The organism is Bacteroides sp. AM44-19 (genome assembly GCF_003603395.1).
GTDB lineage: Bacteria > Bacteroidota > Bacteroidia > Bacteroidales > Bacteroidaceae > Bacteroides > Bacteroides uniformis.
This window is the reverse complement of record NZ_QTNB01000001.1, coordinates 1-56212: the sequence shown is the minus strand read 5'-3', so window position 1 is coordinate 56212 and position 56212 is coordinate 1. Positions and strand designations below refer to the sequence as shown.

64 protein-coding genes, 2 tRNA genes and 2 pseudogenes are annotated in these 56212 nt (G+C 43.2%); 53 read left to right on the top strand and 15 right to left on the bottom strand.

Annotation, left to right across the window (positions count from 1 at the left end; translation table 11 throughout):
• The first annotated feature begins 188 nt into the window (after positions 1-188).
• From DW947_RS00335 to DW947_RS00325, 3 genes are all read left to right on the top strand, one after another.
• Positions 189-2609, top strand: coding sequence for an ABC transporter permease (locus DW947_RS00335; protein ID WP_117748783.1), 2421 nt, complete (start codon positions 189-191; stop codon positions 2607-2609).
• Positions 2610-2628: 19 nt separating this feature from the next.
• The gene (locus DW947_RS00330) at positions 2629-3303 is read left to right on the top strand and encodes an ABC transporter ATP-binding protein (protein WP_117748782.1); all 675 of its coding nucleotides are present in this window, start codon (positions 2629-2631) and stop codon (positions 3301-3303) included.
• Between the two features lie 88 nt (positions 3304-3391).
• Positions 3392-5062 (top strand): formate--tetrahydrofolate ligase, encoded by a 1671-nt coding sequence (locus DW947_RS00325; RefSeq protein WP_005829089.1) that lies wholly within the window; start codon positions 3392-3394, stop codon positions 5060-5062.
• 105 nt (positions 5063-5167) lie between these two features.
• Here DW947_RS00325 and glyA read toward each other — a convergent pair whose 3' ends face one another.
• The 5 genes from glyA to pyrB all read right to left on the bottom strand — a co-directional run bounded on the left by glyA (position 5168) and on the right by pyrB (position 9346).
• Positions 5168-6448, bottom strand: coding sequence for a serine hydroxymethyltransferase (gene glyA, locus DW947_RS00320; protein ID WP_005829088.1), 1281 nt, complete (start codon positions 6446-6448; stop codon positions 5168-5170).
• Positions 6449-6550: 102 nt separating this feature from the next.
• Entirely contained in the window at positions 6551-7321 is a 771-nt protein-coding gene (locus DW947_RS00315) for a porin family protein (RefSeq protein WP_117962466.1), read from the bottom strand.
• A 23-nt stretch (positions 7322-7344) separates the two neighbouring features.
• Complete coding sequence (locus DW947_RS00310) at positions 7345-7911, bottom strand: flavin reductase family protein (protein ID WP_117748779.1); 567 nt, start codon at positions 7909-7911, stop codon at positions 7345-7347.
• Positions 7908-8372, bottom strand: a complete 465-nt coding sequence (pyrI, locus tag DW947_RS00305) for an aspartate carbamoyltransferase regulatory subunit (RefSeq protein ID WP_005829083.1) — start codon at positions 8370-8372, stop codon at positions 7908-7910. The genes DW947_RS00310 and pyrI overlap by 4 nt, the downstream gene beginning before the upstream one ends.
• A 26-nt stretch (positions 8373-8398) precedes the next feature.
• Positions 8399-9346, bottom strand: a complete 948-nt coding sequence (gene pyrB / locus DW947_RS00300; protein WP_005829081.1) for an aspartate carbamoyltransferase — start codon at positions 9344-9346, stop codon at positions 8399-8401.
• A gap of 611 nt (positions 9347-9957) precedes the next feature.
• Here pyrB and DW947_RS00295 point away from each other — a divergent pair.
• From DW947_RS00295 to DW947_RS00275, 5 genes are all read left to right on the top strand, one after another.
• Positions 9958-12288, top strand: a complete 2331-nt coding sequence (locus DW947_RS00295; protein WP_005829073.1) for a transglycosylase domain-containing protein — start codon at positions 9958-9960, stop codon at positions 12286-12288.
• Positions 12289-12358: 70 nt separating this feature from the next.
• Positions 12359-12724 carry a 2-amino-4-hydroxy-6-hydroxymethyldihydropteridine diphosphokinase gene (locus tag DW947_RS00290; RefSeq protein WP_016273725.1) on the top strand — a complete coding sequence of 122 codons (366 nt, stop codon included), beginning with the start codon at positions 12359-12361 and terminating at the stop codon, positions 12722-12724.
• An 82-nt stretch (positions 12725-12806) separates the two neighbouring features.
• Positions 12807-13562: a 3-deoxy-manno-octulosonate cytidylyltransferase gene (gene kdsB / locus DW947_RS00285; protein ID WP_016273726.1), complete on the top strand. Its 756-nt coding sequence runs from the start codon at positions 12807-12809 to the stop codon at positions 13560-13562.
• A gap of 12 nt (positions 13563-13574) precedes the next feature.
• A complete protein-coding gene (locus DW947_RS00280; protein WP_057281125.1) occupies positions 13575-14864 on the top strand; it encodes a M16 family metallopeptidase in 1290 nt (429 codons plus the stop codon).
• A gap of 74 nt (positions 14865-14938) precedes the next feature.
• Positions 14939-16102, top strand: a complete 1164-nt coding sequence (locus tag DW947_RS00275; protein WP_057087589.1) for a phosphatidylinositol-4-phosphate 5-kinase — start codon at positions 14939-14941, stop codon at positions 16100-16102.
• 92 nt (positions 16103-16194) lie between these two features.
• On the opposite strand, the gene DW947_RS00270 is transcribed toward DW947_RS00275, so the two are convergent.
• The gene (locus tag DW947_RS00270) at positions 16195-17133 is read right to left on the bottom strand and encodes a ribose-phosphate pyrophosphokinase (RefSeq protein ID WP_005829068.1); all 939 of its coding nucleotides are present in this window, start codon (positions 17131-17133) and stop codon (positions 16195-16197) included.
• Positions 17134-17257: 124 nt separating this feature from the next.
• Here DW947_RS00270 and DW947_RS00265 point away from each other — a divergent pair, with 124 nt between their 5' ends.
• From DW947_RS00265 to DW947_RS00255, 3 genes are read left to right on the top strand one after another with little or no spacing between them, the layout of a single operon-like run.
• Positions 17258-21604: a DUF5113 domain-containing protein gene (locus tag DW947_RS00265; RefSeq protein ID WP_057281124.1), complete on the top strand. Its 4347-nt coding sequence runs from the start codon at positions 17258-17260 to the stop codon at positions 21602-21604.
• 3 nt (positions 21605-21607) lie between these two features.
• Positions 21608-22336 carry a DUF5932 domain-containing protein gene (locus tag DW947_RS00260; protein WP_005829066.1) on the top strand — a complete coding sequence of 243 codons (729 nt, stop codon included), beginning with the start codon at positions 21608-21610 and terminating at the stop codon, positions 22334-22336.
• A complete protein-coding gene (locus tag DW947_RS00255; RefSeq protein WP_119958392.1) occupies positions 22329-23780 on the top strand; it encodes an AbgT family transporter in 1452 nt (483 codons plus the stop codon). Before DW947_RS00260 ends, DW947_RS00255 begins: the two co-directional genes overlap by 8 nt.
• Here the strand turns inward: DW947_RS00255 and rpiA are convergent.
• The gene (gene rpiA, locus DW947_RS00250) at positions 23755-24459 is read right to left on the bottom strand and encodes a ribose 5-phosphate isomerase A (protein WP_016273732.1); all 705 of its coding nucleotides are present in this window, start codon (positions 24457-24459) and stop codon (positions 23755-23757) included. The two genes, DW947_RS00255 and rpiA, sit on opposite strands and share 26 nt — an antisense overlap.
• A gap of 288 nt (positions 24460-24747) precedes the next feature.
• Here rpiA and DW947_RS00245 point away from each other — a divergent pair.
• Positions 24748-24821: transfer RNA gene (locus tag DW947_RS00245), tRNA-Arg, on the top strand.
• A gap of 117 nt (positions 24822-24938) precedes the next feature.
• Here DW947_RS00245 and DW947_RS00240 read toward each other — a convergent pair.
• The 6 genes and pseudogenes from DW947_RS00240 to DW947_RS00220 all read right to left on the bottom strand — a co-directional run bounded on the left by DW947_RS00240 (position 24939) and on the right by DW947_RS00220 (position 28134).
• Positions 24939-25136, bottom strand: a complete 198-nt coding sequence (locus tag DW947_RS00240) for a hypothetical protein (RefSeq protein ID WP_118940800.1) — start codon at positions 25134-25136, stop codon at positions 24939-24941.
• A gap of 20 nt (positions 25137-25156) precedes the next feature.
• The gene (locus tag DW947_RS00235) at positions 25157-25624 is read right to left on the bottom strand and encodes a DUF3761 domain-containing protein (protein ID WP_117880755.1); all 468 of its coding nucleotides are present in this window, start codon (positions 25622-25624) and stop codon (positions 25157-25159) included.
• A 20-nt stretch (positions 25625-25644) separates the two neighbouring features.
• Positions 25645-26094 (bottom strand): hypothetical protein, encoded by a 450-nt coding sequence (locus DW947_RS21425; RefSeq protein WP_133303599.1) that lies wholly within the window; start codon positions 26092-26094, stop codon positions 25645-25647.
• A 488-nt stretch (positions 26095-26582) separates the two neighbouring features.
• Positions 26583-26822, bottom strand: a pseudogene (locus tag DW947_RS21465) (DNA translocase FtsK); the annotation flags it as partial.
• Positions 26823-27200: 378 nt separating this feature from the next.
• A pseudogene (locus tag DW947_RS21970) lies at positions 27201-27356 on the bottom strand (DUF4236 domain-containing protein); the annotation flags it as partial.
• A 16-nt stretch (positions 27357-27372) separates the two neighbouring features.
• On the bottom strand, positions 27373-28134 hold the full coding sequence (locus tag DW947_RS00220; RefSeq protein ID WP_118132118.1) for a hypothetical protein: 762 nt from the start codon (positions 28132-28134) through the stop codon (positions 27373-27375).
• 456 nt (positions 28135-28590) lie between these two features.
• Here DW947_RS00220 and DW947_RS22065 point away from each other — a divergent pair, with 456 nt between their 5' ends.
• From DW947_RS22065 to DW947_RS00115, 23 genes are all read left to right on the top strand, one after another.
• Positions 28591-28725 carry an SVM family protein gene (locus DW947_RS22065; protein WP_370867938.1) on the top strand — a complete coding sequence of 45 codons (135 nt, stop codon included), beginning with the start codon at positions 28591-28593 and terminating at the stop codon, positions 28723-28725.
• Between the two features lie 413 nt (positions 28726-29138).
• Positions 29139-29465, top strand: a complete 327-nt coding sequence (locus tag DW947_RS00210) for an SH3 beta-barrel fold-containing protein (protein ID WP_118940824.1) — start codon at positions 29139-29141, stop codon at positions 29463-29465.
• 744 nt (positions 29466-30209) lie between these two features.
• Entirely contained in the window at positions 30210-30398 is a 189-nt protein-coding gene (locus DW947_RS21420) for a hypothetical protein (RefSeq protein WP_118273778.1), read from the top strand.
• Between the two features lie 257 nt (positions 30399-30655).
• Positions 30656-30726, top strand: a tRNA-OTHER gene (locus DW947_RS00205).
• A 20-nt stretch (positions 30727-30746) separates the two neighbouring features.
• On the top strand, positions 30747-30941 hold the full coding sequence (locus DW947_RS00200; RefSeq protein ID WP_117880743.1) for a hypothetical protein: 195 nt from the start codon (positions 30747-30749) through the stop codon (positions 30939-30941).
• Positions 30942-30960: 19 nt separating this feature from the next.
• Positions 30961-31317, top strand: a complete 357-nt coding sequence (locus DW947_RS21775; RefSeq protein WP_118358016.1) for a DNA-binding response regulator — start codon at positions 30961-30963, stop codon at positions 31315-31317.
• Positions 31314-31613, top strand: coding sequence for a helix-turn-helix domain-containing protein (locus DW947_RS22060; protein ID WP_117880741.1), 300 nt, complete (start codon positions 31314-31316; stop codon positions 31611-31613). The genes DW947_RS21775 and DW947_RS22060 overlap by 4 nt, the downstream gene beginning before the upstream one ends.
• A gap of 19 nt (positions 31614-31632) precedes the next feature.
• A complete protein-coding gene (locus tag DW947_RS00185; protein ID WP_118273779.1) occupies positions 31633-32094 on the top strand; it encodes a hypothetical protein in 462 nt (153 codons plus the stop codon).
• Positions 32091-33239 (top strand): PD-(D/E)XK nuclease-like domain-containing protein, encoded by a 1149-nt coding sequence (locus DW947_RS00180; RefSeq protein WP_117880737.1) that lies wholly within the window; start codon positions 32091-32093, stop codon positions 33237-33239. Before DW947_RS00185 ends, DW947_RS00180 begins: the two co-directional genes overlap by 4 nt.
• A gap of 149 nt (positions 33240-33388) precedes the next feature.
• Positions 33389-34219 (top strand): hypothetical protein, encoded by an 831-nt coding sequence (locus DW947_RS00175; RefSeq protein WP_117880735.1) that lies wholly within the window; start codon positions 33389-33391, stop codon positions 34217-34219.
• Positions 34209-34421 carry an HNH endonuclease gene (locus DW947_RS00170; RefSeq protein ID WP_230628270.1) on the top strand — a complete coding sequence of 71 codons (213 nt, stop codon included), beginning with the start codon at positions 34209-34211 and terminating at the stop codon, positions 34419-34421. Before DW947_RS00175 ends, DW947_RS00170 begins: the two co-directional genes overlap by 11 nt.
• Positions 34422-34970: 549 nt before the next feature.
• Positions 34971-35264, top strand: coding sequence for an HNH endonuclease (locus DW947_RS22055; protein WP_354002481.1), 294 nt, complete (start codon positions 34971-34973; stop codon positions 35262-35264).
• Positions 35261-36178 carry a hypothetical protein gene (locus DW947_RS21710; RefSeq protein WP_182291935.1) on the top strand — a complete coding sequence of 306 codons (918 nt, stop codon included), beginning with the start codon at positions 35261-35263 and terminating at the stop codon, positions 36176-36178. The genes DW947_RS22055 and DW947_RS21710 overlap by 4 nt, the downstream gene beginning before the upstream one ends.
• Before the next feature lie 67 nt (positions 36179-36245).
• Entirely contained in the window at positions 36246-36803 is a 558-nt protein-coding gene (locus DW947_RS00160; RefSeq protein ID WP_133303596.1) for an ATP-binding protein, read from the top strand.
• Between the two features lie 235 nt (positions 36804-37038).
• Positions 37039-38778, top strand: coding sequence for a DNA cytosine methyltransferase (locus DW947_RS00155; RefSeq protein WP_118940803.1), 1740 nt, complete (start codon positions 37039-37041; stop codon positions 38776-38778).
• Positions 38778-41294 carry a DNA methyltransferase gene (locus DW947_RS00150; protein WP_118940804.1) on the top strand — a complete coding sequence of 839 codons (2517 nt, stop codon included), beginning with the start codon at positions 38778-38780 and terminating at the stop codon, positions 41292-41294. Before DW947_RS00155 ends, DW947_RS00150 begins: the two co-directional genes overlap by 1 nt.
• Positions 41291-41617 (top strand): hypothetical protein, encoded by a 327-nt coding sequence (locus tag DW947_RS00145; RefSeq protein WP_118940805.1) that lies wholly within the window; start codon positions 41291-41293, stop codon positions 41615-41617. The genes DW947_RS00150 and DW947_RS00145 overlap by 4 nt, the downstream gene beginning before the upstream one ends.
• A gap of 3 nt (positions 41618-41620) precedes the next feature.
• Positions 41621-41926, top strand: a complete 306-nt coding sequence (locus DW947_RS00140) for a hypothetical protein (RefSeq protein ID WP_118940806.1) — start codon at positions 41621-41623, stop codon at positions 41924-41926.
• Positions 41927-42031: 105 nt separating this feature from the next.
• On the top strand, positions 42032-42142 hold the full coding sequence (locus DW947_RS22050; protein WP_118940807.1) for an HNH endonuclease: 111 nt from the start codon (positions 42032-42034) through the stop codon (positions 42140-42142).
• 35 nt (positions 42143-42177) lie between these two features.
• Positions 42178-42510: a hypothetical protein gene (locus tag DW947_RS00130; RefSeq protein WP_118940808.1), complete on the top strand. Its 333-nt coding sequence runs from the start codon at positions 42178-42180 to the stop codon at positions 42508-42510.
• Positions 42507-43055 (top strand): ASCH domain-containing protein, encoded by a 549-nt coding sequence (locus DW947_RS00125; protein ID WP_118940809.1) that lies wholly within the window; start codon positions 42507-42509, stop codon positions 43053-43055. Before DW947_RS00130 ends, DW947_RS00125 begins: the two co-directional genes overlap by 4 nt.
• A gap of 330 nt (positions 43056-43385) precedes the next feature.
• Complete coding sequence (locus DW947_RS00120) at positions 43386-43565, top strand: hypothetical protein (RefSeq protein WP_118940810.1); 180 nt, start codon at positions 43386-43388, stop codon at positions 43563-43565.
• Between the two features lie 89 nt (positions 43566-43654).
• Positions 43655-44092, top strand: coding sequence for a hypothetical protein (locus tag DW947_RS00115; protein ID WP_118940811.1), 438 nt, complete (start codon positions 43655-43657; stop codon positions 44090-44092).
• A gap of 11 nt (positions 44093-44103) precedes the next feature.
• Here the strand turns inward: DW947_RS00115 and DW947_RS00110 are convergent, their stop codons facing one another.
• Positions 44104-44802: a hypothetical protein gene (locus DW947_RS00110; protein WP_118940812.1), complete on the bottom strand. Its 699-nt coding sequence runs from the start codon at positions 44800-44802 to the stop codon at positions 44104-44106.
• Between the two features lie 2 nt (positions 44803-44804).
• Entirely contained in the window at positions 44805-45170 is a 366-nt protein-coding gene (locus DW947_RS00105) for a helix-turn-helix domain-containing protein (RefSeq protein WP_243635067.1), read from the bottom strand.
• 68 nt (positions 45171-45238) lie between these two features.
• Here DW947_RS00105 and DW947_RS00100 point away from each other — a divergent pair, with 68 nt between their 5' ends.
• The 18 genes from DW947_RS00100 (at position 45239) to DW947_RS00005 (ending at position 56165) form a co-directional block, all read left to right on the top strand.
• Positions 45239-45487: a hypothetical protein gene (locus tag DW947_RS00100; protein WP_061412738.1), complete on the top strand. Its 249-nt coding sequence runs from the start codon at positions 45239-45241 to the stop codon at positions 45485-45487.
• Between the two features lie 286 nt (positions 45488-45773).
• Complete coding sequence (locus DW947_RS00090) at positions 45774-45971, top strand: hypothetical protein (protein ID WP_118940813.1); 198 nt, start codon at positions 45774-45776, stop codon at positions 45969-45971.
• Positions 45972-45982: 11 nt separating this feature from the next.
• Positions 45983-46189 carry a DUF3873 family protein gene (locus DW947_RS00085; protein WP_118940814.1) on the top strand — a complete coding sequence of 69 codons (207 nt, stop codon included), beginning with the start codon at positions 45983-45985 and terminating at the stop codon, positions 46187-46189.
• A 108-nt stretch (positions 46190-46297) separates the two neighbouring features.
• Positions 46298-46750 (top strand): hypothetical protein, encoded by a 453-nt coding sequence (locus DW947_RS00080; RefSeq protein WP_117880698.1) that lies wholly within the window; start codon positions 46298-46300, stop codon positions 46748-46750.
• 207 nt (positions 46751-46957) lie between these two features.
• Complete coding sequence (locus tag DW947_RS00070) at positions 46958-47650, top strand: phosphoadenosine phosphosulfate reductase family protein (RefSeq protein ID WP_229095578.1); 693 nt, start codon at positions 46958-46960, stop codon at positions 47648-47650.
• Positions 47628-48344: a ParB N-terminal domain-containing protein gene (locus DW947_RS00065; protein ID WP_117880694.1), complete on the top strand. Its 717-nt coding sequence runs from the start codon at positions 47628-47630 to the stop codon at positions 48342-48344. Before DW947_RS00070 ends, DW947_RS00065 begins: the two co-directional genes overlap by 23 nt.
• Before the next feature lie 36 nt (positions 48345-48380).
• Positions 48381-48782 carry a hypothetical protein gene (locus DW947_RS00060; protein WP_117880693.1) on the top strand — a complete coding sequence of 134 codons (402 nt, stop codon included), beginning with the start codon at positions 48381-48383 and terminating at the stop codon, positions 48780-48782.
• Entirely contained in the window at positions 48779-50047 is a 1269-nt protein-coding gene (locus DW947_RS00055) for a PBSX family phage terminase large subunit (protein ID WP_118940816.1), read from the top strand. The genes DW947_RS00060 and DW947_RS00055 overlap by 4 nt, the downstream gene beginning before the upstream one ends.
• A gap of 11 nt (positions 50048-50058) precedes the next feature.
• Positions 50059-51552 carry a phage portal protein gene (locus DW947_RS00050; RefSeq protein WP_118940817.1) on the top strand — a complete coding sequence of 498 codons (1494 nt, stop codon included), beginning with the start codon at positions 50059-50061 and terminating at the stop codon, positions 51550-51552.
• A gap of 149 nt (positions 51553-51701) precedes the next feature.
• Positions 51702-51941 (top strand): DUF4160 domain-containing protein, encoded by a 240-nt coding sequence (locus tag DW947_RS00045; RefSeq protein WP_005824559.1) that lies wholly within the window; start codon positions 51702-51704, stop codon positions 51939-51941.
• Positions 51942-51947: 6 nt separating this feature from the next.
• Complete coding sequence (locus DW947_RS00040) at positions 51948-52361, top strand: DUF2442 domain-containing protein (RefSeq protein WP_117880674.1); 414 nt, start codon at positions 51948-51950, stop codon at positions 52359-52361.
• A gap of 164 nt (positions 52362-52525) precedes the next feature.
• Positions 52526-53161: a hypothetical protein gene (locus tag DW947_RS00035; RefSeq protein ID WP_117880672.1), complete on the top strand. Its 636-nt coding sequence runs from the start codon at positions 52526-52528 to the stop codon at positions 53159-53161.
• A 2-nt stretch (positions 53162-53163) separates the two neighbouring features.
• On the top strand, positions 53164-53760 hold the full coding sequence (locus DW947_RS00030) for a head fiber protein (protein ID WP_118940818.1): 597 nt from the start codon (positions 53164-53166) through the stop codon (positions 53758-53760).
• 11 nt (positions 53761-53771) lie between these two features.
• Entirely contained in the window at positions 53772-54893 is a 1122-nt protein-coding gene (locus tag DW947_RS00025; protein WP_005837056.1) for a hypothetical protein, read from the top strand.
• An 11-nt stretch (positions 54894-54904) separates the two neighbouring features.
• Positions 54905-55255: a hypothetical protein gene (locus DW947_RS00020; RefSeq protein ID WP_118132150.1), complete on the top strand. Its 351-nt coding sequence runs from the start codon at positions 54905-54907 to the stop codon at positions 55253-55255.
• 55 nt (positions 55256-55310) lie between these two features.
• On the top strand, positions 55311-55670 hold the full coding sequence (locus DW947_RS00015; protein ID WP_118132151.1) for a hypothetical protein: 360 nt from the start codon (positions 55311-55313) through the stop codon (positions 55668-55670).
• Position 55671: 1 nt separating this feature from the next.
• The gene (locus tag DW947_RS00010; protein WP_118132152.1) at positions 55672-55986 is read left to right on the top strand and encodes a DUF6706 family protein; all 315 of its coding nucleotides are present in this window, start codon (positions 55672-55674) and stop codon (positions 55984-55986) included.
• Positions 55983-56165, top strand: a complete 183-nt coding sequence (locus tag DW947_RS00005; protein WP_119958391.1) for a hypothetical protein — start codon at positions 55983-55985, stop codon at positions 56163-56165. Before DW947_RS00010 ends, DW947_RS00005 begins: the two co-directional genes overlap by 4 nt.
• The last annotated feature ends 47 nt before the right edge of the window (positions 56166-56212 follow it).

The window sequence follows — 56212 nt, the reverse complement described above, 5'->3', positions numbered from 1 at the left end:
ACTTTTTGAAAGTACAGTGTACGGAAGCGTGCATTTGGTGTACGATACCGTGCATTTTTATGTAAGTGTATTTAAGCTAAATATTTGATAAATAGATATTTACGGTTTGGTATGGTTATTGCGAATTATTCGTAGATAAGCTTTGCAACGAAAAAAACTCTATCGTCATTGTAAAATAGTAGAATGGTATGATACAACATTACATCAAAGTGGCGCTCCGTCTTATCGAACGGAGCATGCTTTTTTCTCTCATCAACATGCTGGGATTTGTGTTTGGTATGGCGGCGGCATTTCTTATTTATCTTTGGGTGGTGAACGAACTGACCTATGAAGATTATAACCCCGATACCGACCGCATTTATCGGGTAGTAGAAGTTGTCCGGCAGCAAACCGGTGAAATAACAGAGTCATCCAGTACTGTTCTCGCCTTGCCTGAAATCTTCAAAGAAAACTTCCCACAAGTAGAGGCTGCCACTGCCATCAAGTATATCGGAGAAGGGAGCATGGAGACTGGTGAAGGAAAAAGTCTTTCAGGATATCGTGTGTATACGGATACGGCCTTTTTTCAAGTTTTTCCATTTGAAGTAATGGCGGGTAACCTTACTGATATGAAAAAGGGTAATTACATTGTGTTATCCGAGAAGATGGCGATTAAACTGTTTGGCAGCGCCACGGCGGCAATCGGGCAGAAATTGAAAGAAGTGGCTGACGATTTATATGGCTGGGAAGCAAAGAAAGTGGTGGCAGTCGTGAAGATTCCTTCCAAATGCCATATCTATTTTGATATACTCTGTGACCTTGATAATTTTGCAAAAGCATATGGTATCGATCGTAACACTTTCCGTGAGGATCAGCATGTCTACGTCAAGATGAAACTTGGAGATGCAGGAAAGATGTATGCGAAAGAACACAGCGAGATGAGCCGGGTATTTTCCAAGCTTGGAGACAAGAATACACTGATTCGTTTCCAGCCTATCAAGGATATTCACCTGAAGACAAACTTTGCCGATCCCAATGTAAAGAATCATGGCAGTATGGCAAGCATCTATTTGTTTATCGGACTGGCTGTCCTGGTCATTTTTATGGGGGCATTCAACTTTATGACACTCTCTACGGCAAGGGCATCCATGCGTTACAAAGAGATAGGGGTGCGCAAGGTGACAGGCGCCAAGCGCAAGACGTTGATTACACAGTTCTTGTCCGAAGGTATGGTGCAGGCTGTCATCTCTTTGGGGTTGGCTTTGGCTCTGACGGAACTGATGCTTCCTCTTTTCAATGAGGCAATGGGTACTGAAGTATCACTGAATTTGAGTTGGAGTGTCGTGCTTTATGTCCTGTTCGGCATTGTTGGGATAGGGTGTGTCGCAGGCAGCTATCCGGCATTCTACCTTTCATCCGTCAATCCGCTGATAGCATTCAAGGGGGGCAAGAAAACCGGTAAGAAGGGAGGGATGCTGAAAGGCCTGATATGCGTACAGTTCATCATCACCATCACCTTGATGCTTGCTACGATGTTGGTTTATAAGCAACTGTATTTTATGCAGAATAAGGACTTGGGCTTGAACAAAGAAAATGTAGTGACGGTCTATACCAATCTGTGGTACAATGTCAATGACTTTAGGCAGGAAATTCTGAAGAATCCCAATGTGCAGAGTGTGGCAATGGGAAGCCCGATAGAAAATCTGTATGAAAACGGAGAAAAGAAAGAGGGGGGCGAAGCGGAATGGATAGATATGGATGGAAAGGTGAATACTTTGAAAATGGTGCCTATCATTGCAGACGATGATTTCATAAAGGTTTTCAACCTGGAGATGATAAAGGGGGAATCGCTGGAGGCAGATTATGACAACTACTGGGGTGGAGGCGCTCTACAGCGTACCGTCGTAATCAATGAGTCTGCCTGGAAGGCTATGAAGGTGGCAGATCCTATCGGAACGGAATTCCGCCTTACGGATACTTGGTGGGGGCATTTTAATTATCGGATAGTAGGGGTGGTGAAGGATTTCAACTTCCAGTCCTTGCGTGAGAAGATAAGGCCTGCTTTTATCTTTTATTCACCTGAACAGATGCAATATCTTTTTATTAGAATCTCTCCCGAAAACAAGAAGGAGACTTTGAAATTCATACAGCAGAAATTTGATGAGATGGCACCGCTTTTTATGAAAGAATTTCGTTATCAGTTCTTTTCTGATGCCTTAAACAAGAACTACGCCAAAGAGCAACAGCAGAGCAAGATGTTGCTGTTCTTCACAGTGCTTGCCATCGTCATAGCCATGATGGGAGTGTTTGGCCTGGTTGCCCTCTCTACAGAGCAACGGACCAAGGAAATTGGCATCCGTAAAGTGAACGGTGCACATTCCGACCGTATCGTGAAAATGTTCTGCCGCGAATATTTGCAGTGGGTGGGGATTGCCTTCATCATAGCTTGCCCTTTGGGATATTTCTTCATGCGGCATTGGATCAGCGAGTTTGTCTACCAGACACCAATCAGCTGGTGGCTATTCGTGGCAGTGGGTGCTGTCATTGCAGGCATTGCTTTGCTGACGGTCATTGGGCAGACATGGAGAAAGGCGTCGCAGAATCCGGTGAAATCATTGAGATATGAATGATAACATAAAATAAAGATATATGATAAAGACAATCGGACTCAGTAAAATCTTCCGCACGGAGAATGTGCAGACCACAGCCTTGAATGAGGTGAATATTGAAATCAATCGGGGCGAGTTTGTGGCAATCATGGGGCCGTCCGGATGCGGCAAGTCCACCTTATTGAATATACTGGGATTGCTGGACAATCCGACATCGGGCGAACTTTGGTTCCTCGGGCAGGAGGTGTCCCGCTTCTCGGAGAACAGTCGTACAGACTTACGTAATGGAAACATCGGATTCGTCTTCCAGAGTTTCAACTTGATAGACGAACTGACGGTTTTTGAAAACGTAGAATTACCTCTGCTTTATGCCGGAGTCCCCGTTCGCGAGCGTGTGGAGCGTGTAAATTGTGCTTTGGAACGGATGCAGATTGCACACCGCACGGAGCATTATCCGCAGCAGCTTTCGGGGGGGCAGCAACAGCGCGTTGCCATTGCCCGTGCCATTGTTACCAATCCCCATCTCATTCTTGCCGACGAGCCTACGGGTAACCTGGATTCTATCAACGGCAACGAAGTGATGGCGTTGCTGAAAGAACTGAACAGTGAAGGCGCCACTGTGGTGATGGTGACTCACTCGGAGGAGAATGCCCGCGAAGCGGGAAGGATTGTCCGGATGATGGATGGATGTATACTGACGGAAAGCTATTCTTAGTATCAAATACAGATGGAATAATCGGGGATTTTTCGTACTTTTGCAACTTTCAAAACATTAAAGTTGTTATTTAAAGAAAAGACTCTGTATGAAATCGGACATTGAAATAGCCCGCAGCATAGAGCTGAAGAAGATAAAGCAGGTGGCTGAAAGTGTGGATATCCCGCGTGACGAAGTAGAGAACTATGGCCGTTACATAGCCAAGATTCCTACGCATCTGATTGATGAAGAGAAAGTGAAGAAGAGCAATCTGATACTGGTGACGGCTATCACGGCTACGAAAGCGGGTATCGGTAAAACAACCGTGTCCATCGGGCTGGCATTGGGGCTGAACAAGATTGGCAAGAAAGCGATTGTGGCTTTACGCGAACCCTCGTTAGGTCCTTGCTTCGGCATGAAAGGCGGTGCTGCCGGTGGAGGATATGCCCAGGTGCTGCCCATGGAGAAGATAAACCTGCACTTTACGGGCGACTTTCACGCCATTACCTCCGCACACAACATGATTTCCGCTTTGCTCGACAATTACTTGTACCAGCATCAGGCGGACGGCTTCGGACTGAAAGAAATCATCTGGCGGCGCGTACTTGATGTGAATGACCGTTCCTTGCGGAGCATTGTCACCGGATTGGGACCGAGCACCAACGGCATTACCGAGGAGTCGGGCTTCGATATTACCCCGGCTTCCGAAATTATGGCTATTCTCTGTCTGGCAACGGACCTCGATGACCTCCGTCGCCGTATCGAAAATATTATTCTGGGATTCCGTTTCGATGGTACTCCTTTCACAGTGAAGGAGTTAGGAGTAGCCGGTGCCATTACCGTACTGTTGAAAGATGCTATCAACCCCAACTTGGTACAGACTACCGAAGGCTCTGCTGCTTTTGTTCATGGAGGACCGTTCGCAAATATTGCCCATGGTTGCAACTCCATTCTTGCCACAAAAATGGCCATGACATTCGGCGATTATGTAGTGACGGAAGCCGGTTTCGGGGCTGACCTGGGTGCGGAGAAGTTTTACAATATCAAGTGCCGCAAGAGCGGCCTACAGCCCAAGTTGACGATAATCGTTGCTACCGCACAAGGATTGAAGATGCATGGCGGCGTCAGTCTGGACCGCATCAAGGAACCCAATATGGAAGGACTGAAAGAGGGCTTCGGCAATCTGGACAAGCATGTACGCAATTTGCGTTCATTCGGCCAGCAGGTCATCGTGGCATTCAACCGTTTTGCCAGTGATACGGACGAGGAGGTGGAAGCTATCCGCCGCCATTGCGAAGAAAAGCTTGAGGTAGGTTTTGCCGTGAACAACGCCTTTGCCAAAGGAGGAGAGGGAGCCGTTGACCTTGCCAATCTGGTAGTAGATACTATCGAGAACAAACCATCCGAACCGCTGACCTTCACCTACGAAGAGAGCGATTGCGTGGAACGTAAAATAGAAAAGGTAGCCTGCAACCTCTACGGGGCAAGCGTAGTGACTTACAGTCTCCACTCCCGCAAGGTTATCAAACTGATAGAGCAGATGGGTATCAGCCATTACCCCGTCTGTATTGCCAAGACGCAGTACTCCTTCTCTGCCGACCCGAAGATATATGGTGCAGTCAACAACTTTGAGTTCCACATCAAGGATATTGTGGTCAATAACGGTGCGGAAATGATTGTAGCCATCGCCGGTGAAATTCTCCGTATGCCGGGATTACCCAAGAAACCACAAGCCGAACACATTGATATTGTGGACGGAAATATAGAAGGGCTGAGCTAAACGCGCGGAGCGCGTTTAGAATTAAAAATTAAAGGCTGCGCAGTTCAAAGCGAACATTGCGCAGCCTTTAATTTTTAATTCTTAATTTTTAATTCTGTTTGCTTATCAATAAGCAAACAGCGGGTATTCTTTCATCTTCGCATTTACGCGTGCACGTACCTCTGCGATGACTTGTTCGTTGTCTACGTTGGACAGAACGGTTTCAATCATCTCGGCAATTTCGAGCATCAGGTCTTCCTTGGCACCACGGGTTGTGATGGCAGGAGTACCCAGACGGATACCGGAAGTCTGGAAAGCCGAGCGGCTGTCAAACGGAACCATGTTCTTGTTTACGGTGATGTCGGCAGATACCAACGCTTTCTCGGCAACCTTACCGGTCAAATCGGGATATTTGCTGCGCAGGTCTACCAGCATGGAGTGGTTGTCCGTACCGCCGGAAACGATGGTGAAGCCACGGTCTATCAAGGCTTGTGCCAAGACAGCGGCGTTTTTCTTCACCTGCTTGGCATATTCTTTCCATTCCGGTTGCAGGATTTCGCCGAAGGCAACGGCTTTGGCTGCGATGACATGTTCCAGCGGACCACCTTGGATACCGGGGAATACGGCTGAATCCAGCAACTGGGACATCATCTTGATTTCTCCCTTCGGAGTTTTCTTGCCCCAGGGATTGGGGAAGTCCTTACCCATCATGATAACGCCACCACGAGGACCACGCAGAGTCTTGTGAGTAGTAGAGGTCACGATGTGGGCATATTTCACGGGGTTATCCAGTTCACCGGCTGCAATCAGTCCGGCAGGATGAGCCATGTCAATCATTAGGATGGCACCTATCTTGTCCGCGATTTCGCGCATGCGCTTGTAGTCCCATTCGCGGGAATAAGCAGAACCGCCGCCGATAATCATTTTGGGTTTCTCGCGCAGGGCAACTTCTTCCATCTGGTCATAGTCCACACGTCCGGTTTCCTGGTTCAGATTGTATTCGCAGGGAGTATAGATAATACCGGAAGTGTTGACCAGTGAGCCATGGGAGAGGTGACCGCCGTGTGCAAGGTTCAGTCCCATGAATTTGTCGCCCGGATTGAGCACGGCGAGGAATACGGCTGCATTGGCTTGTGCACCGGAGTGCGGCTGTACGTTGGCCCATTCTGCGCCGAAAATCTGTTTCAAGCGGTCGATGGCAATCTGCTCACTCTGGTCTACTACCTCACAACCACCATAGTAACGCTTGCCGGGGTATCCTTCAGCATACTTGTTGGTGAGGCAGGAGCCCATTGCCTGCATAACCTGGTCACTTACAAAGTTCTCTGATGCAATCAGTTCAATGCCTTTGAGCTGACGTTGGTGTTCTTTTTCGATAAGTTCGAAAATTAAATCATCTCTTTTCATTCTGCTTATTAGATAAGTTTGATAAATCTGTGTTCTCTTATTAAGCGCACAAATTTACGGGAAATAAATGAATAAATTGAAAGAAAAGGAAGAAATTTACTGTCAAAAGAACACTCCGAAAGAAAAACTTAGCACATTGTCCCTGCGGTGAAAACGGATTTCGTTTTTCGTGTTTTCGTCAGCAGCGTTGTTGTCGGCCGGAATATCGTATGTCACGCTCTTGGAGATGTTATGCAGCCCCATGTCGTAACGGAAGTCGAAAAAGACGCGTGAGATGGTGACGGATACGCCGACGGTGAAACTGAGATTGAGCGGACGCAGCCTTTCACGGATATTCACCTGGTCGAATTTCTCGAAGTCGATGTCACTTTTCCTGTCCCATATATAGCGCACTTTGGGTCCTCCAAAGACGGCAAGGCTGTACGGCCCCTCCTTGATGAAGTTGTATCCGTAGATGACGGGGATGTCTATACTGTGGATGGACGATGTAATGGAGGCTTCCTCCGGCCGGGCTCCTGATGCGGCGTCTTCGGGCAGAGGTTTCTCGAAGGTGATGTTGCACCGGTTGATGTTGTAGGATATTTCCGGTTGCAGGAAATGGCGGTCGAAGTTTATCCGCATGAAAAGGGAGCCGAAATATCCTATCTTGTAATTGTTCTGCACTTCGTCGATGGGCACTCCGTTGACGCTGAACTGGGATACAAGGAACAAGGAAGAGGTGAAACCGCCTTTGAAACCGAAATTGACCGGAGTTTCCTTGCGGTGTCTGGAATGCTCTTCGTCGGCAGTACCGGGCACAACCGGAGTCTGTCCCCACATCATGGCGGGGAAGGCCAACAGATATAAGCCCATCAAGATTCGTCGCAACTCCATCTCTTAAAACCTTTATCGCATTATTACTTCTTTTTCTCTACTGACCATCCGAATTTGCCTATCTTTTCTCCCAGCTCATAATATCCACCGTGCACATAGACCAGCGGATTCGTTTCCGCCAGTTCCAGTTTGCCGGTTTCAGGGTTCAGATTACGGGTATCGGCACGTACATTTACCACATCCGCTATAAACATGTCGTGCGAACCGAGAGCCATAATCTCCTTTACCCGGCATTCTATGCAAAGCGGTGATTCCTTGATAAGAGGCGCGCTGACTACGGTGCTTTTCCCCGGTGTCAGATGCATTTCCTCGAATTTGTTGTAGTCCTTTCCGGAGCGTACGCCACACCAGTCCGTGGCATGGGCCATGTCTTTCGTGGTGAGGTTGATGACGAACTCCATATTCCGCTTGATGATGTCGTAGGAGTGGCGTTCGGGGCGTACGGAGATATAACACATGGGCGGGTTCGTGCAAATCGTCCCCGTCCATGCGATAGTCAGAATGTTATATTCCTCCGGAGTGCTTCCGCAGCTCACCAATACGGCAGGCAGCGGATAAATCATTGTTCCGGGTTTCCAGTCTTCTTTCATATAATCTCAATATCTTCTCTGGTCTGCTCCTTTTCGCAGTAGTGGCATTTGATGACGCAATTGTCCTTATCCACGACATGAAACAACGTAGGCATAGGCTCATTGTTCGTGATGCACTTCGGGTTGGCGCATTTCACGATTCCGCGCAGCTCTTCGGGCAGGCGGACTTCGCGTTTCTCCACCACTTCGTAGTCGCGGATAATGTTCAGTTTTACATTGGGAGCCACCACGGCGATACGGTTTATCTCTTCGTCGCAGAAGAACTTGTCGGCAATCTTGATGATGCCTTTCGTGCCCAGCTTCTTGCTCTTGAGGTTGAAGCCGATGGTGATATTGTTGCTCATGTGTTCCAGTCCGAGCAGGGAGACTACGGTAAACAGTCTCTCGGAGGGTATATGGTCTATTACAGTGCCGTTTTCCAGAGCAGCAACCTGCAATTCCTGTTTCTTTTCGCTTAACATCTTGAAATATTAGTTATTAGACGATTCTACTGAATTACTCCTTTACTCTTTTTCACCTCATCCAGCGTGATGCCCAGTACATCGCACAGAATAGCTTCACGGGCATACAGTCCGTTTTGTGCCTGCTGGAAATAGTATGCCTTGGGATTGTCGTCCACATCATAGGCTATTTCGTTGACACGGGGCAGCGGATGCAGGATGCGCAGGTTGGGACGGGTATGTTCCAGCATCTTGTTGCGCAGGATGTAGACATTCTTCACCCGCTCGTACTCCATAAGGTCGGTGAAGCGCTCGCGCTGCACACGGGTCATGTAGAGGATATCGGCATCAGCGATGATTTCTTCCGTAAAGTCCGTATGTTCCACGTACTTGATGTTGTGCTCGCGGCAGTAGATTTTGTATTCTTCGGGCATCCGCAACTCGTCGGGAGCGATGAAGTGGAAAGTGGGGTTGAAGTGGCGCATGGCCATCAGCAGGGAGTGGACGGTACGGCCGTACTTCAAGTCGCCGACCAGAAAAATGTTCAGGTTCTCCAGTGTGCCTTGTGTCTTGTAGATGGAGTAGAGATCGAGCATGGTTTGTGAGGGATGCTGGTTGGCACCGTCTCCGGCATTCACAATGGGCACGGTGGTGACTTCACTGGCATAGCGTGCGGCCCCTTCGAGGTGGTGGCGCATCACGATGATGTCGGCATAGTTGCTTACCATCTTGATGGTGTCTTTCAGCGTCTCGCCCTTGGATGAGCTGGTGGCCTTTGGGTCGCTGAACCCGATGACACGTGCTCCAAGCCGGTTGGCGGCAGTCTCGAAACTGAGGCGTGTACGGGTGGAAGGCTCGAAAAATAAGGTGGCAACTACTTTCCCGTCCAATATATGCCGATTGGGATGGGCTTCAAACTCTTTCGCCATCTCGAGCATATAGAGGATTTTTTCCCGGCTATGCTCGGCAATGGTGACTAAACTTCTGTTTTCCATATCGTTGAATTCATTTATACTTTTCGAGAGTGTAAAGTTACGGAAAATATGCGGGCTACGGAAATATGCGGGGAAGTTTTTTGCGAAATATGGGCTGTTTTTTTAACCGTGTGGCTTGTTGTCCGGAATGCCACACTTCATCATCCGGAATGCCACACTTCGACAAAGTAAATGCCGCATTTCGCGAATGTTCAAGTGTGGCATTTGCCTTATTCAAGTGCGGCGTTTGCCTTGTCGAAGTGTGGCATTCCGGACAGTGAAGTGTGGTATCTCTTTACGCCGTCGCCGTCGTTCTTTTTAACGACAACGTCGTTTTTTTCTCTTCTCTTCTTATCTTATCTCCTCTTACGCGCGCGAGGGCAAGTTTTCATTGTTTCAATCTGTATTATAGTTCATTACGATGTATTTTTCCTTTCCGATTTTTTCTTCAAGTTTTCTAATTGTTTTGCAATCGTTTTGCATTTCACTGAGAGTTTCCATTAAAATAAACGGGCGTTTTTTTTGTGGATGCCGGAAATCTTATCCTGAAAAAGATATAAAAAGCATAGGCACATCCAATATATTTCCGTACCTTTGCCCTATTATTGAACTTTGATTTTAGCAACTGAAACATGATAAGGAAAGTCGTCAAAATCCTATGGATTTTCATCGCACTGATTTCGCTGGTGTGTGTCTTTATATTCTTTTCCATAGCCAAGGGCTGGATAGGCTATATGCCTCCGGTGGAAGACCTGGAAAATCCGAATTACAAATTTGCCACAGAAGTCTTTTCCGAGGACGGAAAAGTATTGGGTACTTATTCCTATAGTAAGGAAAACCGCGTGTTTGTGGGATACAATGATTTGTCGCCCAATATCATTAACGCCTTGATAGCTACGGAAGATGTACGTTTTGCCGAACATTCGGGCATTGACGCCTACGCCCTGACGCGTGCCGTAGTGAAGCGCGGCATCCTGATGCAGAAGAATGCCGGCGGTGGCAGTACCATCACCCAGCAGCTTTCCAAACAGCTTTATTCTCCCAGTGCCGACAATGTGATGGAACGTCTGTTCCAGAAGCCCATCGAATGGGTGATTGCCGTAAAGCTGGAGCGTTACTATACAAAAGAGGAAATCCTCACCATGTATCTCAACAAGTTCGATTTCCTGAACAATGCGGTAGGCATCAAGACTGCTGCCTTTACCTACTTCGGTTGCGAACCGAAAGATTTGAAGATTGAGGAAGCGGCTACGTTGGTGGGCATGTGCAAGAATCCGTCTCTCTATAATCCGGTGCGCTACAATGAACGTTCCCGCGGACGGCGCAATGTGGTGCTCGACCAGATGCGGAAAGCGGGATATATTACGGAAGCCGAGCGCGACTCCCTCCAGGCGTTGCCTCTGAAACTGAAGTACAACCGTGTGGACCACAAGGAAGGGTTGGCCACTTATTTCCGCGAATACCTGCGCGGCGTGCTCACCGCCAAGAAGCCCGACAAGGCCAACTACCGCGGTTGGCAGATGCAGAAATACTACGAGGATTCACTCGACTGGGAGAACAATCCGCTCTTTGGATGGTGCGAAAAGAACACCAAGAAAGACGGTACCAAATACAACCTCTACACCGACGGGCTGAAAATCTATACCACGCTCGACTCGCGTATGCAGCAGTATGCCGAGGATGCCGTGACAGAGCATCTGAAGGAACTGCAAGGTTACTTCTTCAAGGAAAAGAAAGGGGCCAAGAAAGCTCCCTACACCTTCCGTCTGACCCAGGAGCAGGTGGACGAGATTCTGGGACGTGCCATGAGGTTGTCCGACCGCTACCGCATTATGAAGAAAGCCGGAGCCACCGAAGCTGAAATAAAGAAAGCCTTCGATACCCCGGAGGAGATGTCCGTATTCAGTTGGGAAGGGGAGAAAGACACCATTATGACCCCGATGGATTCCATCCGTTACTACAAGTTCTTCCTTCGTGCCGGTTTCATGTCCATGGACCCGCGCAGCGGACATGTCAAGGCATACGTAGGCGGACCGAACTACCATTACTTCCAGTACGATATGGCCATGGTGGGACGCCGCCAGGTAGGTTCTACCATCAAGCCTTTCCTTTATACATTGGCTATGGAGAACGGTTTTTCTCCCTGCGACGAAGTGCGCCACGTGGAATACACGCTGATTGATGAAAACGGAAAACCGTGGACGCCGCGTAATGCCAACAAAAAGCTGATTGGTGACATGGTGACTGTGAAGTGGGGGCTGGCAAACTCGGACAACTGGATTACGGCCTATCTCATGAGCAAGCTGAATCCCTATAATCTGAAACGTCTTATACATACTTTCGGTGTCCGCAACCGTGATATAGTACCTTCCGTTTCACTCTGTCTGGGCCCGTGCGAGATTTCCGTCGGCGAGATGGTAAGTGCCTATACCGCATTCCCCAACAAGGGTATCCGGGTAGCTCCGCTGTTCGTGACCCGCATCGAGGACAACGACGGAAACGTGCTGGCAACCTTTGCTCCCGAAATGCAGGAAGTCATCAGTGTATCCAGCGCTTACAAGATGCTGGTCATGCTGCGTGCCGTTGTCAACGAAGGTACCGGAGGCCGTGTGCGCCGTCTGGGTGTGAAAGCCGACATGGGCGGCAAGACCGGAACGACGAACTACAATGCCGACGGCTGGTTTATGGGCTTCACGCCTTCGCTCGTGTCCGGTTGCTGGGTGGGCGGTGAGGACCGCGACATCCACTTCGATACGATGCTTCACGGACAAGGTGCTTCCATGGCATTGCCTATCTGGACCAAATACATGGTGAAAGTGCTCGGTGACAAATCTCTGGGATATGATGAAAATGAAACATTCCAGTTGCCCGAAGGCTATGACCCGTGCAAGGATGATGTGAATCTGGAAGGAGACACCCATATAGAAGAACCGATAGAGGGACTCGACGAACTGTTTAATTAGTTGAAAGGTGAAAATTGAAAGTGGAAAGGTAAACTTTCAATTTTCACCTTTTCCCCTTTCACCTTAAAAAATGGATTATACGATTAGTATTGGGAGCAACGAGCAGCGGAGGGAGAACATGGAACTGGCTCGCAGACGCTTGACGGAACTTTTTTCGGGAATACGTTTCTCGGAAGAGGAGGAGACGGCACCTTTGTTCTTTCACCGTCCGAATCTGTTCTCCAATCAGGTGGCATGCTTTGCTTCCGATAATCCGGTAGAGGAAGTCACCGCCTGCCTGAAAGCCATCGAACGGGAAGCCGGAAGGAAGCCCGAGGAGAAGGAGCAGGAAATTGTACGGCTGGATATAGACTTGTTGTCTTGTGACGGGACTGTCTATAAGCCAAAAGATTTGAAACGTGATTATATCCTGCGAGGATTGAAACAACTGTTATAATTAATAAAGAATATAAGGAGATGGGTCGATAGTATATGAACACTTTCGGACACACTCTCATTTTAAAAAACGAAGATTGAAAATGAAATTTTTAGGAATCATACCTGCCCGTTACGCATCTACGCGTTTTCCAGCCAAACCATTGGCGGTGTTAGGTGGAAAAACCGTGATACAGCGAGTATACGAGCAAGTGGCAGGAATCTTGGACGATGCATACGTGGCTACGGACGATGAGCGTATTGAAGCCGCAGTAAAAGCATTCGGAGGAAAGGTGGTAATGACTTCCACCGAACATAAAAGCGGCACCGACCGCTGTCAGGAAGCTTGTACAAAAATAGGAGGACAGTTTGATGTCGTGGTGAATATCCAGGGGGATGAGCCTTTCATCCAGCCTTCGCAGTTACAAGCCGTCAAAGCATGTTTCGACGATCCGGCCACCCAGATAGCCACTCTGGTGAAACCCTTTACGGTAGATAATGGTTTCGAGGCACTGGAAAATGTGAACTCTCCGAAGGTTGTGCTCAACAAAAACAGGAATGCCCTCTATTTTAGCCGTTCCATCATTCCCTACCAGCGTAATGCGGCGAAGGAAGACTGGCTGAAGAACCATACGTATTATAAGCATATCGGCCTTTATGCCTATCGCGTAGAGGTACTGAAAGAGATAACCGCCCTTCCGCAGTCATCCCTCGAGATTGCCGAATCATTGGAACAGCTTCGTTGGTTGGAAAACGGATACACTATCAAAGCAGGTATCACGGATGTAGAAACTATCGGCATAGATACTCCTCAAGATTTGGAACGGGCAGAAGAATTTCTTAAAAGCCATGGGCTGTAAACTAGAAAGCCCATGCTGAACCGAAGTGACCAACCCCGGATTCTTGAACCGGAACAACTGGTGGTGCAAAGGCCGGAACGTATCAAGTTGCCTAATGGCGTGCCATTGAGCGTGCTCAATGCCGGTGACAATGAAGTGACACGTATCGATCTCCTCATGGCAGGCGGCCGATGGCAACAGAAACAGCCCTTGCAGGCGTTGTTTACGAACCGCATGCTTCGCGAGGGCACCCGACGCTACGATGCCGCCCGGATAGCGGAAAAGCTGGACTATTACGGAGCCTGGCTGGAATTGTCCAGTGCATCCGAGTATGCCTATGTCACCCTTTATTCTCTGAATAAATACCTTCCCCAAACGCTTGACATATTGGAGTCTATCGTCAAAGAGCCGGTATTTCCCGAGAAAGAGCTGGGAGTGATTGTAGACAACAATATCCAGCAGTTTCTTGTCAACTCTTCCAAGGTGGACTTTCTGGCGCACCGCGGATTGGTGAAGGCTCTGTACGGCGGGCAGCATCCCGGCGGACGTCTGGTGCAGGAAGAGGATTATCGGCGCATCACTCCTGCGGTGCTACGCGAGTTTTATGACCGTTATTATCATTCCAATAATTGCAGCATCTACCTCTCGGGCAAGGTTACCGACGATTGCATCCGCCGGATAGAGTCCTTGTTTGGCTGCGAGGCTTTCGGTACGGATTTCCGCAAACCGGAGAAGACAGAATTTCATCCGGTTACCGCTTCCGGAAAACGTATCTTCATCGAACGTCCGGACGCCCTGCAAAGTGCCGTCCGTATGGGCATGCTTTCCCTGGACCGTAATCATCCGGACTACTTGAAGGCCCGCGTACTGGTCACACTGTTCGGGGGTTATTTTGGCAGTCGCCTGATGTCCAATATCCGGGAAGATAAAGGATACACATACGGTATCTCCGCAGCCATCATGCCCTATCCGGGGCAGGGAGTGTTGGCGGTCAGTGCCGAAGCCGCCAACGAATTTGTGGAGCCTCTTATCGGTGAGGTTTATCATGAAATAGACCGCCTTCAGAACGAGCTGGTTTCCGATGGAGAGCTTTCCATGGTGAAGAACTATATGTTGGGAGACATGTGCCGTAGTTATGAATCTGCATTCTCGCTGGCGGATGCCTGGATTTTTGTGCAGGTATCGGGCTTGCAGGATACTTACTTTGCCGAAGCATTGGATGCTGTCAAGGAGGTTACCCCACAAGAAATCCGTGAACTTGCAGGGCGGCATTTATGCAAAGAGAAATTAAAAGAAATAGTGTGCGGCAAAAAAATGTCATAAAAAGCGGGAGTTATCGCATCATTTTACCGGATAAATCCTACCTTTGTCAATTATCAACTATCAATTATCAATTAATGAAATATCTATATACTGCACTCATTCTGGCTTTCTTATGCCAAGGTGGAGCCACTGCTCAGGAAAAAAAAAGCGGCTTTTTCGATAAAGTGAAAAATACATTCTCTTCGGAGATAAAGATAGGTACCTATACGTTCAAAGATAACGGGGCCGTCTATACCGGTGAAATAAAAGGCCGCAAGCCCAATGGAAAGGGGAAGACCGTTTTCAAGAACGGCGACGTCTACGAGGGTGAGTATGTGAAGGGCAAGCGTGAAGGCTACGGTACATATATGTTTCCCGACGGTGAAAAGTATGAGGGGCAATGGTTTCAAGACCAGCAGCATGGCAGGGGTATCTACTATTTTATGAATAACAACCGTTATGACGGCATGTGGTTTCAGGATTACCAGCACGGTAAAGGAACCATGTACTATTACAATGGTGATATTTATGAGGGCGACTGGGTGAATGATAAACGCGAAGGCCAAGGAACGTATACCTGGAAGAACGGTTCCAAGTATGTAGGCTCGTGGAAGAATGACAAGAAAGACGGCAAAGGAACACTGACCTGGAATGACGGTTCCAAATATGACGGAGAGTGGAAAAATGATGTCCGGGACGGTAAAGGAACTTTTGAATATGCCAACGGTGACAAATACGTAGGTGACTGGAAGGACGACATGCAGCATGGCAAAGGTATTTACTTTTTCCATACCGGCGACCGTTACGAAGGTTCTTATGTTCAAGGTGAACGTACCGGAGAGGGCATTTATTACCATGCCAGCGGCAACAAGTATGTGGGCAGCTTCAAGGATGGAAAGCAGGAAGGCCACGGCACATTTACGTGGGCAAGCGGCGCCGTTTACGAAGGTAATTGGAAAGATAACCAACGTGACGGATACGGTACTTACAAATGGAATGTAGGTGACTCTTACGAAGGTGAATGGAAAGACAATAAGTTCAACGGCCAAGGTACCCTGATTCAGACCGATGGAACCAAATATAAAGGCGGTTTTGTGAACGGTATGGAAGAAGGTAGCGGTATCCAGGAGGACAAGAACGGAAACCGTTATGAAGGCTTCTTCAAACAAGGCAAGAAACACGGTCCGTTTGTAGAAACAGACAAGAACGGAAAGGTGATACGAAAAGGAACCTACAAGATGGGAAGGCTGGAGAATTAGAATTAAAAATTAGAAATTAAAAATTAAAGGCTGCGCAATGTTCACTTCAGAACCGCGCAGCCTTTAATTTTTAATATCTAACCGCTCCGCGGTTAGATAATGTATTGTGAACTGATTGATTCATTGTTCATCACCCGCTTGATGGTTTCGGCGAACATATCGGCAATGCTCAACTGTTTAACCTTGTCACATTTTTTAGAGTAGGGGATACTATCGGTAAATACCATTTCCGTTAGTGCGGATTCTTGTACACGGAAAGAAGCAGGGTCGGACATTACGCAGTGGCTGGCAATGGCACGGACAGATTTGGCTCCTGCTTCCAGCATGATGTTGGCAGCCTTGGTAATGGTTCCTGCTGTATCTACAATATCGTCTACCAATACTACATTCTTGTCTTTTACATCACCGATGATTTGCATGGTGGCAACCACGTTTGCTTTTTCGCGTGTCTTGTTGCACAATACCAGGGGTACACCGAGGTATTTGGAGAATGTGCTGGCGCGTTTTGAACCGCCGACATCCGGGGTGGCGATTACCAAGTCTTCCAGTTTCAAGGATTCAATATAGGGGAGGAATACTGCTGATGCATACAAATGATCCACCGGAATATTGAAGAAACCTTGAATCTGGTCTGCATGAAGGTCCATCGTAATCAGACGGTCGATACCTGCAACAGAGAGCAGGTCGGCCACCAGCTTAGCGCCGATGGAAACACGGGGTTTGTCTTTTCTGTCCTGACGTGCCCAACCGAAGTAGGGGATAACGGCTACAACGCTTTTTGCCGATGCTCTTTTAGCAGCATCAACCATCAGCAGAAGTTCCATCAAGTTGTCAGAATTAGGGAAGGTTGATTGAACCAGGAATACATGCGAGCCACGGATAGATTCCTCATAAGAGACTGCAAACTCACCATCTGCAAAATGGGTGATGTTCATCTTTCCCAGAGGGCAATCAAGGCTAGCGCAGATTTTCTCTGCAAGGTATCTCGAATTTGTTCCGGAGAATACCATAAAGGGTGCTTTTTCGCTCATTTGTGTAATAGATGTTACCTATTTGTTAATTTGCATGCAAAGGTAGGAATTTCCCGTTACATAAAACAAGAGTTATTGTATAAAAATTATTTTTCTTTCCCGGATTTATTCGTAGCTTTGCTTTATGAAACGACTTTCTTTTATATGGTTTGCGGGGTTGTTGTGCCTTTGTACAACAATGGTTTCGTGTGTGGGAACGGCACCCATGAAGGAAGTACGCCTTATCGACTCTCTAAACCAGGTGGCTTATGCTTTTCGTTATAAAAACCTGGATTCATCCTGCCATGCGGCATCAAGGGCCTACCGTGAAGTCAGCCTCTATAAACAAGGAAAAGCGGAAGCATCCAATAATCTGGGCTTTTGTGCTTTTATGCGCATGGATTTTGAGCAGGCCGAAAAGTTTCATATGGATGTCTATAATCTGACCAAGAATGAACTGGAACTCCTTATTGCCGACATCGGTTTGATGAAGATTTATCAGCGGACGGCGTTGAACAAGGAGTTCTACGATTATCGCAATAGTGCCTTGCACCGTATGAAAAGAATAGCGGAGGATGACAATCTGTTTGTGGACCAACACGAGCAAATGCGTTTGAATTATGCCCGTTCGGAATTTTATATTGTATCTGCTGTGTATTATTATTATTTGCAACAGCGTCCGGAAGCTGTAGCCTCTATTAATGAAGTTACTAAAAAACAAGAGTTGCTGGCAGATACCAATCAGCTGTTGTATTATCACTACATCAAAGGTTCTGCTGCCTTATGCGAGGGTGAGACACCGGATGAGCGAAGACTGAGAGAATTTGATGAGCTCTATACCGCATGGCAGTTGGCTTCGCGCAAGGGCTATCTTTACTTTGAGGGCAATGGAGTGCAGGGACTTGCCAACTTGATGGCTTCACCGGATAATTACGCATTTTTTCAAGACCGCCGCTCCCATGCCTTGACACGTTTTGGAGTACCGGTAGATTCGCTGCTTCCCATGCGTCTGGGGCAGTTGGCATTGCAAAAATTCAGCCAATACAAGGATTTGTATCAGATAGCAGGTGCATATGTATCTATCGGCAAATACCTGAATGCCCACAGTCACTATACAGAAGCTCTTGACACGCTAAAACTTGCTCTGGAATGTGTAAATGACCATCACCGCCTTTTCTATGACTGCCACGATAGTTTGGACTGGCTGAAAGCATTTGACCGTCGAGATACGATTTGTGCGGAGAAGGCATGGATGGAGCAGAAACTGAAAACCGTGCCCGAGTGGATTTCACGTATTCGTGAACAGTTGAGCGTTTCGTATGCAGGACTCGGAATGAAAGAAAAATCAGACTATAACCGCAATATTTACCTGGATATCCTTGAAGATACACGCCAGGATAAAGAACTGGAAAGCCGCTATCAGGCATTGGAAAAGGAGGCGGGGCAACTCAACGTCGTGTTGTCACTGGTCATTGTGGGCTTCGTGCTTGTATCCCTCTTCTTCTGGTTTTTCAACAAGCGTTCCAAAGACCGGAACAGAGTGCATCTCCGCCGTCTGCAGCTGATGCTGGATATCTGTCAGAAGATAACGGCATCCATTCCGGCAGATGCACAGACTGAGGAGGAAATCGTCGACTCTATCCGGACGGCTGTCTGCCCGGAATTGGAAAAGCTGTTTGGAGTGAAGGATATCCGCATAGACAACGGGCAATTAGTGTTCCCGCGTCGGATGAGCAAGGATGAGCAGGCGATGGTACGGGTGATAACTCCCTATATCCAATGGGCAATCGACAACGGCATGACGTCCATCTCCCTTGGTGACGAACGCCGCAGACTGGAAAAGCAACGCTACATTTACGAGCAGCACATCGCGGGGAACAAACGGCAAAATCTGATAAAGAAAGCATGTATGGCTATTGTCAACGGAATTCACCCGTACATAGACCGTATCATCAACGAAGTGCAGAAACTGACTCAAAAAGGATTCATCAAAGAGGAGCGGATCAAAGAGGAGAAATACCAGTATATCGACGAGTTGGTTACTACCATCAATGAATACAATGATATTCTTGCCCTTTGGATAAAGATGAAGCAAGGAAGCCTTAGCCTGAACATAGAGACGTTCGAATTGAATGAACTTTTCGAGCTGCTTAGGAAGGGAAGCCGTACATTCGAGATGAAGAGACAGTCGTTGGAGGTGCAGCCTACGGATATCCGGGTAAAGGCAGACAAAGCCCTTACATTGTTTATGATAAATACACTGGCGGAGAATGCCCGTAAATATACCCCTCAGGGCGGTATGGTGAAAGTATATGCACGGCAGGAGGAAGATTATGTGGAAATCTCGGTAGAGGATAATGGTTGTGGATTGTCACCGGAAGATGTAGCCCGCATTGTGGGAGAAAAAGTATATGACTCGAAAGCCATCGGTATGAGTGACGCTCCCGACAAGGAGGAATTGAGGAAGAACAAAGGAAGTGGCTTTGGACTGATGAACTGTAAGGGCATCATTGAAAAATATCGCAAGACGAATGATTTGTTCAAGGTCTGTCTGTTCAATGTGGAGAGCGGGCTGGGAAAAGGCAGCCGTTTTTATTTCCGTCTGCCTGCCGGTATCCGTAAGTCTGTGTCGGTGTTGCTCGTCGTGTTGTCTTTGTGCATGTCATCCTGCCGGCATGCTGTGGAACAGACTGCTTCCGGAGAGGTGTTGCCGGATTCTTTGGCACTGCTTGCACAGAATGAATACGAAGCTTTGCTGGACGAAGCCTCCGATTATGCCAATGAAGCTTATTACTGCAATGTGGACGGAGAATACGAACTGGCTTTACAATACATAGATTCGGCAATGTATTGCCTGAACGAACATTACAAGCAATACGCCCATCCTATACATCGCTATATGACGCTGACGGGAGACGGGGCGCCTGCGGAACTGGATTGGTGGAACCAGATGTTCAATTCGGATTTCCATGTAATTCTGGATATCAGGAATGAAGCGGCAGTCTCATTTCTTGCATTGAAGCAATGGGATGACTATAGTTATAATAATGCTGCCTACACTACCTTATACAAACTGTTGGGAGAAGACCAATCCTTGGAAGAATATTGCCGGCAGCTGGAGCGTTCCACCAACAACAAGATGGTGGGCATTTTGCTGGCGGTGATTTTGCTGTTCGTATTGCTGTTGGGATATTACATACTTTACTTCCGTAAACGTCTGGTGAACCGCTGGAATCTGGAGCAAGTGCTGGAAATTAATGGAAAGGTGTTCAATGCCTCCTTGTTGCCGGTTTCGGATACGGAGGAAATGTTGCAGCGTGAGGAGGATACATTGAAGGAAATCCCGCGGCAGATTGTAGGTTCCGCTTTTGATGCAGTGAACGAACTTTTGAGTATCGACCGGTTAAGCATAGCTGTATACAACGAGACTACACATAAGCTGGAATACACTTCCAATCCAGTGGAAGATACCGCCGTGGACGAGTTGCCTGTCCGAAGGAAATATATGGAGAATTGTTTTGAGCAGCAAGTGTACATATCGGAAAAGGGTATACAAGCATTGCCGCTTGTTGTGGATGCAGGCAATATGTGTCGTTGCATAGGTGTGCTGTGTCTGGAACGCAGGGAAGGTACGGAGCAGGAGACCGACCATTTGCTTTTGGAACTGATAGCCCGTTATGTCTCCATTGTAATCTTCAATGCAGTGGTTAAGTTGGCTACGAAATACCGGGACATCGAAGTGGCTCAAGATGAAGCCCGGCGAGCTTCCTGGGAAGACAGTTTGCTGCATGTACAGAACATGGTGCTGGATAATTGTCTTTCGACCATCAAGCATGAAACGATTTATTATCCGAACAAGATAAAGCAGCTGATAGGGAAACTGCGGTCCGGCAAACAGACAGAAGCGGAGGAGCGGGAAACGGTGGTTGCCATCAGCGAATTGATAGAGTATTACAAAGGTATCTTTACGACACTCAGTTCATGCGCTTCCCGCCAGTTGGAAGAGGTGACTTTTAGGCGTGCGACAATATCTGTGCCGGAACTTATGGCTACTGCCGGGAAATATTTCCGCAAAGTGTATAAGGGAAACAAGGCGCATATTGATTTTAAGATACAACCGTTGGAAGGACGGATTACCGGTGACTGGAACCAGTTGCGTTTCCTGCTTGAAAACCTGATAGACGAGGCTTGCTCCGTAACTCTGGATGGAGCTGTCTGTCTGTCGGCCCGGGAAGATGGGGAATTTATACGTTTTCTGTTTACAGATATGCGCAGGGAAAAGACCCGTGAAGAATTGAACCAATTGTTCTATCCCGACTTGTCCCGCATGACGGCCGGTGAGAAAGGAGAACTGTATGGTACGGAATATCTGGTGTGCAAGCAGATTATCCGCGACCATGACGAGTTTGCCGGACGCCGGGGATGCCGTATCAATGCCGAACCGGGAAAGGAAGGAGGTTTTACAATATATTTTACGCTACCGAAAAAATGAAATATGGAAGACAAAAAATTTAAAGTAATCATCGTTGAAGATGTCAAGTTGGAGCTGAAAGGGACGGAAGAGATTTTCCGCCATGAAATTCCCAATGCGGAGGTAATAGGTACTGCTATGACTGAGCAGGAGTTCTGGACATTGATTGAAGCCGGCGTGCCGGATCTTGTTCTGCTGGACTTGGGATTGGGAGGTTCGACCACAATCGGGGTGGACATCTGCCGGAATATCTTCAAGCGTTATCCGGGAGTACATGTGCTGATATTCACGGGAGAAATATTGAATGAGAAGTTATGGGTGGACGTACTTGAAGCCGGCGCTGACGGCATTATCCTGAAAACCGGAGAGTTGCTGACCAAAACCGATGTGCAGGCAGTGATGGACGGCAAGAAGCTGGTCTTTAACTATCCGATACTGGAGAAGATAGTGGAACGCTTCAAGAAATCTGTCCTGAATGATGCAAAACGTCAGGAAGCAATCATAAGCTATGATATTGATGAGTATGACGAGCGTTTCCTCCGTCATTTGGCACTGGGCTATACCAAAGAAATGATTGCCAATCTTAGGGGAATGCCTTTTGGAGTCAAGTCGCTGGAGAAACGGCAGAATGACTTGGTCGGCCGTCTTTTCCCGCCTAGTGAACGGGTGGGGGTGAATGCCACTCGTCTGGTGGTGCGTGCATTGGAACTTCGAATCTTGAATATAGACAATCTGGAAGCCGACGATGAGTAAACTCCGAATGCCACATCCCGCTACGATGTTCTTCCTGCTGACGCTGGCAGTCATCCTCCTTTCATGGATATTCGATGTCTATGGTCTGAGCGTGCTGCAACCGCAGACTGGAGAAGAAATACGGGTGCAGAGCCTGCTGAGTCCGGAGGGCATACGCTGGCTGCTGCGCCATGTCATAACCAATTTTACGGGATTCGCTCCGTTAGGGCTGGTGATTGTGGCTATGTTCGGAATAGGGGTGGCACAGCATTCGGGTTTCATCGATGCATGTATTCGCAGGGGGGTACGACGTCCACGTGATCCTTGGCGCATTATTCTGCTGGTCATTGTCTTAGGACTGTTGTCCAATATAGTGGGAGATGCAGGATATATCATTCTGTTGCCGATAGCTGCAACTTTGTTCCAGTCCGTCGGTCTGCACCCCATTGGAGGTATAATTACAGCTTATGTTTCAGTCTCTTGTGGCTATAGCGCTAATGTGTTTTTGAGTACATTAGACCCCATGATTGCCTCTGTAACGCAAGAAGCGGCTGATAGGATGAATATTGCTCCGGGGCAGACTGGACCGCTGTGCAATTATTATTTTCTCTTTGTTTCCACGTTCCTGCTTGCATTCATCATTTATCATATTACCCGCAGGAGCTTGTTGCCGCACTTGGGAATGTATGCAGGGGATATTCATTTTAATGGCTACAAACAACTGTCCCGCAAGGAACGGAGAGCTATGTTGGGAGCTGTATTTGCAGGCTTGCTGTATATTGCCATTATTCTGTGGGCTACATTCTCTTCATGGGGGATATTGCGGAGTGTCAATGGTGGGCTGATTCGTTCTCCGTTTATAGTTGGTATTCTGTTTTTGCTTTCGTTTGGAATAGGTTTGATGGGGATGGTCTATGGTTTTGCCTCCGGCCGATACCGTACGGACGGTGATGTGATAGAAGGACTTACGCAGCCGATGAAACTGCTGGGCGTTTATTTTGTGATAGCTTTCTTTGCCTCACAGATGTTTGCTTGTTTTGAATATTCCCACTTGGACAAGTGCATTGCCATTTTAGGCGCTAATCTGCTGTCCTCCGCCTCTTTGAGTAGTTTATGGATATTGATTCTCTTCATTCTTTTTACGGCGCTGGTCAATCTCTTTATGGTATCTGCCACAGCTAAATGGGCTTTTATGTCTTTCATTTTTGTTCCGGTATTGGCAAGTATGGGCATTTCGCCGGATATGACCCAATGTGCGTTCCGTATAGGTGACAGTGCAACAAATGCCATAACACCTTTTATGTTCTACATGCCACTTGTCTTGACCTATATGCAGCAATATGATAGGCAATCCACTTATGGTTCACTACTGAAGTATACTTGGAGATATTCTTTAGTCATTCTATTGGCATGGACCACCTTATTTGTACTTTGGTACATCAGCGGTTTGCCATTAGGACTGTAATGTCATAACCGATGAACAGCCCGCTTTCGATAACCCCGGTAATGGCTTTCAGTTTCTGTTCCAAATCAGGAACAATGTTGCTGAGATGAATGTCAAGAATGAAATTACCGTTTTCGGTAAATACCGGACCGTCTTTTCCTTCTGCAAGACGTAGGCTGATTTTTGAAGCTCCCAATAAGCGTATCTCGTTTTCCACATGGGAGAGAGCATGTGGAAACACTTCTACCGGTATGGGGTATTTGCTCCCCAGTTTGCTGACAAGCTTGCTCTCATCGACAATGATGTAAGTCTTGCCACTGCTTTTAATTAGGAGTTTCTCCTTAAACATGGCTCCGCCACGTCCTTTGATGAGGTTATTATGCGGATCCACTTCGTCTGCACCGTCGAATGTCCAATCCGGACGCTTATTCCACAGAGTAGTTTGCGGCAGGCCAAGCTGTATACATGTCATCGAAATTTCGGCAGATGCCGGAATGATTTCTATATGCAGAGATTCTTGTTTAACTCGCTGAGCTAATGCAAACAAAGTGAGATAAACGGTAGAGCCGGAGCCTGCTCCTATGGCATCACCGTCTTTGGCCAGTCCGGCAATTTCCTGGGCTACCAATTCCTTACTCGCCTTATTGCTGATTTTATTTGACCATTGCAATTCTTGTATCAACTGATTTTCCCATTCCATCTCTTTAAAATTTAGCTGTTATTACTCTTTCATTCATTTTCGGGTCAATGCTACTTTTCCTATTTGAATATTCCTCCATATTTTTACTTTTTATAATTAGTAACATTGATAATTTGCAAAATGTTTTAATACATCTGTATATAAATACCGTGTATCTTGTTTGTAAAGGTAACTAATCATTACTTTTTATGTAGCAAATGAGCCTTTTATACATAGGTAACGAAAAAAGGTGATACAAAAATTTGCAATATTCGTAAAAAAGCGTACCTTTGCACCGCAATTAAGGCTGGTTCCGTAGCTCAGCTGGATAGAGCAACGCCCTTCTAAGGCGTGGGTCTTGCGTTCGAATCGCAACGGAATCACAAGGGAAAATGCTAATAGGTTCATTGATAACTTGTTAGCATTTTCTTTTTATGATAGTTGCACAACATTTGCACAACTTGCGAATAGGGAAAGAAAAAGCCGGGAAATAATTCCGGCTATATTGTTGTTTTAACCCCACCGCTGATTTTAGGAGATGGGTCGTATTCTGCTTTTTGTCTTCGTTTCTCGTCCTCGTCTTTGAGGTACTTGTTCCTTATCTCTTTGATGTCATTCGTCATTTCCCATACCTTGAAGAAGAGGATGATTTGCAGTACTCCGAATATTAGGAGTATGATGGTTAGAAAGTCAATCATAATCTTATGTGTCTAATTTGTTATTTTAGCCATTTTGCAACTCCACCATGATGTGAACATGTTCCTCTACGGCTTTTGCTAAAACTATATGTTCCATCTCTACATAAAGCTGTTGCTCCAGGAGGCGCGGAATTATAATAAGTTGGAGATTGTACTCTTTCTCCCTTTGAATTTGTATAATATTTAATAGACGTACTGTTATTGTATGTAGTAGTACATTCTATTTTTTCTTTTGAAAGGTATTTAGTCGAAACATATCCTATGTATCCATTATAGTTTATCGGAATCCATTTACATTCACAGTCTTCATCTATGGTAACTTGAGTGCCTTTAGGTATTTGAGTAATAATAGCAGAGGTCGTATTAGGAGCCTCTCTCAAATTTAGATTTGCCATAACATATCTTATGGTATCTTGCTGAGTGGAAAGTTGGGCATTTAACAAGCAAGGAAATAAGAAAGAAAAAAATAGTATTATTCCTCTTTTCATAATCTTAGATATTTAGTTTGTTATTTTCTCCTAGAAGGAGCTCTTCTTGTATGTGGCTTAACATAAGTTCCATCCTTTCGATAGTATCCTTTAACTTGGACAGTACCACCAGTTGATGTTGGCTTATACTTATATTTTGTTGAATTACTAAGTGCATGATTAGAATGCGAATATTTATAAGTAGATGTTTCAGAATCAAAATTCCAATCAGATAAAGAACGAATTTTCTTTTCTGATAGGAATCTTGTTTTATATACATAACCTCTTTTGTTACCGTATTTAGCTCTTCTGTATTTCTTGTATTTTCCTGTTGAAATTAAGTTTTTGCCAACAGGTACTTCTATATATGTCGAGTTAGTATTTGGCGATGCGTATAACTTTACAGGACCTGCGGTTTCACATAAAAAATAATTGGTTGTACAACTACCGAATATTAGTATGAAAAATAGTAGTATTAATAATTTTTTCATGACTTTTATAATTTAGATTGTTCTTGAGATTTCTTATACAGTTTTTGGGCTTTTTCAAGTCTTGTAATATACTCCATTACGTCATATTGAACGAAAGCCCATTTCCCGTCTTCGTATCTAATACTTTCATTGGTTTCAAGTGCTTGCATCACTTGATTGTATAATGATGAATCTTCTTCAATTATTCTTCCGGCTCTACGTTCATTTTCTTTCATAAATACGCTTATGGCTATCTTGATGATTCTGACTTCATTATCATAATCTTTCTTTTTCCGATAGAGAATCATTAGTCTATCATAGGGATGTGTTGCTGGAAGTTGTGGTATGATAGCTTTTTCATATACAGCTATAGCTTCATTTATCATACCTTCCTTTTCTAAATCTATGCCCAATTTAATTAATCTTGAACTTTCATTCTGTATTTCTCGTTGAGATGCTTCTTCAAATTCTTCTTCCTGTTTTTGTTGAAGTCTTTCAAAGCGAGATTTTTCCAAATGGTTTAGTTTATATTCGAGTTCATCTTCATCTTTACATAAAACTTCTCTCGCTTTAATCCCACTTGTTTCTCCTACAATACCAGCACATTCCAGTTGGTCCATAATACGCCCTGCTCTATTATAGCCTATAGCGAATTTACGTTGAATTAATGAAGTGGAACCTTGTTGGTGGATAACAACTAATCGAGCTGCATCTTCAAATAGTGGGTCAAGCCTTGTCATGTCAACCTTTTCTACAGAGGGGTACTCTATTTTTTCTTCATCTTCCTCCGTTATGAATTCCTCTTCTTTTTCTTCTGTGTCTATAATTGCCCTGTTTATAGGCGTTTCTACAACTTTGGCATTATTACCGTTGTCAACCTCATTATTGCTTTGAACTGTTTCCTTCTTTTCAACCGACGATAGATGCAATGCAAATCCTATTATAATAAGAAATATAGATACAGAGAAGTGCACACCGCAAATCGGCAATATGATTGCAAGCGCATAGCATATCGCCGAGAAAAGACATCCTGTGTAATTTTTAATCTCATATCCAGAATCAATATTGCTTGATTGCATTCTACGATTAGATATACCATTACTACTGACTTTTGTTCTTGAGTAAATTCCGGTTCCCGGTATTCCGGTTGTTACATAAGTGCCACGCTTCCCAAAGTTAACTTTTGCTCCACGTGGACCAACTGACCAGCTTGTACCGGATTTGCTAATATTCATGTGCACTCCGGGAAGTATCTTAATTCTTTTTCTGAAATATAGTCCCATAGTATTTAGATTTCATCTACAATAATATATCACTTACAATATGTTGTTTAACTATCCATAAGCTCCTAACCTGAGCAATTTCTATATCGAAGTCATCAAACTCTTTTTCATTTATTGAATGAGCTATCCAGTATTTTCGAGATACTTCTTGGTCTTTATATCTGCGAATAACTTTAATGTGACCGTGATAATCTCCGGTAATTTCATCTTCAACAACTACTCCGAAAATATTCCCAAATGGAATTGCATTTGGATTATTACGAGGAAGAGTGTATTTTTTGAGTGCAACCCAGCATCCGGCAGGAAGCGCAGGCGTCATTGAATTTCCTACAATTTGGGCAACTCCTTCGCAATCTTTACAATCGGGAAGATACCAATAACGGGTAATATCTTCTGTTTTGCTTATCAATTCTGCCTGACCGGCGGCAAACTTGAAAGTTACTTCTGGAAGAAGATGAAATCCTTTCTCCATAGCTTCTTTATACTCCTTTTCGGAAGTTACAGCTATCCCGTTTGAAGCAGGAATATTGATTGTTTCGCTCAAGGCGTTTTCTTCCTTTAGTGGTGTTCCTCTTCCGGTGAGAATGTATTCTGGATTCGCATTCTCATAATACGAACAAAATGGAGCTATTATTTTAGTAGAAACTTCTCCTGTTTCCCCAGTTCTAAGTTTTGACATCATATTTTTTGTGATGCTTGGAATGGTAGTATACACTTTATAGTCATTTAAGCCAAGCTTTTCCATTACCGCATAAAATCTATCTTTAATAGTTTCCATAGTTCTTGATGGTATCATAAAAGATACTTATATTTGTGCTGGAATCAAGTTGCGGATGATACCAACTAAATTGTTTAACTGTTCCCGCAAGGGATTATATAGGCGACTTCACTTCAAACCGCAACTTTGGAGTTGGTCGCTTTACTTATTATTATGGAAAAGAATATTCCCGAAGGTTTTTCTACAGAATTCTTAGACAGCGATGAAGGTAAGGAGTTGTATTCTCAAATACAATCATCAATGACGGATTACCACTTCGTTACTTCACGTTCACTAAAGCGATCCTATTTAATAATTCAAGGAATCCTTCTATTTTGTCGGTGTGTTTCACGCCAGATAAAAGCTTGAGAATGTCATTCTTTCCATTTTTTGTTATAGTTATAGATTTAGGATTTGCTATACATTCAAGTAATCCTTTTACTACCACATTGCAAGTCGTTATATCAGAGAATTGTGATGTATGGAATAAGCATGCAACTCCATGATATAAAAATCTGTATTCTAATCCCAATGGGTCTTTTCCTAATAATAAATAATGATATATCATCCAGTTGGTGTTTTCAGAAACAGCCATGTTTTTTTGTACCATGAATGATGCTCCAGTTGATATTTCATCAATCTTATCTCTTGTGTTTTTTATGTCAATTATCGTATATATATTCCATCCTATCAAAATTGTAACAAGTAATGATAGAACACCAACCAATACGCCTTGATAGTCAAATCCTAACTCTGCCTTGTGAGGGCAAGAAATACATAATGCAATAATGCTTATCGCTATCGCAATTCCACTCAATACTAAAGCCCAATTTTCTTTCTTCATATTATAATAAGGTATAAACCGCTCTAATAGTTAAATAATGTTTGTTGCTATCTAAAAAGATACTATTTGTTTTGATGGTATCTTTTTAGATAGTATATTTGCATCATCAATCAATCACGTAGCAAAGATAAACTAAATGATTGACGATACAAATAGTATAAACATATTAAATCACACGATTATGAGCACGAAGAGTTTTTTACATGAAGTTATGAGCCTTGCATGGCAGTTCGTTCGCAAGAACGGTTTCACGATGTCAGAAGCATTAAAATGCGCTTGGGCTAACATGAAATTGAAATTGCAGATGAAAAGCAAGATTGTGAAATTCTATTTTCAAAAGGTGGATGGTTCTGTGAGAGAAGCCTACGGTACACTAAATGAAAAGCTGATGCCTGCCATTGCTGGTACTGACAACAGAAAGAAGAACGACACCGTTCAAACTTACTATGATACTGAACGCCAAGAGTTCAGATGCTATAAAAAGGCTAACCTTTTAAAAATCGCCTGATATGAGACAGTTTAGAGTATGTGACAGTGAGAAGCCTACGGGCTTGAAAAGGCTTTGGATAAGGCTTGTATAGACCTTGATAGAGTTGATAAGATGTCTGACACAGAGGCTTGTGCTTTCTGTAATACCGATACCAAAGAAGAGGCCTTAGAGGTTATTCAAGAAGAGATTGATTACATAGAGTTTCAACTTGATAGAATGGCAGTATGATAGAGGCATTGATAGTATTAGGCTGCTTGTATGCAAGCTACAGGCTTTTCAGAAAGCCGGGCGAGAAGTTCTTTTATGATGATTAATCACACGATTATATCACGCACGACAGTCCTATTGACAGCTAAAGACTGGCATCCGATAGCGAGAATCGGGTAGGGTACTATTGATTGGTTCTTTGATAAGTCTGTGAAAGCAATTACGGTGTAATTCATAAGCCGTTTTTGCCAACCAAAGATAACGAACGCACATAAGCAAGTTGGGGCTTGCGAGCTGTGCAATGTTTAACAATTAATAGATGTGTAACCATAGTCTTTGAGGTGTAAGTAATGACGGATTAGGCGACCGACACGCACATCGACAATATAGCCCTATTGACAGCTAAAGACTGACATCCGATAGCGAGAATCGGGTAGGGTACACAACCGCAGCAAAGGTTAGTGCTACTATCGTACTAAAAGCCACGGGCAAAGCGAAGTGCGCACCGCTTTACCTCATCCTTGTACGGGCGGTAAAATTTAAAATCACACGATTATGGGAAAAAGTATGTATAAATCACGTATGCCATATATAGGTATGCCGGTTAAGTGTAAACATCCCGGATGGGAAAGCAAGATTGGGGCGATTTGCGCCATCAATGGGGATAAAGTAATGGTAGAGTTCGGAAAGCACGATTTTGTAGAATTCTATAGTGATGAACTGGTTGCAATGACGATGTTATGAAGATAATTATGTTCTCTTTTTCGTAGCTTGTACTGCTTTGTATGACAATGATATTATGTAATTCCATAATAAAGGATGGTCCTCTATACATGACGGGGATTGTATTGACATCCACAATGTTTATTTTGTCTGTTATACTCGCAGTGATAACCGGTATGGAGTTGTGTAAAAAGTGTTAGTATAAACTGTTTTGTCGTGTTTTATTTTGTGTTTGTACTGGGTGTGCCGTCTGTGAAGATAGCGCACCTTTCTTATTGGGGCGTTCGGTGTAATGGTTAACACACCTCATTGGAGGAGACTGGCGGTTCGAGTCCGTCAACGCCCACCAATCATTCTAATATAACATTTATGGAAAAGGTAGAAAGTAAAGAGAAAATGAGAAACATGAAGAGAGGAGCCACGATAGAGCTGCCTATATCTTCACTTGAGACAATCCGCAACAACGTATCACTTCTAAATGCCAAGCATCTTCTTGAGGGTAAAAAATGGGCTTCAAAGTCTTATCCGAAAAAAGGTATTGTCGTTGTAAAAAGGGAGTCATAGTCATCTAACTCACACGATTATGGAACGGGTATTCACAGAACTCACCCCTGAATGCGAGATTACAGCACGGATGTATGCACAAGGGTATGAGAAAAAGGAAATCGCCAATTTTAAATGCCGGGCGGTTAGCACGATTAATAACCAATTGCAAAAGGCTTTTGAAATATTGCATGTACGGAATGGGAGAGAACTTGCAACAATGCTTTATGAACGGATAGCCGGTGTGAGGCTCACGATGGATTTTTCGCCTATAGTCCGTGTGTCCGTCGCATGTTGCTTACTGTGCATATTTTCTTTGTCACTTTACCACGAACAAGGTGATATGAGGAGGTTACGAAGATTTAGAATTGAACATATGGAAAGGGTAAGAGAATGAACATGGAGGATATTTTAAATAGTGGTGCCAATGTTACTTTGACAATAAAGTCCACTGATTTGAAAGAGTTCGCAGAACATCTTGTAAAAAAGACAGTGAGAGGTATCAGGGACTCTTTCATCAGACCGGAAGAGGATTACTTGACCATTAAAGAGGCAAGTCAGATTCTACATACCGATAAGTCAACCTTATGGAGATGGCATAAAATTGGATATTTGTGCAGGTTGGAAATAGGAGGTAAGAGATTGTACCGAAAAAGTGATGTAGATGCTATTCTACAGAAAGAGAATAATTAACCCTTTAAATTTTACGATTATGAGTAATGAGAAAGATTTAGTATTAAGAGATTCTGCATTTGAAATCCAAACAGCGGATTTAAGTAAGAATGAACTTCCTTCTTTGGAAGATGCGCAGGAGTTGCCAATAGATTTGTGTGGCAACTACTGGACGCCTGAACATGCTGGTGAGTTCAAGAAAATGTTTTTTGTGGAAATCAAACCACAAAAGGTCTTGAGTGCAACTAATCCGGACGAACTGATTGATTTGGATTGTGCCACATTTCTTGAAAAGACAGTAAACGGTACTGTTCAGACAGTGACAAACGGTTCCCGTAGGTTGGTTGGTATTCTGGAACAATATTTAGAAAACGGTTCTCTCAAAAGTGGTATGCCTCTTAAAATTACCTACATGGGTAAGAAAAAGAATAAGACCAATAATTTTCAGTCTGACAATTGGTCTGTAAGACCTCTTCGTCTTAACCTACCTGTTGCCGGATGATGGAGGATTTTAATATTGATGATTTTTCAGAGGGGGAAGAACTTAACCCCTCTGCCTATAATCCGGAAGATTATCCTACCAAAGAAACTGTTTTGGATTTTATCGCCTTGAACTGTAATGAGCCTCCTGTCAATATTGACCTGATGGAATTGAGTGTTAATGGAAGTGTAAAACGTGACCCTATGGAAATGTATCTTCAAAGTAAGTATATTTCTTCCTCTAATTTGAAAAATGCTCTTAAAACACCGCGCTCTTTCTATTATGATTGGGAACGGGTTTTTGAGGAGAAAGAGAAGCCTCACTTTCAATTAGGAACCTTTGCCCACATGGCATTTCTGGAACCACGTCTATTTGAACTTGTAAAAGTAGAGCCTAATTGTAATCAGGCGTCCAAAGAAGGGGTGTTAGCTATGATTCGGTATTATAATGAACTATTAGCGAAAGAAGCAGGCTATGTGAAAGAGGTTGAAGATGATATTCCTTCCGTTAATTGGAATTTCAATGTTTTAAAAGAATACCGGGATAGATTGAGACAAACCTGCATTGATTTGGGGTATTCTTTCATCAGCGAAGAAATGAGCATGATTATTAATGCTCTGAAAAGGAACTACTACTGGTATGGTGGTGGTATCATACAGCAGCTTTTAAAAGGTGCTTGTTCGGAAGTTTCTTTTTATGGACGAGACAAGGAAACCCAACTTGATGTAAGGGTTCGACCGGATTATTTCAATATAGAAGAGAATATCGGTGTGAATGCCGTAATCTCTTTTAAGACCACACGTGCCGATGACCTTGGTAAGTTCTACTACGATTGTGCCAAACTCAAGTACGAGCTCTCAGAAGGTATGTATCAGGAAGTAATGAGCAGTATTACCGGGCGAAAATTCAATGTAACTATAATGATTATGTTGCAGACGGTAGAGCCTTATGATGTAGCCGTTCTCTTCTGGTCTCCCGATGATTTGGCAAATGGGAAATATAAGTATCACTACGCTCTTTCGATTGTTAAAGATTGCTTTGAAAAGAAATGGTTTCCCGGCTATGATGCCAAGGCAGAAGAAGGTGCCCGTGGTATTATCGACATGCAGCTTCCTGAATGGAGCCATAAACTGCTTCATCCGGTGGCCATTGATGATTTTGAATGAATGGAACTGTGCAAAACCGATATTCAAACGATAGAGCGTCTTCTTAGGCAATGTTCTGAAAGAATAGAGAAGTATGCGCCTAAGACTTCCCCCGCTCAAGATTTATGCAGGCGTTGCAAGAAAATGATTAAACGAATAAACAATAAGAAATGACAGATTTAAAAGATTATTTGCCGGATGAAATAATATTCAAATTACCGACAACAGTAAAATTCCCCGAAGTGATTTTTCCTGATTGCATTTGCATGGATGATGTGAAGAAAAAACTTTCGGAACATTTTGTAACCATCCAAGAAAAGGATGTAATTGCTAACCGGGTGATGGATGAGTATGAAATATCCATTATTCGTGCCAATTATGGTGAAATAGCCGAGGAACAAATACCGGAACTTGAAAGCCAGTTTGAAAGTCTGAAGGCAAAATTCAATGCAGAGAAGAAAGATTTTGAAGCAAAGATTTCGGCTTTAAACACCCAATTCAAAGACTTGGTTAATTTGGCTAAAAAAGGTCTCAAGGATTATCCTTTGAAGATGATTGATACCTTCCGCATTCCAGTAATGGGGTATTATTTGTATTATTCATGGGTGAATGAAGCTTTTCGTTTGGCTTTGGTGCAAGAGATTCCTAAGCATGAATATAATGACCTGTTCAATTCGGGTGAAATGAACCAGGAAGCATTTAAATCCCTTGGGTATGAATTACCGGATATTGAGGTTAAGGATACCCGTAAGAATCTTCGCAAATTTGGTAAAGGCGAGGAAGTTGTAGAGGTTTGGGAAGAGGAAGGTCAGGATGTATGGTTAGAACATTGGATTGAGGATTTCCTTGATGAAAATAACGGTGAGATAATTCCTATACAACGCCATGAGTGGCACAGAGTTTCGATTGAAGAAAGTCCATGGAGAAAAGAGGAGAACTATGACGAGACTGAAGTACAAGAAAGGAAGGCCGTCGAAGTATCAGACGAGTTTGAAGAATAACCCCTATTGGGAAGAAGTAAAACGTAAGGTTCGTGTTCGTGACGGACACTGTTGCCGGATGTGTGGCAAGACCTATAATCTGGAGATTCATCATAAAACCTACCAGATAGGCGGTATGTCTATTGTCGGACATGAATTGGAACATTTGGGTTGTTTGGTAACTCTTTGTGAAGAGTGCCATGCGAAGGTTCATGAAAGATAACTTTGTTAACCTGCCTGCCCGGTCTGTGAAGATATGGCGGGTAAATGAGGGAATGTAGCTCAGCGGATAGAGCGCCGTGTGTGGTGGAAGGTTGAGAGTTCGAGTCTCTCAAGATATACTCTTAGCTTAACGGGAGAGCACCACAAACGGTAGTCGGTGGTTCGAATCCACCTGTTCCCACAAACTTGTGTTGGAAAGGGGACATGAAAGTGTTCGGTTGCAAATGGTTATTTCTGTAATGCGTATGCGGATAGTGTCCCCGATGCTATCAAGTGAGCAGTGCTACTGAACTGCATGAGAATTATATGTAATATCCCGTAGAATGCGCTTCGAGGCTTTTAATTCTAAATCAACAACTTGTCATTGTATGAATGCAAAACAATTTTATGATGAGGTCGTAAAACTTCGTCGTTTGCAAAAGAAATATTTTTGTATTCGTTCCTCTGGTACTTTACGTACCAGCAAAAAAACAAGAAAAATTTATTGATAGTGAAATAGACCGTGTTGAAAGATTGATTCAAAAACACCGTAATACTAATTTATTTGACCATGAGACAGATAAGCAGGAAACAAGCACAGTTGAATAGAGAGGTTGCTGCAATAAAGAAGAACTTACCTCCATGTTGTGCAATTTGTGGTAGACCGATGTCGGACGCTGCACATCTTGTTCCTAAGAGTATGTACCCGGAACACTATACCAATCCCTTAAATGTCGTTGGATTATGCAGGGAATGTCATAATAAGTATGATAATAATTTAGCCTTCAGACAAAGACAGAAACATCTTATTGAGCGTGTGAAGTCTTTTGATGAATGTGCGGCAAACAGATATTTTCATTTATGAACAGCTATCAATTGATTTCCAAACTCCGTAAGGTTCGGGGTGACACTTATCTTTCTACAGCTTCTCAGGCTCTTTATCACGAACTTGTTGCTATCTGTAATGATATGAAGTGGAAAGAAGTGTTTTTCATCCGTAGTAGCCTGCTTTGTGCTAATTTGGATATATCTGATAATACTTTGCGTAAATCAAGGGAAAGTCTTGCTGGCGCTCAGCTCATATACTATAAAACCAGCAAGGATAGACGTATAGGATGCTATTATTCATTTGTCAAAAGCATAGATGATGATGTTATATCGTCCTCAATATCTCCCGCAATATCATCCTCAAAAAATGCGGATGAAACTTCGGATGATATTGCGGGTGAAAACGTTAGTAGTAATATAGACACCTCCTCAATATCATCTTCAACATCATCCGCAAAATTTGCGAATGATAAAATAACATCATTCGCAATATCATCCGTAAATTTTGCGGATGAAAGTCAAATTCCACATATTATAGATAATATAAACATAAAACAAGAGGATAGTCTCGCGCATACGCACGAGAGCTCCCCACTTCCAAAGAAAAAATCCCGAAAGGAGATAAAGGATGAAAAACCTCTGGTCTATCCGTTTTCTTCAATAGCATTCATGTCCGCTTGGGAAACGCTTCGTCAGACACCGAAATGGAAAAAGAAACTTAATTACGCTTTGCAACTTTCACTTGATAAACTTTCCAAATTTGAAGAAGAATTTGCTATCAGGCAGGTTGAGAGAGCGATAGAATCTGGTTGGACAGGTGTGGTGTTTACTGGAACGGAGAGAGATTATCAAGAATGGCTAAATTTAAAATACAATGGAAGCAATCGGAAAACAGATGCAAAGCCGGACGAAAGCTCCGCCGGCATCCAATCAATCATCTTCGGTAAATAAGGCTAATCAGAAGCAATGGAGCAGGGTACAGGCTGACATATATTGGCGTAATCAACTCGTTGCATCTATGAAAACAATCTCGCCAGTCTTTATGGTTGATGATAGTAATCGCCAATTATTGAAAGCCCTTTATCAATGGGTTTGGGGGATTCCCGGAGTATTGGATGTAAGCAAGGGATTATTATTACACGGCTCTATCGGAGTTGGCAAGTCCACTTTGCTGAAAGGGCTACAGAACTATGCGGCAAAAATCGCCCGCTATTGTATTGGCGGCGCGGATGCTGGATTGACCTTTCAGTTCACCAGTGCTGCCGAGATTGCCTTGCTGTTTGCCGAGAAAGGAATTGTCGGGTTAAACCAATACACAGACAGATCATGTATGCACAATCTTGCCATTGACGAGGTGGGACGGGAACCTATGGATGCCAAACACTTTGGTACGGGCATCAATGCCATTCAGACCGTCTTGCAACTGCGCTATGAGCAGAGATATTGTTTCTACACCCACATGACTACCAATCTGGACCCGGACAAGGAGTTTTCCCAACGGTATGGAGCCTATATAGCCGACCGGGTGAAAGAGATGTTTAATGTGATAAAAATCGAGGGGGAAAGCCGAAGATGAAAGATATAAAACTGATAGCGACTATTCTGTCAATCCTGACAGCGTATGCCGCTTTTTATTTTGTCTGCTACTGGATAGCGGACTATTGTTTAAGGACTTACTTGTAACTGATGAAAAAAGACACACGATTATGAAACCAAGAAAACAACTAATTGACGCCGCCGTAGCCAATGGTAGCTTCAGAGAATGGGCAAAAGTTCCTAATGACTGGAAACCGAAGGAGATTGATTGAGTTATGAAATCATTGAAAGAGATATTATGTAGCTTAGAAGGGTTGTCCGGCATTGAATTATTTGTCATAGACCTATTCTGTGGGGCCGGTGGTTTGTCGGAAGGCGTGGAAGAAGCCCGTTTAAATGGCAATAGATGTGCAAAAGTAGTTTGCTGTGTGAATCACGATAAGAATGCTATCCTTTCACATGATGCCAACATTCCTGATGCACTTCATTTCATTGAGGATATTCGTACACTGGAGCTTTCACCGATAAATACTATTGTTGAACGTATCCGTGAATTATATCCTGATTCGATGATAATGCTTCATGCTTCTTTGGAGTGTACCAACTTCTCGAAAGCTAAAGGCGGTCAACCGAGAGATGCTGATAGCCGGACGCTGGCAGAACATCTCTTCCGTTATATTGATGTTATAGATCCTGACTACATTCAGATTGAGAATGTGGAAGAGTTTATGAGCTGGGGAGATATGGACGAAAAAGGGAAGCCTATCAGCATGGACAAAGGCAGGCTTTATCAGAAGTGGGTGCGCAATGTCAAGAAGTACGGTTACAACTTTGAGCACCGCATCCTGAACGCTGCCGACTTTGGTGCCTACACCACAAGGAAACGCTTCTTCGGCATCTTTGCTAAAAAGAGTTTGCCGATAGTATTCCCTGAACCGACCCACTGTAAGGGTGGTAGGCAAGATATGTTTTCGCGGCTGGAGAAGTGGAAGCCGGTAAAGGATGTACTTGATTTCTCTGATGAAGGAACTACCATCTTCAGGGAAAAGCCTCTTGCAGAGAAAACGCTTGAGCGTATCTATAACGGACTTATCAAGTTTGTAGCCGGAGGAAAGGATGCCTTCCTCGTGAAGTATAATTCTATGAACCGTACGGGGAAATATAACGCTCCTGGGATTGACGAACCATGTCCGGTGGTAACAACACAAAACAGACTTGGAGTAGCGCAAGTTTGCTTTCTTTCCAAACAATTCAGCGGACATCCCGAAAGCAAGAATGTATCAGTGGAAGAGCCTGCCGGAACAATCACATGCAGGGACCATCATGCCTTCGTATCAGCGCACTATGGGAACGGCTTTAATCGTTCGGTAAACGAGCCGTCTGCGACAGTTACAACAAAAGACAGATTATCATTAGTAACTCCAAGGTTTATCGCCAATGAGTATTCCGGCGGAGGACAACATACAAGTATTGACAATATTTGTCCGGCAATTTTAACCAATCCCAAGCAAAAACTTATAACATGCAAGCCTTGGATTATGAATACTTCTTTCTCAAATATTGGTAGCAACATAGAGGAACCGGCACAGACAATAACCGCAAACCGGAAATGGCATTATCTGATGAATCCACAGTTCAACAGTGCTGGCGGCTCCGTTGATAACCCCTGCTTCACCCTGATAGCACGAATGGATAAGATGCCGCCCTATCTGGTAGCAACAGAAAGCGGTCAGATAGCGATTGAAATCTACGACAATGATAGTCCTATGACCGTGAAGATAAAGGAGTTCATGGCACTGTATGGCATAGTGGATATTAAAATGCGGATGCTTCGCATTCCTGAACTAAAACGTATCATGGGCTTTCCGGAAGATTATGTGTTAGTTGGTACACAAGCTGACCAGAAGAAGTTTATCGGAAATGCGGTAGAGGTTACACAGGCAAAGAAGAATGCCGAAGCACTTTGTGCAAAACTTAGAGATTTAAGATTGAAGAAATTAAAAGAAGTAGCTTAATGAAAGAATATATAGAATTTTTAAAAGACAAGATGGCCATCAGCCGTCAGACCGGGTTCGAGGTCAATCCGGATGAACTGACACCGTCGTTATATCCCCATGTGAAAGATACTGTTCGCTGGGCGGTGTCCGGTGGTTGCCGTGCGATATTCTCCAGTTTCGGTATGCAGAAAACCGTTACTCAGTTGGAGATACTTCGGGTAGTCCTGAAACACAAAGGCGGCAAAGGGCTGATAGTTTGTCCTAAACGTGTAGTGGTTGAGTTCCTTACACAAGCGGAACAACATCTGCACATGAAAGTGACCTATGTACGAACTATGGCTGATGTGATGATATGCCCGACTGACATCATGGTTACGAACTACGAGCGTGTGCGCGACGGTGAAGATGGTGTAAGAATAGAACCTTCCTCCTTCACCGCAACATCATTGGATGAAGCGAGCGTATTACGTGGTTTCGGTACCAAGACCTACCAGGAGTTCCTTCCCTTGTTTGCGGATGTTCCCTACCGCTTTGTCGCCACCGCCACGCCATCGCCCAATAGATACAAGGAGCTGATACATTATGCCGGTTATCTCGGTGTGATGGATACCGGGCAGGCGCTTACCCGTTTCTTTCAGCGTGACAGCACGAAGGCGAATAACCTTACCCTTTATCCGCACAAGGAGAAGGAGTTCTGGTTGTGGGTAAGTACATGGGCGTTGTTCCTCACCAGACCGTCCGACCTTGGTTACCCCGATACCGGATATGAATTGCCGGAACTGCGTGTACATGAAGAAGTGGTTAGTGTTGATAACTCCACTGCCGGAACCGACCGTGACGGACAAGTGAAGATGTTCCGTGAGGCTGCTCTCGGACTTGCCGACGCAGCGAAAGAACGTCGGGACAACATGCAGGAAAAGATTGCCCGTGTGGTGGAAATCATTAACCGTCCTGAAAACAAAGACGACCATTTCCTTTTATGGCATGACCTGGAGAATGAACGGAAGGCTTTGTGTGACGCCATACCCGGATGTAAGGCTGTGTACGGCTCGCAGGATGATGAGGAAGCCGACGAAGTGATAGCGGACTTTAAGGACGGCCGTCTGAAATATTTGGCCGCCAAACCGGAGATGCTTGGTGAAGGTTTGAACTTCCAGTACCACTGCCATAAGGCAATCATGTTCATTGACTACCGTTTTAACGACAAGTTCCAGGCGATAGCCCGTATCTACCGTTTCATGCAGCAGCATCCGGTTGACCTTTATCTGGTCTATGCGGAAAGTGAGGGAGAGATATACAAGAGCTTCATGCAGAAGTGGGCGCAACACCGCGAGATGGTAGCCAAGATGACCGATATAGTCCGCGAGAACGGTTTGTTCGGCTTGCAGGCAGAGGAGAAGATGATGCGGTGGATGTTTGCCAGCAGGGAAGAAAAGTCTGGTAAACTGTGGAGGGCAATCAATAATGACAATGTTCTTGAATGCCAGACTATGGAAAGTAATTCGGTGGACCTAATTGTAACAAGCATCCCGTTCTCCAACCACTATGAGTACACTCCGACCTATAACGACTTCGGGCATAATGAGGACAACGGCAAGTTCTTCGAGCAGATGGATTATCTTACACCGGAGCTTATGCGTATTCTTAAACCCGGTAGGTTAGCTTGCATCCATGTGAAAGACCGTGTTTTGTTCGGCAACGCCACTGGTGACGGTATGCCCACCATCGACCCGTTCAGTGAAATGACTGTATTCCACTACATGAAACACGGTTTCCGCTACATGGGGCGCATCACGGTGGATACGGATGTGGTAAGGGAGAACAACCAGACTTATCGGCTTGGATATACGGAGATGTGCAAGGACGGTTCAAAGATGGGTATCGGTTGTCCTGAGTATGTCCTTCTTTTCCGCAAGCTTCCTTCCGACACCTCACGGGCCTATGCTGATTTGCCGGTGACAAAAAACAAAAGCGAATATTCGTTGGCCCGTTGGCAGATAGACGCTCATGCAAGTTGGAAATCATCGGGTAACTCCCTGTTGAGTTACGAGGACATGAAAGGGGCCGGCATTGACAAGATACGCCACCTATTCAGGAACTACGAGCGTGGGCACGTCTATGATTATGAGGAACACGTGTCATTTGCCGAAGAACTGGAGGCATATGGAAAACTGCCAAAGACATTCATGGCTGTTGACCCGGTAAGCAAGAAGCCCTGGATATGGGATGATGTCACCCGGATGCGCACGCTCAATACTAGGCAGTCGCAGAAGAAACGGCAGAACCACATCTGTCCCCTTCAGTTGGATATTGTCGAAAGGTTGATTGAACGATACTCAAACAAAGGTGAACTGGTGTTTGACCCGTTCGGAGGTATCGGCACCGTTCCCTATTGCGCAATCAATTTGGGGAGGAAAGGTCTATCTACTGAACTCAATTACGACTACTGGAAAGACAGTCTTTCATATCTGTATGAGGCGGAGATGGAGGTCAGCGCACCCACATTGTTCGACTTAATGAGCGATGCCGTATGAACGTTCACCAGACTGTTCCCCGTTCGGATTGTACATCCTTCTCCAAGTGCGGCAAGCATTCCCTTGCATATTGCAGGAGGTACGGTGCGTCCGAATGCGGACCATGTGAAATCGTGAGGAGGAAACCCCGTAACCGGGTGGTCGTTGACGGAGTGGAGCGTAAACTGTGCACCCGCTGTGGTAGAGCGCTTCCGTTATCCCGTTTTTTCGATAGAATAGCCCGTCGTAACGGTAAGGAATACCATCTGAAAGCGTCATGGTGCAAGATGTGTATGGCAGAGGTACAGAGCGAGCGGAATAGAAAAAATAATAAAAAATATTGAATTATGAGACCAATAAGGAATATAGAAGACATTGGAAATCTAAAGACAGATGAAAAACTGATTGAATGCCTAAATGGTGAAGTGAATTATTATCGTTTTTTGTGCTTGCATCCGAGAAACGATGAATACGTGATTCTTCTGAACCATTGTGAGGAACCTAAAAGGTTTTATGTTAAAAGCATTATAGACCGATTTTATACGGACTATACAACACGCGATATAATCACTTATAAGAGGGATTATGCTTTGGAGCAGGTCAAGTTCTGCGAGCAGGCATTATCCGAATTTGATAAGGAGGGTAAAATATGATACTTACTACTGATAAGATGGTATTTGTTACCAATCAAGATAATTCAGACGAATACATTGAGAATCTTATAACTGAGTATGGGACTAATCAATATCGCATAAAGATTGACCGTACACTTAGTCCACCATATTATCAATTATTCCACGAATGGAAAGAGGGCAAGCGACAACTTAATAATTGCTTGTTTGCTTCAAGCAAGTTGGAAAAGATTGTGAATTACATAAATCAGAACATTCAATAAGGATAAATTATGAAACAGACAGTAGAAGAAGCAGCAAAACAAGAACTTACGTCAAGTTATGCAATAATAGTTGAAGGTGAATTAGCCTATCAGAGACAAGCAATGTTGAATATGTTCAGAAAAGGTGCCGAATGGCAGGCAAAGCAATCCCCGTGGATAAGCGTAGAAATGGCTATTCCGAAAGATGATTCTCCCGGAGTAGTGCAAGTCATAACAGTAGACGGAAAAGAAGGTGAAATGGCGGCTCGTAGAGTGATGTATAATATTTATCCATACATCAAAACTGGATATGTCACACATTGGAGGCCGATACCAGCACTACCGAAAGGAGGCGAAGGATGAAAGCAATAACCATCAAACAGCCATGGGCCAGTCTGATAGTCCACGGCATCAAAGACATCGAGAATCGCACTTGGCCGTGTCCTAAGAAATACTTAGGGCAGAGGGTGCTGATTCATTCAAGCGCCGTCCCCATGGAAATGATTAATCCTAATAGTGTATTTACGAAAAGGCAATGGGATAGCTTTTCACTTGGATTCCAGAGTGAGATTATTTGCGGCAATGGATATGTAAATTCTGCTATCATTGGAAGTGTCGAAATTGTGGATTGTGTTGTGAATCACTCTTCCATCTGGGCAGAGAAAGGAGTTTATAACTGGGTACTGGCTAATCCTATCCTTTACTCCAAACCTATCGAGAACGTGAAAGGGAAACCGTCTTTCTGGGACTATTCCGGTATTAAAGAGGTAAAAATTGAGTGTCCGGAATGTGGCAGTATAGAAATTGCTGTCGAAGATTATACGACAGCTCCGTTTCCGACTTACCTGCATAGGTGTAATAAGTGTGAACATGTGATTATGGAAAGTGAGTGGAATGTAATAAAGTAGGATATGGAATTTGATTGGGGAGGGTTTGTTGTAACAGTTTTGATAATTTGCGTTACTGTATATAATTGTTTAAATAGCTATTGGAAGCATAAGTATAGGGACGAGAACAAAGGTGACTGATAGATACAAAAAAAGGCTATCTATCCCAGACAGCCAATCTTTTTTATTAACCTTAAATCTAATACTATGAAAAACACATTGCAAAGGTACGGATTTGTGGGAGTTATGCAAATTATGAGCCTTTGTTCAGCCATCTTATAACATGGTTTAGCAAGTGGATATATGTGTTAACCATTAACGTAATAGATTTATAAAATTAACAAATAGCCAATGAATAGAAATGAAAATGTCTGGACTGATGCGAAATGTGCAGCCCTTCGAGTTGAGTTCCTTACCAGTCGTGAGGAACTCTTTTTGTATGCAAAAGCCATCTATTCCGCTATGATATGGGGTAGGGAGGTGAACGAGAAAAATCGGGTTATTCAGGAAAAGGATAAGTCTGTTAAATAAAAGAAAGAGCCAACCCACGCACGACCATGAATCAGCTCCTCACACGATTATGATGCAAATATACTATTTACTTTTAAAATAATCGTGTTATGGAGCTGGATTTTAATAAAATCATTCGTCTTAAAAAGATTCGTATCGAGAAATCAGAACTTTCAGAGGAAGAAAATGCCTTGACCGCCCCGATTTTGAAAGACAAAAGCCTTATCCATGAAATCTACAAAATATTCGTTGAGTTGCTGAATGAGAGAGGATGTCCACCGAATATTGACAGTGTAACCCAGCGGAAGAAGTTCATTTTCATTATCCTGTATCTGTTTTCTCCAAGCTCGCTCGCCGGTGGGAAAATGACAGCAGGGTTACGACCTGAATTAGCAAGGGTTCTTGGAGTTCAATCAGAATGTACCATTTCCGACAATTGTGCTGATGTCGTGTTTCTCTATCAGAATTATGGGGACTTTAGTGGAGATATAGAGTATCTTTACACCGAAATCGTAAATCGGTTGAAATTCAAAGGGCTAATCAATTAATGAGCCGGAGTTTAGTGCTCCGGCTTTAAAATTTTATATATTTGCTCTTTGCTTTTTTCTCTAAATTCATTAATCATTGGGGCAATTGTAGTGTATTCTTCGAGCACTTTTTCTGAGATGTTTTCTAAAGCAGTTTTTCTTTCTTCTATTTTTCTTTGTAGTTTCTCTCTCTTTTCTTTTGATGGTGTTTCTGGTTTGATGTCATCTATTTCATTATTTATTTTAATTATTTCATGACATTTTAGTTGCTTTTCGGCTTGTATTTTAAGAAAAGCCAAAATTATCTTATGAAGAATATTGTGGATGTTATCGCTTTTGACAAATAGTCTTAATACTATTTCATCTTGTTGTACATTTTTATATAATTGATTCTGAGCATTAATATAATTATTTATTTGAATTGAATTATTGACATTTGGTATATTTAAAACAGAATCTATCCACATAAACAAGCTTTTGTTAACCTCAATAATAGCCTGACGTTCCATTGAAGTTATGTCAGTTTGCGCATTTGCCAAAATTGCTAATTTATTTTTAAGCTTCTCTGTTTCATTAATAAATTGACTTTCAACGGATTTTATTTCTTTAGTAATTTCACCTATGTCTTCTTTAGTTGCAAGATTCTTTCCTTTTTCCTTGAAGTAAGTGATGATGTATTGCACTAATCCTGCTATAATAGCAAATATTGTAAACTGTAACCAATAAGGCATAGTTATTCTCCTTTCTCTAATTTAATTTTCTTCCCACAATGAGGGCAAGTGATAGTGTTTTCCTCCTTGTCTTCATTCAGCAAATCAGTTATCCCTACACCTAAAGCCTTTGCTATTTCTCCTAACTTCCCAATGGTAGGGTTGCCGGACACAGCGGCATACAGGGCTTGATATGTCACTCCCATTCTTTTAGCAAGGTCTTGCATGGTAATACCCTGCTGTTTGCAGATTTCTTGTACTCTTAGCATGATATTCAAATTATAATTTGACGCAAAGATAGGAATAGTTTTCAAATTATACATAGAATACAGAAGAATAGTATCAAAAAATAATTTGAAAATTTTTCTATCAAAATTTGTTTTATTCAAAATAAAGTTTGATATTTGCAGTGTGACAATCAAAACATAGTTTGAATAATAATTTAAATATATAAGATATGGCAACAAAGAAAATTGATGAGAAGAAAACATTGAAGTATGCGGTAGCATTCTACTTCTGTACATCAGGTAAGATAAACTTCATGTTAGGCAATAAAATGTATCAGCATATAAATACTGTTTATGACCAAAGAGAAGATGGTAGAGGTTTCAATACCTGTGAAGTCGTTTATAATTACAAGGCTCAAAAGTACGAGGTTCTGAATGTAGATACAGAGATAGGCAACAAAGAGATTACGATATTATAAGTTTAACCAGCAGGGTAAAAGCCCTGCGCAATATATAAGATTATGAACGTAAATGAAGTTACAGTAGGTTTGAGATATAGAGTATCAGGTGATTTGTCTAATGGCTGTCATGCAGACGGTACGCCACGCATATCGCACGATGATGTAGTAAGAGTAATCAAACGAATTACAGATACACATGTGATTTTAGAGTGTGGACGTATGTTTATCATTAACGACAATCTCAAAATCGAGAAGTTCTAAGTTTTAATCCGGTAGCCTTCGGGCTACCACAATACACACGATTATGAAAGCGGATTTAGTTTTAGTTATCAGCCCCGAAGCTCCACTGATGAAGCAGCTGGGTAAAGTGTTGGGTAAGCTATGTACGCCGTACGACTTCTCTACTATAGAGAGGGGTGAAAAGTACATCACCATACAGCATGACGAGACTGGGCTTGTAGTGGCTTATACGAGTGAAAAAAGATTGAATGCAAAACATTAAATATAGTGATTATGAACTCAATAAATGAAAACGGTTGCAGCGTATGCCAACCCGGTAAAGAGAATTATTGTACCTACAACACCAGGTTGAGAGGAAAAAGAGTGAGAATGTACCAGTACGACTACCGTACTGATAGCGGTGAACTTTTTGCTTGTTGTGCGCCTACCTTAGAGGCATGCAGAGAAAGACGGGATAAATGGCTTAGTTCACGACAATAAGCCGATTGTCGTGTATAACGATTGAAGATATTTCGTTATCTTTGGTTGTGGTAGTACCTTTGGGGTACTATCTTTTTTATAGTATAAATTTAAAAATGATAGAATAGTATGAAGATTAATTATAAAGGTCAAGAGATAGAAGCGTATTCGCTTGTAATGAATAGAAACAACGCTTTAGATATTCTGAACGGTAAAAAGTGTATAGAAACTCGTATGCTCAGCTCTAAATATGAGAAAATGTTCACGGACTTCAATCAGATTGAGGAAAATGAAAAATTGAGAAAGGCTGGGCGTGAAGATGAATGTCAGTCTATTTTGAGAACGGATATAGAAGCTATTCATTTTTATAGTACCGGTGCACCGTGGACACTTGATGTAGCAATTGACGAGATAGGTATAGGTGAAGTGACAGAAGAAGGTATTAAGTTCATGCATGATGAATTTGATTTCCATGATTTTGATGAACAATTAAAAGAGTTCAAGAAGAATCCACCGAAAGAGTTGCCATTATTTTACTACTTACATATTTGTGAAATCATAAGCCATTCAGGTTTGAAATAATATAAGCCACTTGGGTGGCTTTGTTTATTTAGTAAAAGGATTGTTTAATTTAAAATTAAAGATTATGCCAGAAACGTATGCAACAGATGCAAGTGGTCAAAAGTATCGTACCCGAAAAGATTATGAAGCCGGACGATTTCAATCTATGGGGCGAAATGCAGCTCAGCGAGCAAGAATTAATCGTAGGGTAGGCGGTAGAGTTGTTTAATGATGGATAAAGCAATAGATATAATTAAAGAAGTTGCTTTAAAGGCTGATAGGGTTATATTGTTTCACTCGGCATCGGGCAAGGACAGTATAGCCCTTTTGGACCTAATATCACCTTATTTCAAAGAGGTCGTTTGCGCCTATATGTATGTTATAAAAGACTTGTCTCATATCAATCGTTATATAAATTATGCTTGCAGTAAATATCCAAACGTGAAGTACATTCAGATACCTCACTTTGCGGTCTATTCATTTAGGCGTATTGGTTACTTAGGATGTATTAAGAACGAGAAGCAGAAACTATACAATATGGCTCAACTTACGGATATTATAAGGGAGAAATATAATATCGAATGGGCCTTCTTTGGATTTAAGCAGTCTGATTCAATGAATAGACGTTTAATGTTACGTACATATAAGTTGAACGGTATTAACGAAGTGCAAAAGAAGTGTTATCCCTTATCTGAATATCGGAACAAAGATGTATTGGAGTACATTAGTCGAAAAGGTCTAATCAAACCCGAATCATATGGAGGAAAACATCAATCATCCGGCACTGACATAACGGATATTAATTACTTGTTATTTCTTCGTTCTAAATATCCATTTGATTTACAAAAAGTTATAAATGAATATCCATTGGTAGAACGGAAATTATTTGAATATGACTATGAAAGAGCTAAAACAAAGTGAAACAAGAATTATAAAACGCTCTCAAATAAATCTTAATCCGATTAACCCTAAAAGGCATTCGGACGAGAAAGTAAAGCTGCAAAAGAAAAATTTGCAGAAAATTGGTTTTCTTGGTGGTATTGTATGGAATGAAAAATCGAGGAATCTGATTGACGGGCATCGAAGGATTAAGGCAATGGACCTGCACTACAAATACGATGGTACATCTAAAACGGATTATGATGTAAAGGTTGAAGTCGTAGCTCTTGACGATAAGGCTGAGAAGGAACAGCTTACATATATGGCTGTAGGAAATACAAAGCCGGATATAGACCTTATAGCTGGCTACATTTCTGATATAGATTATACGAATGTCGGCTTGGACATTGGGGAATTGAATGATATTCTTTCCATAAACACAGAAATGCCATCTCAGTTAGATTTTGTGGATGATTTATTGTCCCCTCTGCCATCATTTGACGAAATTGAAACTCCCTCTGCGGATGAGAAGACTTATGATGAAAAGAAAGAGCACATGAAAGCCATTAAACAGCAAGTAAGAGAATTGTCAATAGAAAGACAGCAAAACGAAGAAGCTTATATTACATTGTCTTTTTCTTCTTACAACGCTAAAGAGGATTTTTGCGATTTGCTTGGTATCAGCACAGATGACAAGTTTGTAAAAGGGGAAGATGTATTAAAATTGATTAAGTGACGAAAGTAACAAATACGCGCGCACGTACACAAGGATATGGCTAAGAAACCTAATATAGAAGATTTTAGAAAGATTCTCCGCAAATCTGGTGGAAATCTGACTAAGGTTGCGGCTACGTTTAAAGTAGCTCGGAAAACTGTATATCAATGGGCGAAAGAAGATGTTGAATTTAAAGATGCTATATCAGATGAGCGCGGGGCGTTGGTTGATGAATGTTTGGTTTCTGCCCGTGTTCTTGCATTGGGTATTCCTGAAAAGGATAAAGATGGAAATTTCGTGGGTTGGCGTGAACGTCCAGACGGCTATATGATTCGTTATTTGCTTTCTACATTAGGGAAAAGCGAAGGTTTTGGGGAAGAATCAGAAGATGCTGATATTCCAACAGACATAGAGCACGGCATCAACATTGATTCCTGGATTAAAGACAAGCTGAAATGATAGTACCTCAAGAAATTTACCATCCATTATATGAGGATAAGGAAAAATTTATAATTCTTATCACCGGTGGGCGTGGTAGCGGAAAGTCTTTCAATGCTTCTACCTTTATTGAGCGGTTGACTTTTGAAATGACTCCCGTAGAGAAGATAGTTCATCAGATTCTTTACACCCGTTACACGATGGTTTCTGCCGGTATGTCTATCATTCCCGAAATGATGGAGAAGATAGATTTGGACGGTACCACGAAATATTTCAAGACCACAAAGACGGATATAGTCAATAAGATGACTAAGAGCCGTATCATGTTCCGGGGTATCAAGACTTCTTCCGGGAACCAGACAGCAAAACTGAAATCCATTCAAGGCATTACGACTTTCGTTTGCGATGAAGCGGAAGAGTGGACAAGCGAAGATGAGTTCGATAAAATAATGCTCTCCATTCGCAAAAAGGGTATTCAGAACCGGATTATCATTATAATGAACCCATGCGATTCCAATCACTTCATCTACAAGAAATACATTGAGAAAACTCACAAGCTGGTAGAGATTGATGGTGTGCAGGTTCAGATTTCCACTCATCCGAATGTGCTTCATATCCATACTACGTATTTTGATAACTTGGAGAATCTTTCCCCGGAGTTTCTGAAAGAGGTGGAGGATATGAAGGTGAGTAATCCTGAAAAGTATGCTCATGTGGTTATCGGTCGCTGGGCTGACGTTGCAGAAGGTGCTGTGTTCAAGAAGTGGGGAATTGTGAAAGAGTTCCCGCAGGAATGCAAAAAGGTAGGAATAGGGCAGGACTTCGGCTTTACTAATGATCCTTCCGCTGCTGTAAGATGTGGCATTATTGATAACCGTTTGTATGTTGATGAACTTTTCTATGAAACGGATATGCTTTCGTCGGCTATTGCCAATAGGTTAAAGCCTTTCTCTATGAAAGTTTTTGCCGATTCGCAAGACCCTCGATTGATTCAAGAGATAAAGAACAGAGGCGTGAATATCTATCCGGTAGATAAGTTTCCCGGCTCCATCAAAGCGGGTATTGATAAGATTAAAGACATGGAGTTCTTTGTAACAGAACGCTCTTACAATATTATTACTGAACTTCGGAAATATGTTTGGGATAAAGATAAGGATGGAAACTACATCAATGAGCCAGTAGATGAATATAATCATTTGATGGATGCCATTAGATATTATGTATTGGGTTGTTTGCTTGGACGCATTTTGAAGCCGAAAGATTTAACTGGAATATTCACACACTAAAAATATAAGCTATGCCATTGAATTTAGAAGAAATATTAGCATTGCCCGATATCGGGCAGAAGATAAACTACCTGAAGAAAGGTAGGAAGACTGAACTTCCCGACTGTTGTAAACTTTGGGACGATTGGAATCCGGAACGCCATGAAATTATGGTTGACAAAAAGAAGTATCCGGACAGAAAGGTTCTTGAAAAAGAAGCTGAGAAACACTTCGATGAAAAAACTGGTAAGACTTATGAAATCGAAGCAAAGTATAAGACTGAACCGGTGAACCGTATTTCCATTCCATTGGAACAGGATATAGTGAATATTCAAACTGCTTTCACGGTCGGCACAGAACCGTCTATGGATTGCACTCCGACTGATGATGATGAAAAGAAGCTGCTGGATGCGGTAAAGGCTGTATTTAAATCCAACAAAATCAAATACCAAAACAAGAAGATTGTCCGTGCCTGGCTCTCCGAACAAGAAGCGGCAGAATATTGGTATGTTACCGATGATGATTCGTTTTGGGCAAAGTTTTGGAAGAAAGTTAAGACTACGTTCGGTGGTAAGGTCAAGCCCACCAAGAAACTGAAAAGCGTGTTATGGTCTCCATTCAGAGGTGATAAACTATACCCGTTCTTTAACGATGAAGGTAAAATGATTGCTTTCTCACGTGAGTACAAGAAGAAGCTCATGGATGATTCGGAGATAACTTGCTTTATGACTATCACTGATAAGATGGTCTATCAGTGGGATTTATCTAAAGGGTATGAAGAAAGAACGCCTTTTACTCATGGATTCCCCAAATTACCGGTTCTCTATGCCTACCGTCCTGAACCTTATTGCAAAAAGATAAAGACTTTTCGGGTTCGGTTGGAGAAATTATTATCCAATTATGCAGATTGCATCGATTATCATTTCTTCCCTTTATTGAAACTTATCGGTGACGTGGAGGGTTTCATGGGTAAGGTTAAGGATAGAATGGTCAAACTTACAGGTGAAAGTGCGGATGCCCAGTATCTGACGTGGAACCAAGTTCCGGATACGGTACGTTTTGAAGCAGAAACACTCACCAATATGGCTTATGATATGTCAAACACTCCAAGAATATCCTTTGAGACGTTGAAGGGGGTAGGCAAAGCATCAGGAACCGCTTTCCGCTTTATGTTCATGGGTGCACACATGGCGGTAGAAAATCACGGTGAGGTTATCGGCGAGTTTTTACAGCGGAGAGTAAATTTCATTGTTTCCGCTTTAGGCTCTATCAATCCAACCGAGTTTAGCAAGGCATCGCAAACCATTGACATAGAAACAGAACTGGTTCCATATATGATTGATGATTTGAATGATAAGGTGACTACTGCCGTTTCCGCTGTCAGTGGTGGCATCTGGTCAACGCGTGAGGGAATCATGTTTGCCGGGAATGCTGATAGGGTAGAAGAGGAGCTTGCAGAAATCAAGGAGGAGCAAGCGGCAAAGAATGAGCAAATCGGAAATAAGGGACAGAAAAATGCCTCTTAGTCAGAAAAATTATAGGGATTATAATTTTAGTACAAGAAAAATAGAATATTTTGCGGCAACATCAAAGAATTGCCGCTAATTTTTTGCTTGAATAGTTGTAGGTAATTAAATAATTACCTATATTTGTAGGGTAATCAATAGAGAAAGGTATGCCAACGATATTTATTTTATTTGGTTTTCGTTTTATGTTTTACGCTAATGACCATGAGCCTATACATGTTCATGTAATCAAAGGGGATGTAAGTGCTAAATTCACTTTATTTCCAGTTACATTAATCAAAAATAATGGCTTGAAGTCATCTGAACTGAAACTTGTAGAATCAGTTATAGAAGAAAATCAAGAAGTAATAGCAGAGCATTGGAATAAATTTTTTAATAAATCAAAATAAGTGGTTATGGAAAATATCATAGTTGAAAAGGTATGGTTGACTGATACGGAGGTATGGATACGTACCACTGACGGGAAGGAGGCATGTGAGAAGTTTTCAGATTTCCAAAGGCTGAAATGGGCTACTCCTGCGCAGCGCGCAAATTTCACAACGAGCCATGACGGAATACATTGGAAAGAGCTTGATGAAGATTTGAGTTTTGAGGGATTCTTTCGGGAAAGGAAATCTAATCCTCTTTATGATTTATTTATAGCTCATCCTGAATTGAATGCTGCTGCCATAGCACGACGTTTAGGTATTTCTCAGAGTTTGTTTGCTCAATATGTAAGCGGAACAAAGAAGCCGTCTAAGAAACGTTTTGAAGATATTATAGAAACAATACGTTCAGTAGGGCGTGAATTAATGGCTGTACCGGCATAAGTTACAATACTTTATTTAGGCGTGATTCCATTCGGTTTCACGCCTTTTTTATACCATTTTACGACAATCGTTTCATTGTCGTGTATCACCTATCTGATAATTTTTCACATAGCTTATTAATGCCGAAATTTACCGTAGAAATTTATAAATCAAATTCATACGGTATGACAATCTTAGAACAAATCTTGGCAGGGCTGCAACAGAAGTTTACTGGGGTGGACACTGCTATCTTAACCCGAATTGCCACTAAGAAGGCAGAGGGTGTAACGGACGAGACAAAGGTAAACTCCATTGTTGAGGGTATCAGCTTCTCGGACGTGCTAAATTCCTATGGTGATTTCCGTGCCGGGGATGCTTCCAAGACCGCAGTTTCCAACTACGAGAAGAAACATAACCTTAAAGACGGTAAGCCAATCGAGACTACCACAACCACCAAAACGGAAGAGAATAAAGACGATGTGCCTGCATGGGCGCAAGCTTTAATTGACTCCAACAAGAACCTTTCTGATAAGCTAACACAGTTTGAAACGGAAAAGGCTCAAGCAACACGTAGCCAGCAGATTTTGGCAAAGGCAAAAGAGTATGGTATTCCCGAAAACTACGCCAAACGATGCGCCATTAAGGACGATGAGGACTTGGACGCATACTTCAAGGACTTGAAGCAGGAGTTCGCAAATGACGGCTTCAAAGGCGTAACCCCTCCCGAATCAGCGGAAGAGAAGATTGAGAAAGAATCTGAATCTATCGCCAAGATGATTGATGAGGGAACGAAAACTATTGTTGAACAAAACAAGAATTAATTATGTCAGCAGGATTTAAGTATGACTTGGTTCCGCCCGTTGAGCAAGAGGAACGCTACGATGTCCAGACCGGCATTCGTAGACGTGGTCCGTTCAAACTTGATACGCAGAACCTGGTAGTGGGAAGTTTTCTTCCCGGATTTACACCGATTTGTGCGGACTTGAAAAACAAGTTCGCTTATGCGGTAATCAATGTGAGAGTTGCGGAAACCTATACCACTGGTGGAGAGGCTTTGTCTATCAAAGTAGCTAAGAACTCTTTGGCTTATGTGGGTATGTTTGTCGGAAGTGGTAAGAAAGGTGCAGAAGTAACGGCAATTGATAAGTCTAATGCCAACTACGATGTATTGACTATTAAGGCTGCTTTTGGTGAGAATATCGCCAAAGATGCCGTATTATTCAATGCGGTTGCAGTTGATGGTTTAAAACAAAAGCATGTAGCTAATTCGGCTTTGTTTAACCGTACAAAGGTTGAGGACGGAATCACATTGGTTTCATTGCTTCGTACAGCCGCAGAAATTGAACCCTCAAAATTGATTATGCCGTTCTCCGAGAACGATAAAGCCAACATGAAGGGATGGTTTGAATTTAACGAGTAAGGAGGTAGGATATGTTTTTAACGATTCAAACATTATTCGATGATGCGAACATTGTTTCCGCTATCATCAGACGTGTGAACCAGACACGCAAGGACACAATCTATTGGCAGCAGTATCTTACTTTCCGCAGAGTGACTACTCGTGTGTTCAAGGATTATATCGGTTCTGTAACCGGAGTTATGGCCGGCTCCATCAATTCGCGTTTTGGAGAGAAACCCATCCGTGAACGTCGGAACATCGGTTCCGGATATGGTGAGATTGCCTATTTGGGTGATGCTTATCAGATGTCTATTGACCGTCTTTCTGAATTGCAGGATTTGATTGACAAGTTCAATGCCGCTAAGCCAGCCGACCAAAAGGCTGCAATGGAAGAGATTGTAAACTTCCTGGCAGACGACTACCGTCAGATTACCCTTGCCGCCCACAAGCGTATGGATATTATTGTCGGTGCGCTGTTGATGCTTGGTGAAGCCACCGTTTACAACAAAGACGCTGCAATCACTTCCGGTCAGACCAATAATAAACTGCTGGAGATTACCCTTCCGTTCAATTTTATCAAGCCGAAAAGTGGAGATGTGGTTGTGGACGGAAAGAATATGTTTATCTCTTATTTGAGAGAGAAACTTCATTCCTTGGCACCGGACTATGGCGTTTATGCCAAGATGGTTATGACTCGTGCATCTTTCAACAAGCTTATTCTTGGTTCATCTGAATTTGGTGAGCAGTACAAGATGATTCTCGGCAGCAACGAAATGAAGTTGAGTACGGGATTGGTTTCCTCTTCTTTGGCTTCCGAAGTGTTCACCGGCATCGGTTTGCCGCGTATTGAAATCAAGGAGGACTACGTGAAAGACCAGACGGGAAAGAATGTGCAGATTTACGCGGATAACCGTATTACTCTGTTACCTTCTGACAACATTGGTTATATGCGCCATCATACCCCGTATGAAGCGACAGACCCAGTACAAGGACGTACTTATATCCCGTCAGAGGGGCAGATGCTTATCTCCAACTACCGTGACAAAAACGGTCGCTACATGGAATATACGGCAGAGTGGATTCCGCAGATTTCCAATCCAGATTTGATTACCAATTTCGATTTGAGCGAAATTGCATCCATTCAATCAGCATAAGGGGGTAGGATATGAAAGTAAAGGTTATATCAGTTTTCCGCGACAAGTTCACCGGAAAGTATTATACTCCCGGTGAAGTGATTGAAGTCGGTGAGGAAGCCCGTGTGCTGGATATGGAAAGCCGCAGACTTGCTGAACGGATTGAGGCAAAAAATACCGAAGTGAAAGCCCCTGAAGAAAAGAAGGAGGTGAAAATCTCTCTCTTTGAAAAGGAGTTTGAGAAGAAGGCTTTGATTGATGCTTTGAAGTCCATCGGCGTGCAGGCTTCCGGCAATATGAAAGAAGAAACTCTTTTGGCTAAGGTCTCAGAACTGGATGAAGAATCAACTGCCAAGCTGAAAGAAGCATTAGGTATCGAGTAAGGATAGGGTAGTGTTTCTACCCTTCCATTGTCTAATTTTATAAACCAGAAAAGAAATGAAGAATTTTATTTTTGCCATGTGTGGCTTTTTGATGATGTCTTTGGTCTCGTTGGACGTGCAGGCATCAAGTGTGGAATCTCCCAAGTGTGAGTATGTGAATCCATCTGTTGATGTTGGTTTGCCAGACATTCAGTGTATCACTTTTGAAGCATCTTCTGTTGATTGTGTTGTGCTGATCACTCCGCAGCCAATATTTATGGTTGTGGATAGTCCGGTGAAGCAAACAGTAACTATTACGGCAATGCAAAGGAAACAGATTTCAGTTCCTAAATGCCCGTTCCGGTACGTCTATAAGTCGAAGTATTGCACACATTATAGCCATACAGCATATAGTACACTGATTACACCATATTAAGATGACGGTAAACGACTACATACAACAGAAGTTTCAGATATTCGGCATTCAGGTATCGGAGGCTGACATTTTGGATATGTGTCTTACCTCGAAGATAAGCGGAGAGGATGAGATGAATGAGCATTGCTGTGTCCGTGTCTCTGTAGCAATTGCGAAGTTCATCCCCTCTCTTTTGCTTCGCGCCACTTCAATCAGTGAAGGCGGTTTTTCTATGTCTTGGAACATTCAAGGCATTAAGGATTACTATTCATTTCTGTGTAAGCAGTACGGCTTGAAAGACGAACTGAGTAACAAACCTAAAGTGACTTTCTTATGATATTCGCTCCACACATATTGCAGGTTAAGGTTATCACCCCGATGGATAAGGATGAGTTCGGCAGACCTATTCCCGGCACAGGTGGTGAGAGCTGGCAGGATATATGCAGATGCCGTTGTGATGATGTGAGTGCGGAAAAGAAAGTATCTATCAATGGTGCTTTGTATGATTTCATGTAGCTAACACTTGAAAAGGGACCCGGGTAGCATTTGAAACGTGTACCACC

Excerpts from the sequence above, each read along its gene's own strand:
- DW947_RS00335 (WP_117748783.1), top strand. The coding sequence starts at position 189 with ATGATACAACATTACATCAAAGTGGCGCTCCGTCTTATCGAACGGAGC.
- DW947_RS00330 (WP_117748782.1), top strand. The coding sequence starts at position 2,629 with ATGATAAAGACAATCGGACTCAGTAAAATCTTCCGCACGGAGAATGTG.
- DW947_RS00325 (WP_005829089.1), top strand. The coding sequence starts at position 3,392 with ATGAAATCGGACATTGAAATAGCCCGCAGCATAGAGCTGAAGAAGATA.
- glyA (WP_005829088.1), bottom strand. The coding sequence starts at position 6,448 with ATGAAAAGAGATGATTTAATTTTCGAACTTATCGAAAAAGAACACCAA.
- DW947_RS00315 (WP_117962466.1), bottom strand. The coding sequence starts at position 7,321 with ATGGAGTTGCGACGAATCTTGATGGGCTTATATCTGTTGGCCTTCCCC.
- DW947_RS00310 (WP_117748779.1), bottom strand. The coding sequence starts at position 7,911 with ATGAAAGAAGACTGGAAACCCGGAACAATGATTTATCCGCTGCCTGCC.
- pyrI (WP_005829083.1), bottom strand. The coding sequence starts at position 8,372 with ATGTTAAGCGAAAAGAAACAGGAATTGCAGGTTGCTGCTCTGGAAAAC.
- pyrB (WP_005829081.1), bottom strand. The coding sequence starts at position 9,346 with ATGGAAAACAGAAGTTTAGTCACCATTGCCGAGCATAGCCGGGAAAAA.
- DW947_RS00295 (WP_005829073.1), top strand. The coding sequence starts at position 9,958 with ATGATAAGGAAAGTCGTCAAAATCCTATGGATTTTCATCGCACTGATT.
- DW947_RS00290 (WP_016273725.1), top strand. The coding sequence starts at position 12,359 with ATGGATTATACGATTAGTATTGGGAGCAACGAGCAGCGGAGGGAGAAC.
- kdsB (WP_016273726.1), top strand. The coding sequence starts at position 12,807 with ATGAAATTTTTAGGAATCATACCTGCCCGTTACGCATCTACGCGTTTT.
- DW947_RS00280 (WP_057281125.1), top strand. The coding sequence starts at position 13,575 with ATGCTGAACCGAAGTGACCAACCCCGGATTCTTGAACCGGAACAACTG.
- DW947_RS00275 (WP_057087589.1), top strand. The coding sequence starts at position 14,939 with ATGAAATATCTATATACTGCACTCATTCTGGCTTTCTTATGCCAAGGT.
- DW947_RS00270 (WP_005829068.1), bottom strand. The coding sequence starts at position 17,133 with ATGAGCGAAAAAGCACCCTTTATGGTATTCTCCGGAACAAATTCGAGA.
- DW947_RS00265 (WP_057281124.1), top strand. The coding sequence starts at position 17,258 with ATGAAACGACTTTCTTTTATATGGTTTGCGGGGTTGTTGTGCCTTTGT.
- DW947_RS00260 (WP_005829066.1), top strand. The coding sequence starts at position 21,608 with ATGGAAGACAAAAAATTTAAAGTAATCATCGTTGAAGATGTCAAGTTG.
- DW947_RS00255 (WP_119958392.1), top strand. The coding sequence starts at position 22,329 with ATGAGTAAACTCCGAATGCCACATCCCGCTACGATGTTCTTCCTGCTG.
- rpiA (WP_016273732.1), bottom strand. The coding sequence starts at position 24,459 with ATGGAATGGGAAAATCAGTTGATACAAGAATTGCAATGGTCAAATAAA.
- DW947_RS00240 (WP_118940800.1), bottom strand. The coding sequence starts at position 25,136 with ATGATTGACTTTCTAACCATCATACTCCTAATATTCGGAGTACTGCAA.
- DW947_RS00235 (WP_117880755.1), bottom strand. The coding sequence starts at position 25,624 with ATGAAAAGAGGAATAATACTATTTTTTTCTTTCTTATTTCCTTGCTTG.
- DW947_RS21425 (WP_133303599.1), bottom strand. The coding sequence starts at position 26,094 with ATGAAAAAATTATTAATACTACTATTTTTCATACTAATATTCGGTAGT.
- DW947_RS00220 (WP_118132118.1), bottom strand. The coding sequence starts at position 28,134 with ATGGAAACTATTAAAGATAGATTTTATGCGGTAATGGAAAAGCTTGGC.
- DW947_RS22065 (WP_370867938.1), top strand. The coding sequence starts at position 28,591 with ATGTATGGAATAAGCATGCAACTCCATGATATAAAAATCTGTATTCTA.
- DW947_RS00210 (WP_118940824.1), top strand. The coding sequence starts at position 29,139 with ATGAGCACGAAGAGTTTTTTACATGAAGTTATGAGCCTTGCATGGCAG.
- DW947_RS21420 (WP_118273778.1), top strand. The coding sequence starts at position 30,210 with ATGGGAAAAAGTATGTATAAATCACGTATGCCATATATAGGTATGCCG.
- DW947_RS00200 (WP_117880743.1), top strand. The coding sequence starts at position 30,747 with ATGGAAAAGGTAGAAAGTAAAGAGAAAATGAGAAACATGAAGAGAGGA.
- DW947_RS21775 (WP_118358016.1), top strand. The coding sequence starts at position 30,961 with ATGGAACGGGTATTCACAGAACTCACCCCTGAATGCGAGATTACAGCA.
- DW947_RS22060 (WP_117880741.1), top strand. The coding sequence starts at position 31,314 with ATGAACATGGAGGATATTTTAAATAGTGGTGCCAATGTTACTTTGACA.
- DW947_RS00185 (WP_118273779.1), top strand. The coding sequence starts at position 31,633 with ATGAGTAATGAGAAAGATTTAGTATTAAGAGATTCTGCATTTGAAATC.
- DW947_RS00180 (WP_117880737.1), top strand. The coding sequence starts at position 32,091 with ATGATGGAGGATTTTAATATTGATGATTTTTCAGAGGGGGAAGAACTT.
- DW947_RS00175 (WP_117880735.1), top strand. The coding sequence starts at position 33,389 with ATGACAGATTTAAAAGATTATTTGCCGGATGAAATAATATTCAAATTA.
- DW947_RS22055 (WP_354002481.1), top strand. The coding sequence starts at position 34,971 with ATGAGACAGATAAGCAGGAAACAAGCACAGTTGAATAGAGAGGTTGCT.
- DW947_RS21710 (WP_182291935.1), top strand. The coding sequence starts at position 35,261 with ATGAACAGCTATCAATTGATTTCCAAACTCCGTAAGGTTCGGGGTGAC.
- DW947_RS00160 (WP_133303596.1), top strand. The coding sequence starts at position 36,246 with ATGAAAACAATCTCGCCAGTCTTTATGGTTGATGATAGTAATCGCCAA.
- DW947_RS00155 (WP_118940803.1), top strand. The coding sequence starts at position 37,039 with ATGAAATCATTGAAAGAGATATTATGTAGCTTAGAAGGGTTGTCCGGC.
- DW947_RS00150 (WP_118940804.1), top strand. The coding sequence starts at position 38,778 with ATGAAAGAATATATAGAATTTTTAAAAGACAAGATGGCCATCAGCCGT.
- DW947_RS00145 (WP_118940805.1), top strand. The coding sequence starts at position 41,291 with ATGAACGTTCACCAGACTGTTCCCCGTTCGGATTGTACATCCTTCTCC.
- DW947_RS00140 (WP_118940806.1), top strand. The coding sequence starts at position 41,621 with ATGAGACCAATAAGGAATATAGAAGACATTGGAAATCTAAAGACAGAT.
- DW947_RS00130 (WP_118940808.1), top strand. The coding sequence starts at position 42,178 with ATGAAACAGACAGTAGAAGAAGCAGCAAAACAAGAACTTACGTCAAGT.
- DW947_RS00125 (WP_118940809.1), top strand. The coding sequence starts at position 42,507 with ATGAAAGCAATAACCATCAAACAGCCATGGGCCAGTCTGATAGTCCAC.
- DW947_RS00120 (WP_118940810.1), top strand. The coding sequence starts at position 43,386 with ATGAATAGAAATGAAAATGTCTGGACTGATGCGAAATGTGCAGCCCTT.
- DW947_RS00115 (WP_118940811.1), top strand. The coding sequence starts at position 43,655 with ATGGAGCTGGATTTTAATAAAATCATTCGTCTTAAAAAGATTCGTATC.
- DW947_RS00110 (WP_118940812.1), bottom strand. The coding sequence starts at position 44,802 with ATGCCTTATTGGTTACAGTTTACAATATTTGCTATTATAGCAGGATTA.
- DW947_RS00100 (WP_061412738.1), top strand. The coding sequence starts at position 45,239 with ATGGCAACAAAGAAAATTGATGAGAAGAAAACATTGAAGTATGCGGTA.
- DW947_RS00090 (WP_118940813.1), top strand. The coding sequence starts at position 45,774 with ATGAAAGCGGATTTAGTTTTAGTTATCAGCCCCGAAGCTCCACTGATG.
- DW947_RS00085 (WP_118940814.1), top strand. The coding sequence starts at position 45,983 with ATGAACTCAATAAATGAAAACGGTTGCAGCGTATGCCAACCCGGTAAA.
- DW947_RS00080 (WP_117880698.1), top strand. The coding sequence starts at position 46,298 with ATGAAGATTAATTATAAAGGTCAAGAGATAGAAGCGTATTCGCTTGTA.
- DW947_RS00070 (WP_229095578.1), top strand. The coding sequence starts at position 46,958 with ATGATGGATAAAGCAATAGATATAATTAAAGAAGTTGCTTTAAAGGCT.
- DW947_RS00065 (WP_117880694.1), top strand. The coding sequence starts at position 47,628 with ATGAAAGAGCTAAAACAAAGTGAAACAAGAATTATAAAACGCTCTCAA.
- DW947_RS00060 (WP_117880693.1), top strand. The coding sequence starts at position 48,381 with ATGGCTAAGAAACCTAATATAGAAGATTTTAGAAAGATTCTCCGCAAA.
- DW947_RS00055 (WP_118940816.1), top strand. The coding sequence starts at position 48,779 with ATGATAGTACCTCAAGAAATTTACCATCCATTATATGAGGATAAGGAA.
- DW947_RS00050 (WP_118940817.1), top strand. The coding sequence starts at position 50,059 with ATGCCATTGAATTTAGAAGAAATATTAGCATTGCCCGATATCGGGCAG.
- DW947_RS00045 (WP_005824559.1), top strand. The coding sequence starts at position 51,702 with ATGCCAACGATATTTATTTTATTTGGTTTTCGTTTTATGTTTTACGCT.
- DW947_RS00040 (WP_117880674.1), top strand. The coding sequence starts at position 51,948 with ATGGAAAATATCATAGTTGAAAAGGTATGGTTGACTGATACGGAGGTA.
- DW947_RS00035 (WP_117880672.1), top strand. The coding sequence starts at position 52,526 with ATGACAATCTTAGAACAAATCTTGGCAGGGCTGCAACAGAAGTTTACT.
- DW947_RS00030 (WP_118940818.1), top strand. The coding sequence starts at position 53,164 with ATGTCAGCAGGATTTAAGTATGACTTGGTTCCGCCCGTTGAGCAAGAG.
- DW947_RS00025 (WP_005837056.1), top strand. The coding sequence starts at position 53,772 with ATGTTTTTAACGATTCAAACATTATTCGATGATGCGAACATTGTTTCC.
- DW947_RS00020 (WP_118132150.1), top strand. The coding sequence starts at position 54,905 with ATGAAAGTAAAGGTTATATCAGTTTTCCGCGACAAGTTCACCGGAAAG.
- DW947_RS00015 (WP_118132151.1), top strand. The coding sequence starts at position 55,311 with ATGAAGAATTTTATTTTTGCCATGTGTGGCTTTTTGATGATGTCTTTG.
- DW947_RS00010 (WP_118132152.1), top strand. The coding sequence starts at position 55,672 with ATGACGGTAAACGACTACATACAACAGAAGTTTCAGATATTCGGCATT.
- DW947_RS00005 (WP_119958391.1), top strand. The coding sequence starts at position 55,983 with ATGATATTCGCTCCACACATATTGCAGGTTAAGGTTATCACCCCGATG.